Genomic DNA, 49,374 nt, shown 5'->3' on the forward strand with positions numbered 1-49,374 from the left:
AGGTGGCATGGGGCATGGCACAGGACCAGATAGGTTCGCGCGAGGCACCCCCCTCTGTCCTGCCGGACATCTCCCCCCTTGCGGGGGAGATGTCCGGCAGGACAGAGGGGGGTGTGAAGGATCGCGGCGCTGGCGTTATTCTCGCCCTAGCCGTCGCGCTTGCCTCGCTCCTCCCCACCCCAGCCTTCGCCCACGCCTCGGACCGTGGCCACGTCCTGCTGCTGCCCACCGGCTACTACATCGCCGGCGGCGCGCTTGCCGTGGCCATCAGCTTCCTCGTCCTGGCGCTGCTGCCGCCCGCCGCCCTCGACAATTTCTGGCGCAAGCGTCTGTCGCTCCTCACCTTCAGCCACCGCCCGCGCGCCATCGTCAGCCTGATTTCCTTTGCCGGCTTCGCACTTCTCATCGCCGCCGGCCTTTTCGGTAGCCGGGACCCGCTCTCAAACCCGCTGCCGCTGGTGGTCTGGACGCTGCTTTGGGCCGGTTTCACGCTGCTGCAGGGCGTGCTCGGCGACCTCTGGGTGTGGCTCAACCCGTGGTACGGGCCTTGGCGCGTCGCCTCTCGCGTCTTCGGCATTCATGCGGGCGACGCAAAGCGGTCACGCCTGCCGTCATGGCTCGGCTACTGGCCGGCCTTCGTGCTGTTCTTTGCCTTCGCTTGGTTCGAGCTGATCGATCCCGCGCCCGACGATCCCGCGCGGCTGGCATACGCCGCCGGCATTTATTGGCTGGTCAGCTTCGTCGCCATGCTCATCGTCGGCTACGACGGCTGGAGCAAACGGGGCGAATTCCTGACCGTCTTCTTCTCCATGGTCGCCCGCTTTGCACCTTTCGAGTATTACGAAGGCCGGCTGAGACTCTGCTGGCCCGGCGCCAAGCTGCTCGCCGCTGAGCCGCTGCCACTAAGCGGCACCGCCTTTCTCCTCCTGGCCCTGTCCTCGGTATCCTTTGACGGCCTGTCGAAAACCTTCTTCTGGCTCGCTCAGTTCGGCATCAACCCGCTGGAATTTCCCGGCCGCACCGCGTTGATCGGCGTCGGCAGCTTTGGCCTCGTCCTGACCTTCATCCTGCTTGCGGCGGCGTTCGCGCTGGCCGTCTTTCTCGGCCAACGCCTCGCCGCCGATGTGCAGTCGTTCGGAAAAGCCGCCGGCCTGCTGGTCTGGTCGATCGTGCCGATCGCGCTTGCCTACCACATCGCGCATTACCTCACCGTGCTGCTGGTTGACGGCCAGTACGCCCTGGTCGCTCTCTCCGATCCCTTCGCGCTCGGCTGGAACCTGTTCGGCACCGCCGACATGATGGTCGAGGCAGGCGTCGTCGCCGGCGCTCAGTCGGCCTGGTGGCTGTGGAATCTTCAGGCAGGCGTCATCATCGCCGGCCATGTGCTGGCCGTGCTCGTCGCGCATGGCCTTGTCTGGCGTCTCCACCCGCAGCCATCGCGAGCCGCGCTCAGCCAGCTCCCGCTCACACTGTTGATGATCGCCTACACGATCTTCGGCCTGTGGTTGCTTGCCACGCCGACCGCCGGATGACACAAGGGCGCGCTCCAATGCCGTTGGGTAAAGCTCGCTTGCCAGGTCAGGGCTTTGGTGATTTAGTTTGTACACATGCAATTTCCCATCCTTCGCAAGAGGATGGTCTAGCCGCCTTATCGCTGGTCAAAACTGAAAAAACAGGGGAACCGACATGGCCGACAAGAACGGATTTTTCGACCTCTCGAAAACCACTCTATCCCGCCGCACCGCGCTGAAGGGCATCGCCGCCGGCGCCGGCCTGGCGCTGGCGCCCGGCTTCGTCCGCTACAGCCAGGCGCAGAGCTCGGCACCGATCAGAATAGGCTTCCAGTCGCACCGCACCGGCATCGGCGCCGCCTATGGCCGCTGGTACGAGAAGACGAGTGCCGCCGCCGTCAAGGCGATCAACGATGCCGGCGGCATCGGCGGCCGCAAGGTCGAGCTGGTCATCGAGGACGACGGCACCGATCCGGCGCGCGGCGCAGAGGTGGTCAACAAGTTCGCCAAGCAGCACAAGACCGACATCGTCTTCGGCACTTTGTTCTCGCATGTCGTGATCGGCTCGGCGCCCGCCGCCGGGGAAAACAAGATCCCCTATTTCGTGGTCAGCGAAGGTCATCACGTCGCTTCCACCAAGCTCAACCGCTACGTCTTCCAGCCCGGCATCACCGACGTGAAAAGCCAGATCCAGTCGATGGCGCCGTGGATCGCCGCCAATGCCGGCAAGAAGGTGACGCAGATCTTCCCCGACTTCGCCTTCGGTTACGATCACCGGGACTATCTGCCGCCGGCGCTGAAGGCGCAGGGCGCCGACGTGATCGCGCAGATCGCCATCCCGCCGACGGAGAGCTCCTTCACGAAATACTTCCCGCAGATCCCGGCCGAGACCGAGGTGATCTATCATGTCATGGTCGGCCCGGCCGTGCTCACCTTCGTCAAGGAGCTTGGCGAGTTCTACGGCTCGCAGCGGCCGCAGCTCTTCGGCTTCATCGATTCGCTCGAGGCCGTCGACATCAACAGCCCTGGCCTCGAATTCCTCGACGGCAGCCATTTCTGGGAGGGCTCGCCGCGTTACGCGCAGGCCGATGACTCGGTCGCGCAGAAGGCCTATCGCGCCGCCGTCGGCATCGACGACAATGGCGCCGCCGTCGGCGACCCCAAGGACGTCTCCACCGCCGCCCACATGTTCGGCTGCTGGGAAACGCTCTATGTCGTCAAGAAGGCGATGGAAGATGCCGGCTACAAGGGACCGGAGGACCGCGCCAAGCTGGTCGAGGCGACCGAGGCGCTGAAGGAATTCGCCGAGGGGCCGGAGCATCCTCAAGGGGCAAAAACCTTCAACGGCAAGATCCACCAGTGCTTCGGCATCCAGAACATCTCCAAGGTCGAAGGCGGCAAGCTCAAGGTCGTGCACAAGACCAAGATCGAGGACGGCCTCTACGAGCCCGAAGGGGACTACACGACGCAGGCGCTTTGAGCTTAGCTGCTCCTGCACACGTGAGCGCCCAGCCCCCCCTCTCTGGCCTGCCGGCCATCTCCCCCTCAAGGGGGGAGATCGGACGTCGCCTTGGGTTTTGCCAATCGCCAAAGTCGTCGACAGGTGGGCGCCGCACGAACTGCCAATCTCCCCCCTTGAGGGGGAGATGCCCGGCAGGGCAGAGGGGGGTGCCTCGCGCATCCGTTGGTGCTTAGCATATGCACTTCGGACCCCATCTCCTCCTCGCCGCCCTCGAAGGCCTCGTCACCTCCGCCGTATTGGCGCTGACGGCGCTCGGCCTTTCGCTGGTGTTCGGCGTCATGCGCGTCGTCAACGTCGCCCATGGCGAGTTCTTCATGCTGGGCGCGGTGCTGGCGTGGGCGGTCTCGACGGCGATCTCGGGCCACCCGGCGATCGGTTTCGTGGCCGCGCTGGTGATCGCGCCCGTGCTGGTCGGGCTGGTTGCGCTCGTCGCCGAACGCCTGGTGCTGCGCCGGCTCAACTACAATCCCGAAGGCACCATCGTCGCCACCATCGGCATGCTCTACATCATCCAGCAACTGGCGTTGACCTTCTATGGCCCCGAGGCGCGACCGGTCGAGCCGCCCTTCAGCTACCGCATCCTTTTGCCGTGGTTCGGCTATTCCGGCTACAAGCTCTCCGTGGTTGCCGCTTCCGCTATCCTGCTGGTGATCACCTGGCTGGTGCTGACGCGAACGAAGATCGGCCTGATCATGCGCGCCACCCAATATGACCGCGAGACGGCGCAGGCCTTCGGCATCCCGGTCGAGCGCGTCTATGCCGGCGTCTTCGCCGTCGGCGCCATGCTGGCGGCGATCGCCGCGGTGCTGATCGTGCCGATCAGCCAGGCGCATTACCTGATGGGGCAGGATCCGCTGCTGCTTTCCTTCATCGTCGTCATCATCGGCGGACTCGGCTCGCTGCGCGGCACCGTGGTCGCCGCCGTCCTGATCGGCCTCTCCGACGGCATCATCTCGATGTTCTTCTCGCCGACGCTCGCCAAGATCATCGCCACGCTGGTGGTCGCCATGGTGCTGGTGTTCCGGCCGCAGGGCCTGTTCGGGACCACGCCGCGATGAGGGATGCTTCGCCGGCAAAGGCCTACGCCCTGCATATCGGCGTCATCGCGCTTCTCTTCGCGCTGAACTTCATCCTGCCGGACTATCACCAGGGCCTGTTCGCCCGCATCATGACGCTGGCCGTCTTCGCCATGGGCTACAATCTGCTCTTCGGCTATGTCGGCCTGCTCAGCCTCGGCCACGCCATGTTCTTCTCGGCCGGCCTCTACGGCGCGGGCTTGACCGTCTATCATCTCGGCTGGGGTGTACCCGAAGCCTTCGTTGCCGGAGTCGTCTGCGGCGCGCTGCTCGCCCTGGTCATCGGCCTGCTGGCGCTGCGCACCTCGGGTGTGGCGTTCATGATCGTCACCATGATGTTCGCCCAGGTCTTCTATCTGCTCATCCTCTATTTCGCCGCCTGGACCGGCGGCGACCAGGGCCTGGTCATCCAGCAGGCATCGCGGGTGTTTTCGATCGGCGGCGCATCCTTCGACCTGACCGATCCGACCATTCGTTACATGAGCGCGCTGGCGCTGTTCGCGGTCGTGCTGCTCATCACCCTTGCCGTCGTCCGCTCCCGCTTCGGCCGCGTGCTGGTCGCCATCCGCGAGAACGAGGAGCGGACAAAGATGCTCGGCTACGACACGGTCGCCAACAAGCTTGCGGTCGTCGTGGCCTCAGGCGCCATCTGCGCGGCGTCGGGCGCCGCCTATGCGCTGCTGTTCGGTTATGTCGGATCGAGCTTCGCCGGCGTCCAATATTCGATCCTGCCGCTGCTCTGGGTGCTGCTGGGGGGTGCCGCGACCACGCTCGGGCCGCTCATCGGCACGCTGTTCATGTATTACGTCACCGACATTACCAGCGGCTTCACCTCCGCCTATCTCCTGATCGTCGGCGTGGCGCTCATCCTGCTCGTCCTGTTTGCTCCGAAGGGCATTATGGGCAGCATCCGCCAGCGCTGGCTGGGGTGGCTGCCATGATGCCGCTGCTGACCACCAAGGGCCTGTCGCGCAATTTCGGCGGTCTTCGCGCCGTCGACGGCGTCGACTTCACGCTGATGCCGGGCGAGATCCGCGCCATCATCGGACCCAACGGCGCCGGCAAGACCACCTTCGTCAGCCTGCTCTCGGGCCGCATCCAGCCGTCGTCGGGCATGATCGTCTTCGACGGTAGCGACATCACCAGCCTGCCGGCCTATGCCAGGGTCCGCCTCGGCGTCGCCTACACCTTTCAGATCACCAGCGTCTTTGCCAACCTCACCGCCTTCGACAATGTCGCGTTGCCGGTGCAGCGCACATTGACGGATGGCCGCTCCAGAGGCGCGGTCAGGGCCGGCGTGATGTCGGCGCTGGAGCGCACCGGCCTGGCCGACCGCGCCGGCACGCTGGCGGGACAGCTCTCCTACGGCCACCAGCGCCTGCTCGAAGTGGCGATGGGACTGTCGCTGAAACCGCGCCTGCTGATCCTCGACGAGCCGACGCAAGGCCTGGCCGACGCCGAGATCGACAATTTCATCACGCTGGTGCGCGAGATCGCCAAGGACGCCACCGTGCTTCTGATCGAGCACAACATGCCGGTGGTCATGCAGCTTGCCGACCGCATCACCGTCTTCAATTCGGGAAAGATCCTCGCCGAAGGCACGCCGGAGCAGATCCGCGCCAACGCCGAGGTGCAGGATGCCTATCTCGGAGCGACCCATGGCTGACACGGGATTGCTCACCATTTCCGGTCTTGACTGCTTCTATGGCGAGGTGCAGGTGCTCTACGGCCTCGACCTCGTGCTCAACAAGGGCGAGGTGCTGTGCCTGTTCGGCCGCAACGGCGCCGGCAAGACGACGACGCTGAAGGCGATCATGGGCCTGGTCCCGGCGGCCGGCGGCTCGATCAAACTGGACGGCAAGGAATTGACCGGGCTCGCCGCGCATGACGTGCCGAAGGCCGGCGTCGCCTATGTGCCGCAGGGCAGGCGATTGTTCGCCGAGATGACGGTGGCGGAAAACATCGAGATCGGCCTGATGGCGCGCGGCAAGGGCAAGCAAACCCGCGAGAGCGTGCTCGATCTCTTCCCGTTGCTCAGGGAACGGCTGAGGCAACGCTCCGGCACGCTCTCCGGCGGCGAGCAGCAGATGCTGGCCATGGCCCGCGCGCTCTGCCTCGAGCCGCAGGTGCTGTTGCTCGACGAACCGACCGAAGGGCTGATGCCGTCCATGATCGCGAAAATTCGCGAGACGGTGGCGAAATTGCGACAGCTAGGCGTCTCCACCATCCTGGTCGAACAGCGGGTCGACGCCGTGCTCTCGGTCGCCGATCGCGTCTCGTTCATCGAGAACGGCCGCAATCGCGAGACGGTCGATGTCGAGGAATTGCGCGCCGATCCGTCGGCGGTGCGGCGGTATGTCGGTGTGGGATAAGCGCTGAATGCGCGTTCGTACCAAGACTATCGGCCGCTGCGCTGCCCCTCATAGCCCTGCCGTTCACGGGGAGAAGATGGCGGCAGCCAGATGAGGGGCAGCGCCGGCGGTGGAAATTGAGTAGCTCAGCTCATCGAAAAAACAAAAACCCGGCGATCAAGAACGTCGGGATCAGCACCGCACCCGACCACGCCATATAGCCGAAGAAGCCGGGCATCTTCACGCCGCGATGCCGGGCGATGGCATAGACCATGAAGTTCGGCGCGTTGCCGATATAGGTGTTGGCGCCCATGAACACCGCGCCGGCCGAGATCGCCGCAAGCGTCGAGGCAGCCTCCGTCATCAAATGCCGGGCGTCGCCGCCGGCGAGCTCGAAGAACACCAGATAGGTCGGCGCGTTGTCGAGGAAGGACGACAGCCCCCCGGTCAGCCAGAAATAGGCAAGGTTGTTAGGCTGGCCATCCGCCGACGTGACCAGCGCGACCAGCGGCGCCAGGGCACCGTCATGGCCGGCTCTCAGGATCGCGATGACCGGCACGATGCAGACGAAAATGCCGGCAAACAATTTCGCCACTTCGGCAATCGGCCCCCAGGTGAAGCCGTTGGCTTCCCTGTGGCTCTTGTACGAGACGCGAAGTGACAGCCACGCCAGCGCTAGGATGATGGCGTCGCGCGCGAGGTTCTGCAGTTCGAGGCTGATGCCCAGGACGGTAAAGCTGACGCCGGGCCTCCACGCGGCCGAAAGCAGGATGGCGCCGATGACGCCGGCCAGCAGCGGCAGGTTGGCCAGGCCGCGCAGACGCACCTTCGTGTCCGGAGTGGGATCCTTGATCTTCGGCATGCCGCCCTCGCGGCGATGCAGGATGATGTCGATCGCCAGGAACACGGCGAGCACGACACCGCCGACGAACAACGTCTCCCGCCACAGATTTGCGGTCGTCCAGAAGAAGTCGACGCCGCGCAGGAAGCCGACGAACAAAGGCGGATCGCCGAGCGGCGTCAGCGAGCCGCCGATGTTGGAAACCAGGAAGATGAAGAAGATCACCACATGGGCGTTGAACGGCCGGTTGTCATTGGCGCGCAGCATCGGCCGGATCAGGATCATCGAAGCGCCGGTCGTGCCGATGACCGAGGCGAGCATCGCGCCGATCAGCAGCAGCCCGGCGTTGACCAGCGGGGTGCCGTGGATGTTGCCGGCAAGCAGGATGCCGCCCGAAATCGTGTAGAGCGCGAACAACAGGATGATGAAGGACAGATATTCGGTAAGCAGCGTGTGCAGCACCGCGTCGCCTGCCGAAGCAAGGCCGAAGGCCACCGCCAGCGGCACGACCGCCAGCACGGCCCAGGCAGCGGCGATCTTGCCGTAGTGATGTTCCCACACATGCGGGAAGAGCAGCGGCCCGGTCGCGATCGACAAGAGCAGGCCGGCAAAGGGCAGGCCCCACCACAGCGACATCGCGGCGCCGGGCAGTTCGTGGATTTCGGCGGCCAGCGCCTGTGCTGGAAACAGCATCGCGATGGCGAGCGCGGTGAAATATGGAAAAAGCTCCCTCATCCGTCGCCGTCGGCGACACCCTCTCCCACAAGGGGAGAAGGGGGAACCCGCAATCCGGCGGCGCATACCGGCGACCTCCTCTCCCCTCGGGGAGAGGTCGGATTGCACCGAATTGCCCTTCGCAATTCGGCGGGCAATCCGGGTGAGGGGGGCCTTCCCCACAGTCCGGTCAGTCCGACAGATGATCGTCGAGCGTCACGCCGGCCTCGCGCATCCGCCCCAGCATCGCCTCGACGGAGCCGTTGAGATCGATGCCGCGGCAGGCGTCGAGCCGCACCGTCGTCTTGAATCCTTGCTTCACCGCGTCGAGGGCGGAGAAGGCGACGCAGAAATCCGTAGCAAGCCCGACAAGCGTGATCGTGTCGATGCTGCGCTCCTTCAGGTAGCCGGCAAGGCCGGTCGGCGTCGTATGGTCGTTCTCGAAGAAGGCCGAGTAGGAGTCGATCGCGGTGCGGAACCCCTTGCGGATCACCAGCTCGGCCTTGGTCCAGGCGAGCCCGGAATGGAAATCGGAACCGAGACTGCCCTGGATGCAATGGTCCGGCCAAAGCGTCTGCGGCCCATAGGGGATCTCCATGGTTTCGAAAGCCTGCTTGCCGGGATGGCTGGAGGCGAAGCTCGAATGGCCGGCGGGGTGCCAGTCCTGAGTCAGGATCACATGCTCGCTGCGCCGGATCAGGTCGTTGACCAAAGGCACGATCTCGTCGCCGCCGGCAACCGCCAGCGCGCCGCCGGGGCAAAAATCATTCTGCAGGTCGATGACGATGAGCGCTTCTTCGGCCATGCGGTTCCCTCTCGTTTCAGCTTGGGGGCTCCAGTCCAAAAGCCGCTGACGCGGCCGGACACGGAACCTTGACCAGATGGCCGGCGGCGTCAACCTCCGGCGCCATAACAATCGCGTTCAGGTGTTCGCGGCGCCAACTCTGGCTTTGACAATTGCCGCCGGCCTGATATCATTTGCATACGAATGAAATTTGACCGGTGCGCATGCCGGCGGGAAGACCCGAAGCAGGCACTTCGGAGGGCCAGGGGAAGGCCCCTTTTCGGGAAGGCCCAATTGTCTGGAAGGCAGAGCGTGATCCGTTACGCGAAACCCACCACGGTCGACGAGGCGCTGGCTTTGCTTGGCGAGGATCGCTGGCGCATTCTGGCCGGCGGCACCGATTTCTATCCGACGCAGGGCGCCAAACCCTTCCGCGACAACATCCTCGACATCAATGGTCTCGCCCAACTGCGCGGCATCGCCGAGGCCGACGATCATTGGCGCATCGGCGCTCGCACCACCTGGACGGACGTTGTCCGCCATCCGCTGCCGACGGCGTTCGACGCGCTGAAGGCCGCCGCGCGCGAGGTCGGCTCGGTCCAAATCCAGAATGTCGCCTCGGTAGCCGGCAATCTCTGCAATGCCTCGCCTGCGGCCGACGGCGTGCCGGCATTGCTGGCGCTCGAAGCCGACGTCGAACTGCGCTCGGCCACAGCCGTCCGCCATCTTCCGCTCGGTGACTTCATCCTCGGCAATCGCCGCACCGCCCTGCAGCCGGGCGAGATGGTCACCGCCATTCGTGTGCCGAAGCGCTCCGCCGTCGGCGCCTCGGCTTTCGTCAAGCTCGGCGCCCGGCGCTACCTCGTCATCTCGATCGCCATGGCGGCAGCCCGGCTCGTGGTCGAGAATGGCGTCGTCGCCGATGCGGCGATCGCCGTCGGCTCCTGCTCGGCCGTTGCCCGTCGTCTCGCCGGCGTCGAGGCGGCGTTGCGCGGGCAGCCTGTCACTTCTGCCCTTGCGGACACGGTGCTGTCCGCGCCGATCGATGAACTGTCGCCGATCGCCGATGTGCGCGGCAGCGCCGAGTATCGGCAGGACGCGGCGCGCGAGATCGTCGTCCGCGCGGTGCGCGCCGCGATCGGTTCCGGTGAAGGCAAGGTGGCCGCATGAGCATGACCCAGCCTGGCATGGCCCAGTCCGGCATGGAACGCGCCGAGATTGCCTTCGAGGTCAACGGCGCGGCTGTCAGCGTATCCGTGCCGCCGGTCAGGCGGCTGTCGCAGGTCTTGCGCGACGAGTTGCGGCTGACCGGCACCAAGGTCGGCTGCGATGCCGGCGATTGCGGCGCCTGCACCGTGCTGGTCGACGGCAATCCGGTTTGCGCCTGCCTGATGCCGGCGGCCTCCGTGGTCGGTGCTTCCGTCACCACCGTCGAAGGCCTTGCCAATGGCCGGCTGTCCGCCTTGCAGGCCTCGTTCCTCGAACACGGCGCCGCGCAATGCGGCATTTGCACGCCCGGCCTGATGGTCGCGGCCACCGCGCTTTTGGAACGCAACCCCACGCCAAGCGAGACCGAGACGCAGGATGCGCTGGGCGGCGTGCTCTGCCGCTGCACCGGCTACAGGAAGATCGTCGCGGCGGTGATGGGCGCCTCGCGGCATATGAACGGGATCGATCTTCGCCTCCCGGAAGTGGGCCACGCCGTCGGCGCCTCTCCCATCCGCCTCGACGGCGTGCCGAAAGTCACGGGCGACGAGATGTTCGGTGGAGACTCCTTTCCGGCCGACGCATTGTCGGTGCTTGTGGTGCGCTCGCCGCACTATCATGCCCGCTTCAGCTTCGGCGATCTCGATGCCTGGACGAAAGCGCATCCCGGCATTGCCGGCGTCTTCACGGCGGCCGACATCCCGGGCCACAACTGCTTCGGCGCCATCGGTCCCTTCGCCGACCAGCCCGCGTTGGCCGAGGGTTTTGTCCGTCTGCGCGGCGAGGCGGTGGCGCTGGTGGCGGGCGAGCGCGAGGCGATCCTCGATCTCGACCTGACGGATTTTCCGATCGGATGGACGGAACTGCCGCATATGCTGCAGCCCGCCGAGGCGAAGGCCGAGGGTGCCGCGCTGATCCACGGCCACCGGCCGGCGAACCTGCTCACCTCCGGCCTGGTCGAACGCGGCGATCCTGAGGGAGCGCTGGCAGCTTCCGCTGCCACCGTGTCGGGCGCCATCGAGACCTCTTTTGTCGAGCACGCCTATATCGAGCCGGAAGCCGGCTATGCTTATGTGGACGGCGACACGCTGGTCGTCGTTGCTTGTACCCAGGCGCCCTATATGGACCGCGACGAGACGGCCAAGGTGCTGGGCCTAGCCGTCGACAAGGTGCGCATCGTGCCGACCGCTACAGGCGGCGGCTTCGGCTCGAAACTCGATGTCTCGCTGCAGCCTCTCATCGGCCTTGTGGCGATGAAGACGGGACGGCCGGCCGCACTTGCCTACACGCGCAACGAATCGATGATGTCGACCACCAAGCGTCATCCGGCCGAGATGAAGGCGACCATCGGCGCCGATGCCGAAGGCCGCGTCACCGGCATGGTCTTCGAGGGCGATTTCAACACCGGCGCCTATGCCAGCTGGGGGCCGACGGTCGCCAACCGCGTGCCGGTGCATGCCTCCGGCCCCTATCTCACGCCGAACTACCGGGCGGCCGGCTATGCCATCCACACCAACGGCCCGATCGCGGGGGCCTTCCGCGGCTTTGGCGTTCCCCAGTCGACGATCATGCAGGAGACGCTCTATGACGAGCTTGCCGGCAAGCTGGGCATCGATCGGCTGGACTTCCGGCTAAGGAATTGCCTGCGTGACGGCTGCGAGACGGTCACCGGCCAGCGCCTCGAGTCGGGCGTCGGCATCGGCGAATGCCTGGAGCAGCTTCAGCCGCATTGGGCGCGCGCGCTGGCGGACGCGGAGGCGTTCAATGCGATCCATAGCGCAAGCAAGCGCGGCGTCGGCGTCGCCTCCTGCTGGTACGGCTGCGGCAACACTTCGCTGCCCAATCCCTCGACCATCAAGGTCGGCATCTCGGCCTCCGGCGACGTCGTCCTGCACCAAGGCGCGGTCGATATCGGCCAAGGCTCCAACACGGTCATCACGCAGATCTGCGCCGACGCGCTCGGCCTGCCGCTGGGCAGGTTCAAGCTGAAGAGCGCCGATACCGGGATCACGCCCGACGCCGGCAAGACATCGGCTTCGCGCCAGACTTTCGTGACCGGCAAGGCGGCGGAGAAGGCAGGCCGCGCATTGCGCGAGAAAATCCTGCGCTTCGCCAATGTCTCCGGCCAGGCGACGATCGCGCTCGACGATGCCAGCATCTCAATTCGCGAAGGCGATGCCGCGCGGCGCATCGACCTCGCAGCACTCAAGGCCGATGCCGACGGCCTGGTGTTCGTCGCCGAGGAAACCTACGACCCGCCGACGCTGCCGCTCGACGCCAAGGGCCAGGGCAAGCCCTACGCCGTCTATGGCTATGGCGCGCAGATCGCCGAGCTCGAGGTCGACCTCAAGCTCGGCACGGTGAAGCTGATCAGGATCACCGCCGCGCACGACGTCGGCAAGGCGATCAACCCGGTGCTGGTCGAAGGCCAGATCGAGGGCGGCATCGCGCAGGGCATCGGCATGGCGCTGATGGAGGAATACATCCCCGGACGCACCGAGAACCTGCACGACTACCTCATCCCTACCATCGGCGACGTGCCGCCGGTCGAGCACATATTGGTCGAGGTTCCGGATCCGGAGGGACCCTTCGGCGCCAAGGGCCTTGGCGAGCATGTGCTGATCCCGACCGCGCCGGCGATCCTCAACGCCATCCGCCATGCCACCGGCGTCCTGGTCACCAAGGTGCCGGCGACGCCGAGCCGCATCCTTGCGGCGATCCGCGAGAAGGAGGCGCGCCGATGAGCGAGCTTGCCGAACGTTTCGAAACCCACGATCCCGGCGAGAAACAGGTGGCGGAGAAGATTCGCTGCGATGCCTGTCCCGTCATGTGCTACATCGCCGATGGCCGCACCGGCGCCTGCGACCGCTACGGCAATGTCGGCGGCCGCATCGTGCGCATGGACCCGCTGACCATTCTCGACCACGCGGCCGAAACCGGCGGCGCGGTCGTGCCGTTCGTCGCCGAGGGCGATGCCTGGAACGGCGAGCTGGTCAACACCGGCCATCGCTTCGTCACCGCGATCGGCGCCGGCACCACCTATCCGGACTACAAGCCGGCGCCCTTCATCGTCAGCCAGGAGGTCGAGGGCGTCGATCTCGTCACCGTCGTCACCGAAGGCATCTTCTCCTATTGCGGCGTCAAGGTGAAGATCGACACCGACCGCCACATCGGCGACGAGGCGGCAACGGTGCGCTCGGAAGGCGAGGCGATCGGCCATGTCACCACCGGCGAATACGGCTCGCAGATGCTGTCGCTTGGCGGCGTGCATCACCTTACCGGCGGCTCCAAGGCTGAAGGGCGCGCTACTTGCGATGCGCTGCTCGACCTCTGCAACAGGAAACCGGTCGAGCTCAGCATTGACGGCGGCGCGACGGTGATCGTCGAAGCCGGCAAACCGCCGGTCATCGACGGCAAGGTCGAGCACCGCATGCGCGTCGGCTGCGGCTCGGCCACCATCGGCATGTTCGCCACGCAATGGCGCGGGTTGGTCGACGAAGTGGTGGTGGTCGACGACCACATCACCGGCGTCGTCTCCGAGCATCAGGCCGGCAAGGTGCTGGGCTGGGAGGACACCGGCATCAAGATCATCGGCCGCCGCTCGACGCCCGGCCGCTACTTCAAGGTGTCCGAGCCCGGGCTCGGCTGGGGCGGCACCACGATTTCAGACCCACTATCGATCCTCGGCGACTGGAATGCCAAGAAAGGCGCGCGTCCGGGCCTGTCGCTGCTGATGGTGTCGACCACCGGCGAGCAATTCGCCTATTACGAGCTCGACGACGAACTGAAGCCGGTCGAAAAGCCGTTCCCGGAACGGCTGCAAAAGTCCGTCGGCCTGATCGAGGACAATTGCGAACCGGCTTTGTGCACGGTTCTCTTCATCGGCGGCGCCGGCGGCTCGCTGCGCGCCGGCGTCACCGAGAACCCGGTCAACCTGACCCGCTCGGTGCAGGGCCTGAAGACCTATGTGACCGTCGGCGGCGCGCCCGTCTATGTCTGGCCGGGCGGCGGCATCACGCTGATGGTCGACGTCACCCGCGTGCCGGAAGGCGCCTTCGGCTATGTGCCGACGCCGGCGCTGGTGGCGCCGATCGAGTTCACCATGCGCCGCGACGACTATGTCAGGCTCGGCGGCTACGAAAACGAGATCCGCAGCGTCGAGGACATCCTCGCCAAGGGCGGCGAATACCTCAACCCGCGCAACAACACCGGCGCGCCGGCCGGCAATCCCTGGCCGCCGCTGGCGCAGCTGCGGCGTTCAGCGGCGAATGGTGCCGGCTGATGAACGGCCCGCAGGCGCATTGGCTTGCCGACGGCAGGCGGCTCCATCTCAACCATGGGCCGATCGACCTGGTCGTCGAGGCCTTTGGCGAAGCGGATGAACGCCGCGCCGCTTACGAACAGGCAGTCGCCCGCTTTCAGACGATCCTGATCGAGGTGGTCGAAGAGCTGCCCGAATTGCGGCTTCCTGCATTCTTCCTGGCGCCCCGCAGTTTTGCCGGCCCTACGGCGCGCCGCATGGAAGCAGCCGTCACGTCATTGGCGGAATGCTTCATCACCCCGATGGCCGCCGTTGCCGGTTCGGTAGCCGACGAAATTCTTGGCTCAATGCTCGCCGGCCGCCGGCTCGATCGCGCTTACGTCAACAATGGCGGCGATTGCGCCCTCCATCTCGGCAGAAGCCAGTCGATGACGGTGGCCATCGCCGGCACCGGGAGTGGCATGGCCGATCGCGTCACCATTCGCGCTCAGGACGGCGTGCGCGGCGTTGCCACCAGCGGCTGGCGCGGCCGCTCGTTTTCATTCGGGATCGCCGACGCCGTTACCGTTCTCGCCCCGACCGGCGCCGAGGCCGACGCGGCGGCGACGTTGATTGCCAACGCCGTCGATCTTCCCGGTCACCCTGCCATCGTCCGCGCCGCGGCGCGCGACCTGGCCCCGGACAGCGATCTCGGTGAGATGCTGGTGACACAAAGCGTCGGCGCGCTCGCGCCCGCCGAGGTTGCGCGCGCGCTGGACAACGGCCTTGCCGTCGCCGAAGATTTTCGCCGGCGCGGCCTGATCGCCGCATCGGCGCTGTTTTTGGCGGGCGAGGCCCGCATCAGTGGTTCGGTGGCGCTCGCCGCGCCCAACAAACATAAAGCGAAGGAAACTGCCCATGCCTGACTTTCCGATCCGCAAGGTCGCGGTTCTGACCGAGGAGATTTTTCACGATGGCGGCCCGGTGGCGAAAGAGCCCCGCCTTCGCGCGGCGGCTCTCGCCGTGGTCAAGAACCCCTTCGCCGGCCGCTATGTCGAGGACCTGCAAGGCGCGATGGAAGACCTGAAGCCGCTCGGGCTGCTGCTCTCCGACAGGCTGATCGCGGCGCTCGGCGGCGACGTGAAGAAGATCGACGGCTACGGAAAGGGCGCCATCGTCGGCGCGGCCGGCGAATTGGAGCACGGTGCGCTGTGGCACGTGCCCGGCGGCTACGCCATGCGCGAGCGATTGGGCGACGCCAAGGCCATCGTGCCGTCGGCCAAGAAGGTCGGCGCCTTCGGCTCGCGGCTCGACGTGCCGCTCGGCCATATCAACGCCGCCTATGTGCGCAGCCATTTCGATGCGATGGAAGTCGGCATCAGCGACGGCCCGCGTCCCGACGAGATCCTGTTTTGCCTCGCCATGACCTGCGGTCCGCGCGTCCACAACCGCATGGGTGGCCTGGCGGCGCAGGACATCAAGGCATGGGACGGTTTGAGATGAGCGGCGAGGACAATCTGCTGCGGCTGGTCGAGGCCGAAGACGGCGACGAGAACAACTACCATCTGCAGGATCAGGTCGGATTCATCCTGCGCAAGGCGCATCAGCGCCACGTCGCGCTCTTCGCCTCGCATATCGGCGACCTGACGCCGCCGCAGTTCGCGGCTCTCGCCAAGCTCTACGACATCGGCGAGACTTCGCAGAACCAGTTGGGAACGCTGATCGCCATGGACGCCGCCACCGTGAAAGGCGTCATCGATCGGCTGAAGGCGCGGGGACTGGTCGAGGTTTCCAAGCACGAGGTCGACAAAAGGCGGCTGCTGGTCAATTTGACGCCGCAAGGCCGCGAGGCGATCGAGCGGCTGATCCCGCTTGCCCGCACGATTACAGAGGAAACGCTGGCGCCGCTGACGGCCAAGGAGGCGGCGACCTTTTTGCGGCTGCTGGCGAAACTGGCGTGAAGGGTTGCTTTCGACGCTGGAGGGACAGCACCCCCCTCTGGCCTGCCGGCCATCTCCCCCGCAAGGGGGGAGATTAGCAGTTCGAACGCCGGCGCTCGTCCTGCAGCGTTGGCGATTGGCGAAAGCGAAGGTGACGGCCGATCTCCCCCCTTGCGGGGGAGATGCCCGGCAGGGCAGAGGGGGGGTTGGCGGGAACTCGACCCGGGCGTTTGGCCTAATGCCACGCCCGTCCCCCTACAAGTCCACCCCGAACATCTCCCTGGCCTGCTCGGCCGTATAGTAACCAAGCCTGACATCCTCGGCGATCTGCTTCGGGTCGCGCTCGCGCGGATCGCCATAGCCGCCGCCGCCTGGCGTGCCCACACGCACGCGGTCGCCGGCCTTGAGCGCGATGTCCTGCTCCTTGGAAAGATGCGGTGGCACATGCGCTTCGCCGTTCCGGAACACAGTCACGCTGTTCGGCTCGCCATCCCTGCCGCCGAGCGCGCCCTGTGGTCCGAAGCGGCCATGGTCCATGACGAAGGACGCACGCGCCTCGCCGCGCAATATCTCCACCTCATAGGCAAGCCCGAAGCCGCCGCGATGCTTGCCCGCGCCGCCGGAGCCTTCACGCAGCGCGTAGTGGCGGTAGAGCACCGGAAAGGCCTGCTCCATGATCTCGACCGGCGGCGACTTCGAGATGCCGATGGTCGAGCAGCCATTGCTCAGTCCGTCATGGCCCGCATTGCCGCCATAGCCGCCGCCGGAGATCTGGTACATGACATAGTCGCGGCCGCGCGCCGGATCGTTGCCGCCGAGCGCGAAATTGCCGCTGGAGCCGGCGGGCGCCGCCGTCACCTTTTCCGGCAGCGCCTGTACCATGGCCGCGAACACCGCTTCGGCGATGCGTTGCGACACTTCCGCCGCGCAGCCTGATACGGGCCGCGGATATTTTGCGTCGAGGAATGTGCCTTCCGGCCGCTTGACGATGAGCGGCTCGAAGGCGCCGGCGCTGATCGGCACTTCCGGGAAGATATGGCGCATGGCGAGGTAGACGGACGACAAGGTCGTCGCCAGCACGCTGTTCATCGGGCCGGCGCAAGGTTTCGATGAGCCGGCAAAGTCGAAGGTCAGCGTGTCGCCCTGCTTCTCGACGGCGAGATCGATGGTCAGCGGCTCGTTCACCACCCCGTCGGAATCGACGAAGGCCTGCGAGCGATAAACGCCGTCCGGTATGACGACGATCGAGGCGCGCATCTGCTCGGCGGCGCGGCGGCGCAGTTCCGCGATCGCCTCGACGACGGTTTCGTCACCGTAACGATCCAGGATTTCATTGAGCCTGTCCTGGCCGATCAGCAATGCGGCGGCCTGCGCGCGGATGTCGCCGATACGCTGGTCGGCGACCCGGATGTTCGAGCAGATGATGGCGTAGATCTCGGGATCGAGCGCGCCCTTCTTGAACAGTTTCACCGGCGGCAGCCGCAGCCCTTCCTGTTCGACCGCGGTGGCAGAGGCCGAAAAGCCGCCCGGCACCGAGCCGCCGATATCAGGCCAATGACCGGTGTTGGAAAGCCAGCAGAAGATCTTGCCGCCGCGATAGACCGGCATGACGAAGCGCACATCCATCAGATGCGTGCCGCCGAGATAGGGATCGTTGACGATGTAGATGTCGCCCGGATCCGGCGCCAGGCACCGCCCGTCGGCGATCATCTCGATCACGGTCTTGGTGGAATACTGCATGACGCCGACGAACACCGGCAGGCCCTGGCTGCCTTGCGCGATCAGCGAACCGTCGACCCCCGAATAAATGCCGTCCGAGCGGTCGTTGGCTTCCGCGATGACCGGCGAGAAGGCCGCGCGGGAAAAGGTCAGGTCCATCTCGTCGCAGACCTGCTGCAGTGCGGCCTGCAGCACCGAAAGCGTGATCGTGTCGAGTTTTGCCCCAAACGCTGGCATTGTCAGGCCTCGCCGATGTCGATGATGATGTTGCCGTCCGCATCCGAGCGCGCCCGGTCGCCGGGTTCGAGCACAGTCGTGGCGTCCATCTGTTCGAGAATCGCCGGTCCCTCGATCACGGCGTCGAGCGGCAGCTTTTCGCGCGCATAGACCGGCGTGTCGTACCAGCGACCGTCGTACCAGACCGGCCGGATCTCGCGCCGCGCTTCCTCAAGCGTTGCCCCGCGGCCTGCCGGGTCGATCAGCCGCGACAGGTCGATCTGCGGCCGCACGCCGGTGACCGAGGTGTTGAGGTTGACGAGGTTGGCGCGGATTTCGGGCAGCTCGACCTTGAAACGGGAGAAATAGGCCTTTTCGAACAGAAGCTGCAGCGTTTCTCGTGATACCGAGGACGAGGGCAGCGGCACGTTGATGATGTGCGTCTGGCCGACGAACTGCATGTCGGCGGAATGCGTGACGCGGATCGCGTCCGGCTTCACCGCTTCCTTGGCGATCAGCGCCTCGCCTTCGTTACGGTGCCGTTCCAATAACTCGCGAAGCGAAGCTTCATCGAGCCCACCGACCGGCTGGTTGATGGTGTTGACAAAGTCGTGGCGCAAATCCGCGACGACGCAGCCGAGCGCATTGGTGATGCCGGGGCGCGCCGGCACCAGCACCCTGGGCAGGCCGAGTTCGCGGGCGAGCGCCGTCGCATGCAGCGGTCCGGCGCCGCCGAAGGCGAACAGCGCGAAATCGCGCGGGTCGTGGCCGCGCGACACCGACACCATGCGGATGGCGCCCGCCATCTTCATGTTGCCGAGCCGCAGCACCGCGCCGGCGGCTTCGACGCCGGAAAGGCCGGTGCGCTTGCCAATCTTGTCCTCGAAGATCGAGGTCACGCGCTCGACGGTGACCGGATTGTCGACGGCGAGCAACTTCTTCGGCGCCAGGCGGCCGAGCACCAGATTGGCGTCGGTGATGGTCGGTTCCATACCGCCGCGCCCGTAGCAGATCGGGCCTGGATTGGCGCCGGCGCTTTCCGGGCCGATCTGGATCAGCCCGGCCGCGTCGACGCGCGCGATCGAGCCGCCGCCGGCGCCGACCGTGTGCACCGCCACCATCGGCACATGGATCGGCATCGCATATTCGATCTCGATCTCGTTCGACACGGCGGGTTCCGCGTTGCGGATCAGCGCCACGTCGGTCGATGTGCCGCCCATGTCGTAGGTGACGAGGTTGCCGAAGCCGGCGCGTTTTCCCGTATAGGCGGCGGCGATCACGCCGGAGGCCGGGCCGGACATCACGGTCTTGGCCGATTCCAGCGTGACGAAACGGGCCGAGATCATGCCGCCATTGCCGTTCATGATCAGGAAGTCGCGGGCGTAGCCTTTCGCGCCAAGCTCCTTGCGCAGCCGCTCGACATAGCGCTCCAGGATCGGCTGCACCGAGGCGTTGACGGCAGCCGTCACGCCGCGCTCGAACTCGCGCGCTTCCGAGAGCAGCGCATGTCCGGTGGTGATGTGGCCGTTCGGCCAGACCTCCGCCGCGATCTCGGCGGCCCGCCGCTCATGCGATGGGTTGGCGTAGGAGTGCAGGAAATGGATGACCAGCGACTCGCAGCCGGCGTCGAGCAGCTTTTTCACTGCGTCGCGCATCTCGGCTTCGTCGAGTTGAATGCGCACGGCGCCCGACGCCTCGACCCGCTCCGACACTTCGAGCCGAAGGTCGCGGGGAATGACCGGCACGAAAGTTCCCGTCATGCCATAAGCCTGCGGCCTTGTTCGGCGGCCAAGTTCGATCACGTCGCGAAAGCCGCGCGTGGTGATCATGCCGGTCCGCGCCAGCCGGCGCTCCAGCACGGCGTTGGTGGTGGTCGTCGTGCCATGCACGATGAGGTCGATGCCGTCGATCGGAAAACCGGTGGCGCCAAGTGCTGCGACCACGCCGAAGGCCTGGTTCTCCACCGTGGTCGGCGTCTTGGCGATATGGACCTTGCCGCCAGCCTTGCCGTCGATCAAGAGCAGATCGGTGAAGGTCCCGCCGACATCGATGCCGGCAACGACGCTTCCAGCCGGCGCCGAAAATTTCTCACTCATTGCCGAAACCCGAAATGCCAGAACTACGGATATGCCTTGGTTTGGAAAGGCGTTTTACGCTGCCATCTTGACCTGAAGATCATTTGTATACTAATAAATTCCCGACACAAGAGCTTACCGCTTGGCAGTGTGTGAGGAGCACGCCGGAACCTGACCGTTCGGGCGCGCAGGAAAAAGTTTGGCGCCCAGTGCGTTCCATCTGGGCCGGAAAGTTGGGTTGGAATGAACACGACATCCGCGTTGAACGTCGCAGGCTCGAAGCCGCTGCAGTTCCCGATCCCGGCCAATGTCTACGCCGAGACCGTGGTGTCGGTGAAGCATTACACCGACCGGCTGTTCTCCTTCCGCATCACCCGCCCGCAGTCGCTGCGCTTCCGCTCCGGCGAATTCGTCATGATCGGCCTGCCCAATGCCGACAAGCCGATCTTCCGCGCCTATTCGGTCGCCAGCCCCGCCTGGGACGACGAGCTCGAATTCTTCTCGATCAAGGTGCCGGACGGTCCGCTGACCTCCGAGCTGCAGAAGATCCAGGTCGGCGACACCGTCATCATGCGCCAGAAGTCGACCGGCACGCTGGTGCTCGACGCGCTGACGCCTGCCAAGCGCGTCGTCATGATCTCGACCGGCACCGGCATCGCGCCCTTTGCCAGCCTGCTGCGCGACCCCGATACCTATGAGAAGTTCGACGAGGTCATCCTCACCCATACCTGCCGCGACAATGCCGAGCTTACCTACGGCCAGGAACTGGTGGCCGGGCTCGAAAACGACCCGCTGATCGGCGAGCTGACCGGCGGCCACGTCACGCTCTACAATTCGACGACGCGGGAAGAGTCGGCGCGAATGGGCCGCATCACCGCGCTGATCGGCTCGGGCAAGTTCTATTCCGACCTCGGCATCGACAAGCTCAATCCCGAGACCGACCGCATCATGATCTGCGGCTCGATGCACATGCTGAAGGACGTCAAGGAACTCGCCGAGAGCCTCGGCTTCCAGGAAGGTTCCTTAAGCCATCCGGCAAGCTTCGTCGTCGAGCGCGCCTTCGTCGGCTGAGACATATCGCGGTCCGCCAGCTCTGTTGGAGGCGTCTGAGATTAGCGGCGACATTCGCGCTTCGTCATTCTAGGGCGGAGCAAGGAGCGGAGCGACGCGCGCAGACCTTAGAATCCATGCCGTTACGCCAAGGCGTTGCGGCGGTTACAGAATTCTGCACCGTTGCACTCTGCGGCAGAGGTCACGGCACGGATACTCGGGTCAAGCCCGAGTATGACGAAGGGATGGGCGTTGCGGCCAATCTCCAACGCCGGGAGCGCCTACCCAGCATGATGTTTTGACCATACGGTCAAAAATCAGCTGCTCTTGCCGCCTTTTTCCGCTATGACCCACTGAAGGACTCGTGAAGCATCGCTTCGCGGGTTATCTTCGGCTGAGGTCGCTGAGTGAAAGGGCAGGAGATGAGCACGATCCGCGAAGCAGGCGCTGGCGCTTCCAAGGTGATGCCGCTGCCGGCGCGCGCTGCCGCCAACACGCCGCTGCCGCTGGAGCACGGTATTGCCCGCAACCCCGGCATGAAGCTCGATCTCGGCTTCCTGGAATCGGTGCGCAGCGTCAACCGCTCGGCGCTAGAGCGCCGCGTCGCCACGCTGACCAAGCGGCGCTCGATCAAAGCCGACAACCAGGCGGCCTGGCTGCTGCGGGCCATCGCCTGCATGGATCTGACAACGCTGAACTCCAACGACACCGACGAGCGCGTGCGCCGGCTCTGCGCCAAGGCGATCAATCCGCTACGCAAGGATATCGTCGAGGGTCTGGGCATATCAGGCGAAACCATCCGCCCGGCGGCGGTCTGCGTCTACCATCCCTTCGTCGCCACCGCGGTCGACGCCGTGCGCGGCACCGGCGTCCATGTCGCCGCCGTCTCGACCGCTTTCCCGCACGGCCTTGCGCCGCTCTCGACCCGCCTGCAGGAGATCGAGGCCTCGGTGAAGGACGGCGCCGACGAGATCGACGTCGTCATCCCGCGCGGCCTGGTCTACGGCGCCAAATGGCGCGAGCTGTTCAACGAGATCGTCGCCATGCGCGCTACCTGCGGCGATGCGCATCTCAAGGTCATCCTTGGCACCGGCGACCTCGCCACGCTGCGCAACGTCATGCTTGCCTCCATGGTGGCGATGATGGCAGGGGCGGACTTCATCAAGACGTCGACCGGCAAGGAAAGCGTCAACGCCACGCTCCCCGTCGGCCTTGCCATGGTGCGCGCCATCCGCGCCTATTTCGAGGAGACCGGCTACCTGATCGGCTTCAAGCCGGCGGGCGGCATCTCCACCGCCAAGGTCTCGCTGGACTGGCTGGTGCTGATGAAGGAAGAGCTCGGCCGGCCGTGGCTCGAGCCGGACCTGTTCCGCTTCGGCGCGTCCAGCCTGCTCACCGACATCGAACGCCAGCTCGAGCATCATTTGACCGGGCATTACTCGGCCAACCATCGCCACGCGATGGCGTAGGGCGAAGGCCTTGAGCGCCGAGTTCCTTCGCGCCCCCCTCTGTCCTGCCGGACATCTCCCCCACTTGTGGGGAGATTGGCTGTCATCGATGATTTCGCCAATCACCGACGTTGCAGGACGGCAGCCGCCAGGCGTGAAGGCTGATCTCCCCCCTTGTGGGGGAGATGTCCCGCAGGACAGAGGGGGGCGCGAAGGATCGCCTGCCAAGACGATTACCAGGAGCATGTTATGAACATCCTCGAACGCTATCACGCCATGGAATACGGCCCGGCGCCGGAAGCCCGCAACGAGGCCGATGCCTGGCTTGCCGCGCGCGATTTCTCCAAGGCCCTGTTCATCGACGGCGCCTGGAAAGCGGCGGCCAGCGGCAAGACTTTTGAGACCAGCGAACCGTCCTCGGGCAAGCTGCTTGCCAAGATCTCGGATGCTGGCGCCGCCGACATCGATAGCGCGGTCGCTGCTGCGGCAAAAGCGCTGCCGAAATGGTCGGCATCCTCGGGCTATGCCCGCGCAAAAGTGCTCTATGCCATCGGCCGCGCCATGCAGCGCCACCAGCGCCTGTTCGCGGTGCTGGAATCGATCGACAATGGCAAGCCGATCCGCGAGAGCCGCGACATCGACGTGCCGCTGGCGATCCGCCATTTCATCCATCATGCCGGCTGGGCGCAGGCGCTCGAGAAGGATTTTCCCGACCACAAGCCGGTCGGCGTCGTCGGCCAGGTCATCCCGTGGAATTTTCCGCTGCTGATGCTGGCCTGGAAGATCGCGCCGGCTCTTGCCGCCGGCTGCACGGTGGTGCTGAAGCCGGCTGAATTCACGCCGCTCACCGCCATCCTGTTCGCCGAGATCTGCGAGCGGGCGGGCGTGCCGAAAGGCGTCGTCAACATCGTCCAGGGCGGGCCGGAAGCGGGTGCCGCCATCGTCAATCATCCCGGTGTCCAGAAGATCGCCTTCACCGGTTCATCCGAAGTCGGCAAGATCATCCGCAAGGCGACGGCCGGCTCAGGGAAAAAACTGTCGCTGGAGCTTGGCGGCAAGTCGGCCTTCATCGTCTTCGAGGATGCCGATCTCGACAGCGCCGTCGAAGGCCTGGTCGACGGCATCTGGTTCAACCAGGGCCAGGTCTGCTGCGCCGGCTCGCGCCTCCTGGTGCAGGAGGGCATTGCGGAAGCACTTATCGCCAAGATCAAGGTCAGGATGAGCCGGCTGCGGGTCGGCAGCCCGCTCGACAAGAACACCGACATCGGCCCGTTGGTCGACCGCAGCCAGCTCGACCGTGTCAAGGGCCTGATCGCCGAAGGCGCCAAGCAAGGCGCCGTCTGCTGGCAGCCGGACGCCGCGCTGCCGGCAACCGGCTATTATCATCTGCCGACGCTGGCGACGTCTGTTTCGCCGGCTAATATTCTGGCGCAGGAAGAGGTCTTCGGGCCGGTGCTGGCGACGATGAGCTTCCGCAACACCGAGGAAGCGATCGAGCTTGCCAATAACACGCGATACGGCCTCGCCGCTTCGGTGTGGAGCGAGAACGTCAACCTCGCGCTGCATGTCGCGCCGCAATTGAAGGCAGGCGTCGTCTGGGTCAACGGCACCAACATGTTCGACGCCGCCTGCGGCTTCGGCGGCTATCGCGAAAGCGGCTTCGGCCGCGAAGGCGGCCGCGAAGGCATGTTCGAATATCTCACCGCCAAGCTGCCGGTCGGCCCGGCCATCAAGCCGGCCGCGGCTGGCTCGGCCCAGCCGGTCGAGCAGGCCGACGGCTTGGCCATCGACCGCACGGCAAAGCTGTTCATCGGCGGCAAGCAGGTGCGGCCGGACGGCAATTACTCGCTTGCCGTCGCCAGTGCCAAGGGCAAGCTGGCCGGCGAAGTCGGTCTCGGCAACCGCAAGGATATCCGCGACGCCGTCGCCGCTGCCCGCGCCTGCAAGGCCTGGCCGGATGCGACGGCCTTCAACCGCAGCCAGGTGCTCTATTATCTTGCCGAAAATCTGTCCGGCCGCGCCGACGAGTTCGCCGCGCGTCTTGTCCAACTGACCGGCGTCGCCGCCAAGGCTGCGCGCGAAGAGGTCGAGCAGTCGATCGAGCGGTTGTTCCTCTATGCCGGCCTCACCGACAAGTTCGAGGGCCGCGTCCATCAGCCGCCGGCCCGTGTCGTGACGCTTGCTCTGCATGAGCCGGTGGGTGTCGTCGGCATCGTCGCGCCCGACAATCAGCCGTTGCTTAACTTCGTCTCGCTGGTCGCGCCGGTGCTCGCCATGGGCAACGCCGTGGTCGCCGTTCCGTCGGAGCGCCACCCGCTTTTGGCCACCGATCTCTACCAGGTGATCGAATATTCCGACATTCCGGCTGGCGCCATCAACATCGTCACCGGCCGCAGCGCCGAGCTGGCCGGCGTGCTGGCCAAGCATGACGATGTCGACGGGCTCTGGGTGTTCGCCGACGCCGAGACCTGCGCTAAAGCGGAGGCCGACTCCATCGGCAATTTGAAGCGCGTCTGGACCGGCAATGGCCGCTCGCTCGACTGGGCGTCGGACGAAGCTGCCGGCGAGGCTTTCCTGCGGCGCGCCATCGAGGTCAAGAACGTCTGGGTTCCCTATGGCGACTGAAGCCCTTCGCACGAGGCGCGTCCGCAACCTTGCGGCAATGATGTCGGCGCGCCGGAGCCCGTCTGGTCGCTGTCGCGAAGGTGATGGCGTTCGGGCTTGACGCTCGGGCGCGTGTTCTTTAACGAGAAAAAACATCTTTATCTGTGAAGCAGGGACTTAGGCCGCACGATGCTGGCGGTCTGGCACACGACGCCGGGGCTGGCCATCGATAGAGGCGGACGCACTAAAGCATTTCCAGGAAAGTGTGAGCGGTTTTCCGTCCGGAATTGCATCAAAACAAGGAGATAGAGCGGTTCGCCGTTTCCGTGAAACGGTCAGACGCTCCAGGCAGGCGAGGAGAAGAACATGGCGGATCTGGCGGGTAAGGTGGTTGTGGTCACCGCGGCGGCGCAAGGCATCGGCCGGGCGAGCGCGCTGGCTTTCGCCAAGACGGGCGCGACCGTTCACGCCACCGATATCAACGAGCCGCTGCTGGCCGAGCTGGGCAAGACGCCTGGCATCAAGATACGCAAGCTCGATGTGCTGAACGATGCGGCCGTCGCTACTGCCTTCGCCGAGATCGGCCAAATCGACGTGCTGTTCAACTGCGCCGGTTTCGTCCATGGCGGCTCCATCCTCGAGATGAAGGACGAGGACCTCGACTTCGCGCTCAACCTCAATGTCCGTTCGATGATCCGCACCATCCGTGCCGTGCTGCCCGGCATGCTGGAGCGTGGCGACGGCTCGATCATCAACATGGCGTCGCTTGCCAGCTCGCAAAAGGGTGTGCCGAACCGCTTCGCCTACGGCCTGACCAAGGCGGCCGTGGTCGGCCTGACCAAGGCGGTCGCCGCGGACTATGTCGCCAAGGGCATACGCTGCAACGCCATCTGCCCGGGCACCGTCGAAAGCCCGTCGCTACAGGACCGCATGCATGCCCAGGGCGACTATGAGGCGGCGCGCGCGGCTTTCATCGCCCGCCAGCCCATGGGCAGGCTTGGCACGCCGGAGGAAATCGCCGATCTCGCCGTCTACCTTGCCGGCGCCACCTACACCTCGGGGCAGGCCTACAACATCGACGGCGGCTGGTCGATCTGAGGGATCGGAACGGGCTTGGCAGGAGATCGGGGTTCTGCATCCATCAGTCTGAAAATCCCTTTCGCCAGATCGCCCGATGCGGCGTTCGCGCTTGCCGGAGATCAGATCGATGGCTACGGTCCGCCCGGCTTTCGCGACGTCACCCCAATCGAAACGAATTTTGCAAAATGGCTTCAGGCCGCACCTTAGGAGAAGAATGATGAAGTTGTTGCGCTATGGCGAAGTCGGCAGCGAAAAACCCGGCCTGCTCGATGCGGATGGGATGATCCGCGACCTTTCTGCTCATGTCGCCGATATCGCCGGCACGACTCTTCATCCGGCCTCGCTGGAGATGCTCTCGAAGCTCGATCCGAAGTCGCTGCCGGTGGTTTCCGGCAAGCCGCGCCTGGGCGCCTGTGTCGCCGGCACCGGAAAATTCATCTGCATCGGCCTCAACTATTCCGATCACGCCGCTGAGACCGGGGCTACCGTGCCGTCCGAGCCGATCATCTTCATGAAGGCAAGCTCGGCGATCGTCGGGCCGGATGACGACGTTTTGATCCCGCGCGGCTCGGCCAAGACCGACTGGGAGGTCGAGCTCGGCGTCGTCATCGGCAAGACGGCGAAGTATGTCTCGGAAGAGGACGCGCTGGATTATGTTGCCGGCTACTGCGTTGCTCACGACGTTTCCGAGCGCGCCTTCCAGGCCGAGCGTCAGGGCCAGTGGACCAAGGGCAAGTCCTGCGACACCTTCGGCCCGACCGGCCCGTGGCTGGTGACCAAGGACGAGGTCGCCGATCCGCAGAACCTCAAGATGTGGCTGACCGTCAACGGCAAGACGATGCAGAACGGCTCGACCAAGACCATGGTCTACGGCGTGAAGTATCTGGTGTCCTATCTCAGCCAGTTCATGTCGCTGCATCCCGGCGACATCATCTCCACCGGCACGCCGCCCGGCGTCGGCCTCGGCATGAAGCCGCCGGTGTTCCTGAAGGCCGGCGACGTCGTGGAACTCGGCATCGAAGGGCTCGGCCAGCAGAAGCAGACGTTCAAGGCGGACGAGTAACGCAGACTTTCCGTTCTCTCCTTTTGGTATTCCGGAAGTAAGAAGATGGTTTCGCGCCCTTCCTCTCCCCCCTCCGGAGGGAGAGGAAAGAAACTCCGCCTACTTCAACACCTTCCCATCCGCCCCAAACCTGTACGTCTTCGCCGCATCGGGCGTCGCATAGAGCGTCGCGCCCGGCTCGGCATTGTAGACGCCGAAGATGCGCACCGTGATCAGCCCGGCCTTCTCGCAGTCGAGATAGAGGTTGGTGTCGGCGCCGAGATGCTCGGCATGCACGACCGTGCCTTTCCAGGCGCCGGACTTCGTATCGACCGTCAGATGCTCCGGCCGCACGCCGATGGTCTTCGCCGTCTCGCCGAGCCTGGCGCCGTCGATAAAATTCATCTTCGGCGAGCCGATGAAGCCGGCGACGAATTCATTAGCCGGCGAATTGTAGAGCTCCATCGGGCTGCCGATCTGCTCGATGCGGCCGGCATTGAGCACGACGATCTTGTCGGCCAGCGTCATCGCCTCGACCTGGTCGTGGGTGACGTAGATCATCGTCGCCTTCAGCCGGCGGTGCAGCTGCGCGATCTCAAGCCTGGTGTTCACGCGCAAGGCGGCATCGAGGTTGGACAACGGTTCGTCGAACAGGAACAGCTTCGGCTCGCGCACCACGGCGCGGCCGATGGCGACGCGCTGGCGCTGGCCGCCAGACAGTTCCGCCGGCCGGCGCTCGAGATAGGGCTCGAGCGACAGCATCGCGGAAGCGATCTTGATGCGCCGCTCGATCTCGGCCGCCGGCGTGCCGGCCTGCTTCAGGCCCAGCGCCATGTTGTTCTTCACCGTCAGATGCGGATAGAGCGCGTAGGTCTGGAACACCATGGCGATGCCGCGCTTCGCCGGAGGCGTGATCGAGACATCGGCGCCGTCGATCAGCACGCGGCCGGAGGTCGAGTCCTCAAGCCCGGCGATGACGCGCAGCAGCGTCGATTTTCCGCAACCGGACGGGCCGACGAAGACGACGAACTCGCCGTCCGTCACCTCGAGGTCGATGCCCTTCAGAACCTCGACCGGCCCGAAAGCCTTCTTCACATTCTCGATCTTCAGCGAGCCCACGGCTTCGTTCCTGTTCTAGAGTTTGACGGCGTTGCCTGTGCGCACGCTCTCGTCGGCGGCGAGGCAGACGGCGAGCGATTTCACGGCATCATCCATGTGGCGGGTGAGGTCGATATTTTCGCGGATGGCCTTGAGCAGGAAGGCTTGCTCCAAATCGCAGAGCTCCTGATGCCCCGGCTCGCCTTCCATCGACAGCAACTGGTCTTCCCTGGCGAATTTACCGTCCGGTCCGGTCTCGGCGCTGTGCAGCCGGATCGTCGAGGTCTTGGTGTGGGTGTCGATGTCGTCGGACTTGACGCCCTCCTTCATCACGATCGACACACAGCCCTTGGGCGACATCACATCCTTCACGAAGAAGGCCGTCTCCGAGATCATCGGCCCCCAGCCGGCCTCGTACCAGCCGACCGAGCCGTCCTCGAACAGCACCTGCAGGTGCCCGTAATTGTACATCGACGGCGCCACCTCGTCGCTCAGCCGCACCCCCATGCCGCGCACTTCGACCGGCCTGGCGTCGGTGATCTGCAGCATGACGTCGAGATAGTGCACGCCGCAGTCGACGATCGGCGAGGTCGTCTGCATCAATTGCTTGTGCGTCCCCCAGGTATGGCCGGAGGATTGCTGGTTGAGGTTCATGCGGAAGACATATGGCCCGCCGAGCTTGCGCGCCTCGGCGATCAGCCGCACCCAGGACGGATGGTGGCGCAGGATATAGCCGATCACCAGTTTCCTGCCGTTGGCCTTGGCGGCGTCGACGACACGTTTCGCGTCGGCAACCGTCGTCGCCAGCGGCTTCTCGACGAAGACATGGCAGCCGGCCTCGAAGGCCCTGACCGCATAATCGGCATGGCTGTCGGAATAGGTGGCGATCGCCGCGACGTCGGGCTTCTCGTCGCGCAACGCGTCCTCGAAGGAGCGTCTGATGCCGTAGTTCCCGAGCCCGTCCGGCAGCGGCACGTCGGAACGGTTGACGAGTGCGGCGATCTCGAAGCCCGGATTGGTGTGGTAGGCGAGCGCATGGCTGCGGCCCATATTGCCGAGGCCGGCGACGACAACGCGAAGGGGTTTTTCCGAGCTCACTTGACCGCCCCCGACGTGATGCCGCGGATCAGCTGCCGCGAGAAGATGACATAGAGGATCAGCACCGGCAGGATCGCCAGCGACAGCGCCGCCAGGATCGCGTTCCAGTTGGTGACGAACTGGCCGAGAAAGAGCTGCGCGCCGAGCGTCACGGTCTTGGTCTCTTCCGAAGGCGCCAGGATCAGCGGGAACCACAGATCGTTCCAGATCGGGATCATTGTGAAGACGGCGACGGTCGCCATCGCCGGCCGCACCAGCGGCAGCACAAGGCGGAAGAAGATCGTATATTCCGAGAGCCCGTCTATGCGGCCTGCGTTCTTCAGGTCGCTGGACACCTGCTTCATGAATTCCGACAGGATGAAGATCGCCAGCGGCAGCCCCTGCGCTGTGTAGACCAGGATCAGCGCCGTCAGCGTGTTGACCAGCCCGCTCGCCACCATCAATTGCAGGATGGCGACGGTGCCGAGCCTGATCGGGATCATGATGCCGAGCGCCAGGTAAAGACCCATCAGCGTGTTGCCGCGGAAGCGGTATTCCGACAGCGCGAAGGCGGCCATCGCCCCGAACAGCAGCACGAAGAACAGCGAGGCGACGGTGACGACGAGGCTGTTCTGGAAATAGTGGAAGAAATCGCCCTGGCCGAACACCGTGGTGTAGCCGATCAGGTCGAAGGTCTTCGTCGTCGGCGGCGTCAGCGGCGCGCCGAAAATGCCCGCGCGAGACTTGAACGAATTCATCACCACCAGGATCACCGGAAACAGCGCGATCGCCGTGTAGGTCAGCAGGATCGCATGCGCGCCGATGGTGCGGGGAAGCGAACGGGTGGCTGTGCTCATGGCGCGCCTCAGAACTGGTAGCGACGCAGGCGCGTCTGCACGAGGAACAGGTAGACGCAGACGCCGGCCAGGATGATCAGGAACATGATCGTGGCGATCGCGGCTCCCATGTTGGGATCGCCGACCTGCAGCTGGAAGCCGAAGAAGGCGCGGTAGAGGAAGGTGCCGAGGATGTCGGTCGAATAATTCGGTCCGGCGAGCGCGCCTTGCGCGGTGTAGATCAGGTCGAAGGCGTTGAAATTGCCGACGAATGTCAGGATCGAGATGATGCCGATCGAGGGCAGGATCAGCGGCAGCTTGATCTTCCAGAACTGCGCCATGCCGGTGACGCCGTCGCATTCGGCCGCCTCGATTACCTCGTCGGGGATCGACAGAAGCGCCGCGTAGATCAGCATCATCGGGATGCCGACGAACTGCCAGACCGACACCAGGCTGAGCGCGGTGAGCGCATATTGCTCCTTGCCGAGCCATGGCGTGAACAGGCTCTTCAGGCCGACGAAATCGAGCAGATGCGGCGCCACGCCCCACAGCGGCGACAGAATCAGCTTCCAGGCGAAGCCGACGATGACGAAGGATAGGATCGTCGGCACGAAGATCGCCGTGCGGTAGAAGGCGGTGAAGCGCAGCGTGGGGCTGGAAAGCAGCGCCGCGAGCAGGATGCCGATCGGGTTCTGCACCAGCATGTGGATGATGAAGAACCAGACATTGTTCCGCAGCGCATTCCAGAAATTCACCGACCAGTTCGGATCGCCGAACAGCGTGCGGAAATTGCCCAGTCCGACAAAGACCTGGGACTGGTCTATGTTGCGGAACAGCGAGAGCTGCAGCGTGCCGAACAGCGGCAGGATCATGAATGCGGTGTAGACCAGCACCGCCGGCGCCAGGAAGACGCCGACATGCCAGCGTATCGGTCTTTTCGGTCGCGTTTCTGCAGCCATGAGTTCGGTAGCCATGAGTTCGGTTCCCCGCCGTCTCTGGGTTCCAGTTCGGTTGATGCTAGCTGATGCCTCGATGCACGGCCCCGCTTGTCCCCTTCGAGGAGAAAGACAAGGCCAGCGACAGATCGGCTCCGTCTTCCCCGCAAGGTGAGGGTAAGACCGGGAGGCTGCGCCGACAATCGCTATCTGGAGCTGTTTGAATGCCGGCCGGGCCCGCGCCCGGCCGGCATCGCAATCGATGCTCCTATTTCGCCGGCTTGTACCAGCTGTCGAGGCCGGCCTGCAGCTTCTTGGCCGCGGCTTCCGGGGTATCGGTGCCGTTGATCACATTGGCCGATTCGACCCAGGTCTCGTTCTCGAGGTTCGGCGTGCCGCGCGACAGGATCTGGTAGGTCGAGCGGATCGTCGACTTGCACTTGCCGCGCCAGGAAACGAACTCCTGCGCCAACGGGTCTTCCATCTTCACCGGCGAGGAGTTCAGGCTGAAGAAGCCCGGCAGCGCGTTGGCGTAGATGGTGGCGAAATCCGGCGAGGCCACCCAGGACAGGAAGGTCTTTGCCGCATCCGCGTGCTTGGAAGCAGCGTTCAGGCCCATGCCGATGTCGGTATGGTCGGAGATGTAGCAGGTGTCGCCGGCCTTCTCCACCGGCGGCGGGAAGGCGCCCATCTTGAACTGCGCCTGGGTGTTGAACAGGCCGATTTCCCACGAGCCGGCCGGGTAGATGGCGGCGCGGCCGAGCGTGAACAGGTTCTGGCTGTCCGGATAGGTCTGCGCCTCGAAGCCGTCGCCGAGATACGGCTTCCACTTGGCCAGTTCCTCATACGGCGCGACCCAGTCCTTGTCGGTCAGCTTCTGCTCGCCCTTGATCAGGGCCGCGCGGCCGTCCTCGCCCTTCCAGTAGTTCGGGCCGATGTTCTGGTAGCCCATGGTCGCGGCTTCCCAGAGGTCCTTGGTGCCCATCGCCATCGGGATGTAGGTGCCGTCGGCCTTGATCTTGTCGAGCACGGCGAAGAACTCGTCGCGGGTCGTCGGCACCTTGAGGCCGAGCTTGTCGAACGCGTCCTTGTTGTAGATGAAGCCGTGGATGACCGAGGCCATCGGCACGCAGAAGCTCGACTTGCCGTCGTCGGTCTGCCAGGCGGACTTGGCGACGGGCGAGAAGTTTTCCATGCCCGGCAGCGAGCTAAGGTCGGCGAGGTTGCCCTTCTTGAACAACTCGAGCGACTTGTCGAAGGGACGGCAGGTGATCAGGTCGCCCGCCGAGCCGGCGGCGAGCTTGGCGCCGAGGGCCGCGTCATACTCGGTCGGGGCCGAAGGCGCGAACACCACCTTGATGCCGGGGTTCTTGGCCTCGAAGGCCGGGATCAGCTTGTCCTTCCAGATGGTCAGGTCGTCGCCGCGCCAGCTTTCGATGTTGAGCGTTACGTCCTCGGCCAGCGCCATCCCGGTCGTGCCGAGGATGCTTGTGCCGAGCAGAAGGGCCGTCAGTAGTTTGGTCTTCATCTTCAGTCTCCCTGTTGACCTTTTTCAGGTTCCGTTTTGATGAGAACAGGGGCTCAGCGCCCCTTGCTCCCCTCGCAAGCCCGTTTCACCCCGATGGAAATCAGGATGAAACAGGCTCTACTTCTTTGTTAGGGCATGATCTTTTCCGAAAAGCGGGTTCCACTTTTCGGGATCATGCCCCAGCGCGGAAAGCGCCGGCCGAAGCTTCTGGCCGGTTCCTTCCAGTATCTTCTCGGCCGCGTCGGCGTTGGCGGCGCCGGCGGCGAGCAGAATGGCGGTCTTGACGACGCCACCGCTTTCCTCGAGCAGGCGGGCGGCGTCGTCGCGGCTCTTGCCGCTGATGGCGGCGACCATGCGTACGGCGCGGTCGCGCAGCTTGATGTTGTCGGCGGTGAGATTGATCATGTAGCCGTCATGGACATGGCCGAGATGGATGGCGGCGAGCGTCGACAGCATGTTGAGCGCGATCTTCTGCGCGGTGCCCGCGCCCATGCGCGTCGAGCCGGCGATCAGCTCCGGGGGCGTTTCGAGCAGGATGGCGACGTCGGCTTGCTTGAACAGCGCGGCGCCCCGGTTGTTGGCGATGGCGATGGTGGCGGCGCCCCGGCGCCGCGCGTCCTGCAGCGCCTGGACCGCATAAGGGGTCGAGCCGCTGGCGGAAATGGCGATCAGGCAGTCGCCCTTGCCGATATCGGCCGCGGCAACGGCCGCCGCCGCTTCCCCGGTGTCGTCCTCCGGTCCGCCGGCCAGTGTGCGGAAGGCCTCGTCGCCGCCGGCGATCAGGATGGCGATGCGGTCGCGCGCAATGCCGAACGTGCCGGGCAGTTCCAGCGCATCGGCCAGCGCCATAAGGCCGGAGCTGCCGGCCGCCGCATACGCGAGCTTGCCGCCGCTCTTCAACTGCGTCGCGATGAGTTCGGCGGCAACGGCGATTGCCGGAATGGCGCCGTGCACGGCCTTGCTGGCCTCGATCTGGGCGTTGGCCAGGAACGCCAGAATGGCTTCGGGGGCCTGGACATCCAGCCCTTCGGCATTCTGGTGGAGCGCTTCCGTGCGCGTCTCGGCCATCCGTTTTCCTCCAACTGAGCGAACAATACCAAAAAAATACCACTTGTCCACACGCATTAACGAATTTCAGGCAGGGGAACTTGCTTGCCGGCAAATTACCGTGGGTTTTCAATAAAATACACCTTAATCTTTTTTGAACCGAAATTAACTCTTGGCTATTGGTATTTTATTGGTATTATCCGGGCCGAGGAGAAAATCGCGTGAAATTCGTGCTCGGCATCGATGGCGGCGGCACCAGCTGCAGGGCGGCCCTTGCGACCGTCGACGGCGCTGTCGTCGGCCGCGCCAAAAGCGGCGCCGCCAACATCCGTACCGACCTCACCGGCGCCCGCGCCAACATCGTCGAGGCGGCCAGGCAGGCTTTCCTCGCCGCCGGCCACGATCCGGAGCTGATCCCGCGGACACCTGCCATCCTTGGCCTCGCCGGCGCCAATGTCGGCACCTATCGGCAGCAGCTCGAGGCAATCCTGCCTTTCAGCCAAAGCCGTGTCGAAACCGATGCCGAGATCGCGCTCGAAGGCGCGGTCGGTTCCGGCGACGGCGCCATGGCCATCTTGGGCACCGGCACCGCCTATATGGCGCGTAAGGACGGCAAGTCGCGCGCCATCGGCGGCTGGGGTTTCCAGGTCGGCGACCAGGGCAGCGGCGCCCGCATCGGCCGCGACCTGCTCGAGCAGACGCTGCTTGCCTATGACGGCATTCGTCCAGGCTCCCCCTTGACCGACGCCATGCTCGCCGTCTTCCGCAACAATCCGGAAGACGTGGTCGAATTCACCACCAACGCCAAGCCGGGCGATTTCGGCGGCTTCGCGCCAAAGGTCTTCGACCATGCCGAAAAGGGCGATCTCGTCGCCAATTGGATCCTCGGCAAGGCGGTGGCCGATGTCGAGGCTTCGCTCGGCGCGCTCGATCTCGCCGAAGATGCCCCGCTCTGCCTGCTCGGCGGCCTGGCGCCGCTTTACGCGCCGCGCCTGTCGGCGCGCTACCAGGCGCTGCTGAAAGCTCCGCTCGACGACGCGCTCGGCGGCGCCGTGCAGATGGCCTTGCGCATGTTCGCTTCTGGCGCGGAGGCGCCGCCATGAGCGCCGCCGACCAGATCTTCGCCATGCTGAAAGAGTCTTCGCAAAGCGGCGCGCCGCTCTATTTGCAGCTCAGGCGCAGCATCGAGGAAGCGGTCAATCGCGGCCTGATCGGTCCTGGCGATGCGCTGCCGTCCGAGCGTGACATCGCCAGCAAGGCCGATATCTCGCGCGTCACCGTGCGCAAGGCTGTGCAGGACCTGGTCAAGGGTGGCATCCTCGTGCAGCGTCATGGCTCGGGCACCTTCGTCGCTCCGCGCATGGAGCGCGTCGAGCAATCGCTGTCGCGGCTCACCTCCTTCACCGAGGACATGGCGCGCCGCGGCATGAACGTGCGCTCCGTCTGGCTGGACCGCGGCCTCTATGCGCCGTCGCCGGATGAGATGATGGTGCTGGGCCTGTCCTCGACCGAGCTGGTGGCGCGCGTCGCGCGCCTGCGCATCGCCAACGACACGCCGCTGGCGATCGAGCGCGCCGCGCTCTCGGCCAGCGTCCTGCCCGACCCCGAGGCGATCGGCTCCTCGCTCTATGCGGCGCTGGGCACGACCGGCAATCGCCCGGTACGCGCCGTGCAGCGCATCTCGGCCACCAATCTCGGCGACGCCGATGCGCGCCTGCTGGAAGTGCCGCCGGGGGTTGCCGGTCTGCAGATCGAGCGCATTTCCTATCTGGCGAGCGGCAAGGTGATCGAATTCACCCGCTCGGTCTACAGGGGCGACGCCTATGATTTCGTCGCGGAACTCCGGCTGACCGGGCCGGGAGAGGAGATCCGGCAATGATGGCAAACACCACCCATATGCGGCGCGAGATCGATGAGATCCCTGAAGCCGCCGCCCGCCTTCTCGACGGCTCGGCTTCGGCGCTGGCCGAGGCGGGCCGCGGCCTGCGCGAGCGCGATCCCCATTTCGTCGTCACCGTGGCGCGCGGCTCGTCCGACCACGCCGCGACCTTCATGAAATATGCCGTCGAATTGACGGCGGGTCTTGCGGTCGCCTCGGTCGGGCCGTCGATCGCGTCCATTTATGGCGCCAAGCTCAGGCTGCGCGGCTCCGCATGCCTGGCGGTCTCGCAGTCGGGCAAGAGCCCCGACATCGTCGCCATGGCAGAAACGGCAAGGGCCGGCGGCGCGCTCACCGTCGCCATCACCAACACGGCCGACTCGCCGCTGGCGCGCGCCTCGGATTATGCCATCGACATCCTGGCAGGGCCGGAACGCTCCGTCGCCGCCACCAAGACCTTCGTCAATTCGGCCGTCGCCGGCCTGGCGCTGATGGCGCACGCGACCGACGACCAGCCGTTGCTGAAGGCGCTCGCCGGCCTGCCTGGCCATTTCGAGAAGGCGATCGCCTGCGACTGGATGGCGCTTGCCGGCGCGCTGGAGAACCCGCAGTCGCTGTTCATCCTCGGCCGCGGCCCATCCTTCGCGATCGCCAGCGAGGCGGCGCTGAAGTTCAAGGAAACCTGCGCCATGCACGCCGAGGCCTACAGCGCCGCAGAGGTCATGCATGGGCCGCTGGCGCTGGTCGGACCGGGTTTCCCGGTTCTGGCGCTTGCCGCGCGCGATGCGTCCGAACCCTCGGTCGCCGAGGCGGCCGACGGGCTGACGGCCAAGGGCGCGGCCGCCTTCATCACCTCCGACAAGGCGAAGGCCGCGAAACTCCTGCCGCATGTCGCCACCGGCCACCCGCTGACCGATCCGCTGCCGCTGATCGTGTCCTTCTACGGCTTCGTCGAGGCCTTCGCGCGCCATCGCGGCCTCGACCCCGACACGCCGCGCAACCTGCGCAAAGTGACGGAAACCGTATGAGCGACCGTTTCGCACTCACCAGCGCCCGCATCTTCGACGGTGCCGACTGGCATGACAACGCCGCCCTTGTCGTCAAGGGCGACGCGGTCGAGGCCATCCTGCCCGCAGGCGCGATTCCGTCCGGCGTTCCGGCGGTCGAGACCGGTGGTGGCCTGCTGGTGCCTGGTTTCGTCGACATCCAGGTCAATGGCGGCGGCGGCGTGATGCTCAACGACCATCCCGACGTCGCCTCGATTGAGACCATCTGCCGGGCGCACGCGCCCTTCGGCACCACCGCGCTGCTGGTGACGCTGATCACCGACACGCCGGCCGTCACCGCCGCCGCCATCGCCGCCGGCGCCGAGGCGGCCCGGGAAAAGGCGCCGGGCTTCCTCGGCCTGCATCTGGAAGGGCCGCATCTCTCCGTAGCCCGCAAGGGCGCGCATGATCCGGCGCTGATCCGGCCGATGACCGATGCCGACCAGGCCGCGCTCATTGCGGCGCGCAAAGAGCTTCCGGTGCTGCTTACCACGATCGCCCCGGAATCGGTCGAACCGGCCCGTGTCACGGCGCTGGCCAAGGCCGGCGTCGTCGTCAGTCTCGGCCATAGCGATACCGACTATTCGACCGCCAGCGCCTTTGCCGGCGCCGGCGCCACGGTGGTGACGCATCTGTTCAACGCCATGAGCCAGATCGGCAACCGCGAGCCGGGTCTGGCCGGTGCTGCGATCGACACCGGCGGCTTGTACGCCGGCATTATCGCCGACGGCATCCATGTCCATCCCGCGACGATGATCCTGGCGCTGCGCGGCAAGCAGGGGCCGGGCAAGATCGTCCTGGTCACCGACGCCATGGCGACGATCGGCACCGATATGACGTCGTTCACGCTGAACGGCCGCACCATTTACCGCAAGGACGGCAGCCTCAGGCTTGCCGACGGAACGCTGGCCGGCGCCGACCTGGACATGATTTCCGCCGTCCGCTTCGTCCACCGCGTCGTCGGGCTGGAGCTCGACGAGGCCTTGCGCATGGCCTCGCTCTACCCGGCCGAGGCAATCGGCCAGGCGCACCGCCTCGGCCGTTTCGCCAACGGCACCGCCGCCGACATTGTCGGCCTGTCGGAAGGGCTGGATGTCAGGGACGTCTGGATCGGCGGCAAGAAGGCGTTTGGGGCGTAGGCCTCCGCGATTTTCGTCATCCTCGGGCTTGACCCGAGGATCCATTCCGCGACCACTCCGCAGAGCACAACGGTGCAGAATTCTGTAACCGTTGCAACACTTTAGCGTCACGGCATGGATTCTAGGGTCTGCGCGCGTCGCTTCGCTCCTTGTTCCGCCCTAGAATGACGAAGCGATGGGCGTTTCGGCTAACCTCGGAGGCCTGCGGCTCGATAATCGTTAGCCGGCTCCACGCACCGCATAGATATCCTTGTACGACTCGCGCAGCACGTTCTTCTGCACCTTGCCCATCGTGTTGCGCGGCAGTTCGTCGACGAAGATCACCTGCTTCGGATGCTTGTATTTCGCCAGTCGGCCGGCGATGGCGCCGGCAATGTCGGCGGCGCTGATCGCCGATCCCGGGTTGCGCACCACGACCGCGGTGACACCTTCGCCGAAATCCGGATGGGCGACGCCCACAACCGCGCTTTCGCTGACGCCGTCGAGCGCGTCGATTTCGCTCTCGATCTCCTTCGGATAGACATTGTAGCCGCCCGAGATGATCAGGTCCTTGCCGCGCCCGACGATGTGGACATAGCCGTCGGCATCGATCAGGCCGAGGTCGCCGGTGATGAAGAAGCCGTCGTCGCGGAACTCGGCCCTGGTCTTTTCGGGCATGCGCCAATAGCCGGCAAAGACGTTTGGACCCTTGACCTCGATCATGCCGATCTCGCCCTGGGCCAGCGGCTCGGCGGTCTCGGGGTTGGTGATGCGCAATGAGACGCCGGGCAAGGGGAACCCGACCGTGCCGGCGCGCCGTTCGCCGTCATAGGGATTGGACGTGTTCATATTGGTCTCGGTCATGCCGTAGCGCTCGAGGATGGCGTGGCCGGTGCGCTCGCGCCAGGCCTTGTGCGTCTCGGCGAGCAGCGGCGCCGAGCCGGAGATGAAGACCCGGATGGCGCTGGCCGCTTCGCGCGTCAGGCCGTGCTGCTGCAACAGCCGTACATAGAAGGTCGGCACGCCCATCAGCGCGGTCGCGCGCGGCATCAGCGACAGGATGCGCGCCGGATCGAATTTCTGCTCGAAGAACATTTTCGCCCCGGCCATCAGGATGACGTTGGTGGCCACGAACAGGCCGTGCGTGTGGAAGATCGGCAGCGCATGGATCAGCACGTCGTCGGCGCCGAAGCGCCACTGCTCGACCAGCACGCGGGCATTGGAAGCAAGGTTCTCGTGGCTGAGCATCGCGCCCTTGGAACGGCCGGTCGTGCCGGACGTGTAGAGGATAGCGGCAAGATCGTCCGGCCCGCGCGCGACATCGCTGAAATCCGCCGCCTGCCGCGAAGCCTGGCTGGCGAGCGTTCCCTGCCCGTCGCGGCTGAGCGTGAGCACCGTCGCGCCGATCGATGCGGCAAGCGGCTCGACGCCCGAAAGACGGTCCGGATCGCACACGATCAGCCTCGGCTCGGCGTCGCGGAAGAAATAGTCGAGCTCTGGCAGCGTGTAGGCGGTGTTGAGCGGCAGGAAGACCGCGCCGGCGCGTAACGTGGCGAGATAGAGCAGCGCCGCCTCCGGGCTCTTCTCGACCTGGACGGCGACGCGGTCGCCGGGCTCGACGCCGGCCTGCGCCAGCGCATGCGCCAGTTGCGCCGACTTCGCCAGCATGTCGCCATAGGTGATCGAACGGCCGTCATCCGTCTCCATCAGCAGCCGGTCTGGCGCCGGCATATGGGAACGGAAAGCGCCGAAGAGATGATTGGTCATGAAATGTCCTCTGGAGCAATTCGAGGAGAGGCGGTTTTCATTCCGAATTGCGTCAAAACAAGGAGTTAGAGCGGTTCTCCGTTTCCGTGAAACGGCGAACCGCTCTGGCGTACGCCGGATGGCTCATGCGTTGCGCTGCCCGAGCGAATATCAGATTTGGTGGCCGGAGAAAAACGGCGCGGCAGTTATCTGCGGCGCCCTTTGGCGACGCCGGCCTTCGGATCATAACCCTGCGCGAAGCGTTCCATGCACATCGCCGCGGTGAGGCGGTAATGATTGAGAAGCGCCTCGACCGCGCCGTCGGCGTCGCCATCCAGCGTGCGCTCGGCAATCATGCGGTGCTCGTCAAGATCGTCGCGTCCCATGCCCGGCGCGTTTTGCGAGATCAGGCGGTAGCGCGAAGCCTGATCGGAAAGCTGATCGCAAAAGCCGATCAACCAGTGCGACCGGCACGCCGCGATCAGCGCGCGATGGAAGGCGCGGTGCAGCTTCTCCCATTCCGGATTGTTGGTTGCCGGGTCTTCCGGCAGGCGGCGCTCGGCGCGCGCGAGGCGGTGCAGGGCCAGCACCAGCTGCTCTTCCCATTCGGCGGTGCGGTGCGCAATGGATTCGCGCAGCGCTCGCTCCTCCAGCCAGCAGCGCGTACGCGTCAACTCCTCCAACTCCGCGGCGCTGACCGGCATCAGGAAGAAGCCGCGTTGGTCGTGACGGCCGAGCAGGCCCTCGGCGGCCAGGCGGTTGAGCGCCTCGCGCACCGGGGAGGCGCCGGCGCCATAGCGGGAAACGACCCATTCGACACGCAGTTTCGTCTCGGACTCCAGAGCTCCGCGCAGCAAGTCGTCGCGGAGTTGCTGGTAGACCGAACTGGCAAGCGTGCTTTTTGCGCCCTTGCTCTCGCCCGGCTCGGTGTTTCCGTTTGTCAATCGAACTCCTGTTGCTTTGCCCCTGGTTTGCCAGGGCCCCGCGGCGAAGCAATTCCCGTACATATATCATACAGCCGGGCAACGGCGCCTCAAGCGGAAGATGACGATATTCGACTTTAAAACAGGGCGGGCCGTCTATTCATTGAATAAAGTAGAATCTCGGGGAAAAGCCGATAATCCTGCGTCGCTTCCTATATCGAACAGTCGTTCAATTGCCGCGAATAGACAACTCCCGGGAGAGATGGAGCAGTTATACGTTTAACCGACGGCTCTGTCGGCGGCCGTTCGAATTGCTTCGATATTTGCCCTGTACGCTTCGACGCCGTCCTTGAAGACGGCGGCGCCCGCCACCAGCACATTGGCCCCGGCCGCGGTCACCAGCGGCGCCGTTTCGGCCGAAACGCCGCCGTCGATCTCGATACGGATCGGTCGGCTGCCGATCAGCGCCTTGACCCGTTTCACCTTGTCGACGATCGCCGGGATGAAGGCCTGTCCGCCGAAGCCCGGATTGACGGTCATGATCAGGATGAGATCCAGCCGGTCGAGCACATATTCGATCGCCGTTTCCGGCGTCGCCGGGTTGAGCGAGACGCCGGCCTTCTTGCCAAGGCTCTTGATGGTCTGCAGCGAACGGTCGAGATGCGGCCCGGCCTCGGCGTGAACCGTCATGCCGTCGCAGCCGGCTTCGGCGAAGGCGGCCAGGTAAGGATCGGCCGGCGCAATCATCAGATGGCAGTCGAAGAAGGCCTTGGTGCGGCTGCGGATCGCCTTGATCACCGGCGGGCCGAAGGTGATGTTGGGCACGAAATGGCCGTCCATCACGTCGAGATGAATCCAGTCGGCGCCGGCCGCCGCGACGGCCTCGACCTCGTCGCCGAGCTTGGAGAAATCCGAAGCCAGCACCGATGGCGCGATCAGGGTCTTCTTGCTCATGGCGCAAATTCTCCCGGCAGTCCTGCGCGCGTGGCCGCGCCTGTCAGGGCGATTGCCTAGAGCAATTCCAGGAAAAGTGCGAGCGGTTTTCCGTCTGGAATTGCGTCAAAACAAGGAGATAGAGCGGTTCGCCGTTTCCGTGAAACGGTGAAATGCGCTAATGCATGTCGCGCAGAAGTGTGCAGCGGTTTTGCGATAACGACATGCATGAAGACAAAGGCTTAAAGCGCGTCGCCTGAATCCGCTTCAGCGCGACGCGCTAGACCATGATCCGGCCAAGGGGAAGCATGTTTTCGATGGGCGCACTGGCCCGCCTGCCACAGGGCAGTCTTCGATGTGGAAAAGAAAACCCGCCGGATCGCTCCGGCGGGTCTGGGTCTTCAGCCGCAAGATTACGGCTTGAAGTTCTGGATGTTGGCGCCCGCCGGATCCTGCAGCACGCGCCGCGGCTGGCGCTGCGGCACCAGTTGCTGCAGCACGTTCGGGTTGAGCAGGATGCCGGGGTTGATCTCAATGCCCGGCCGCCTGCGGATCGGCGTGCAGTCCGGGAACCGTCCGGCCGTGCCGACCGGGCAGCGCCGCTTGGTCAGCACCGGCTGGCACTGGCCGTCGATGTAGCGCGAGCCCGGCGCGCATTCCTGTTGCGGCTTGCGGCAGGCGCCGTCGCGGATTTCGGTCCCACGCGGGCAGACACAGTCGCCCCGCTTGTTGTGGACCTGACCGCGAATGGTGCACTGCTCCTGCTTCGGCTTTGGCGGCCTGCAGGCCTTGCCCCGCACCTCCAGGCCGTCCGGGCAGGCGCAGTTGCCGTTGGCGTCGCGCACCTGGCCGCGAATCGGGCATTGCCTCGACACGATCGGCCGGCAGGCGCCGTCACGGACTTCCGTGCGGCTCGGGCAGACGCAATCGCCATCGGCGTTGCGGGACTGGCCCCGGATGCGGCACTGGGCGGGCGGCTGCCTGTCGGGCACGCAGGCCTTGGCCACCCGGTCGAGATGCGTGCCGTCCGGGCAGGTGCAGCCATTGCCGTTCGAAGTCGGCACCGCGCCGCGCACCGTGCATTTCGGCGGGATGACCTGGCAGACGCCGTTGACCAGTTCGCCGCGGCGGCAGACGCAATTGCCGTCCTGGTCGCGATACTGGCCGGGACGCAGCGTGCACTGCCGCTCCTGCGGCTCTTCGCCCCGCACGCATTTGCCGTTCTCCAGCTCCGTGCCGCGCGGGCAGACGCAGCGTCCGTCCGCTGTCCGGATCTGGCCCTGCAGCAGGACGCAGCGCGGCGGCACGGGCAGCGGCAGGAGCTTGGTGCCTCCACCGCCTGAGCACTGGCCGTTGCGGAAGGTGGTGCCGTCCGGGCAGACGCAACGGCCGGCCGAGTTCAGCACCAACCCGTCCGAGCACTGGTTCTTCACCTCATGCCTGATGGTGAAGGGATGGCACGCATAGGCCTTGCCGCGATCGCCCTGGTTGGTGGTCAGGTCGCGCGACAGCACGTCGCCGCCGCCTTGCACCGGCGTGTTCGGAGGAAGCACGCCGACGCAGTTCTGTCCGTTGACCGTTCCCTGCAGATCGGCGAGGCGCCCGTCCTCGGGAAGGATCACGGTGACGTGGTGGGTGTGGCTTTCGCCTGCCCCCAGCGTCAGGTTGGCGATGCAGGATAGAGGCAGCGTCGTCGGCTCCGGCGAGCAGCCGAAAGGCGGATCGATCGAGGAGATCTGAACACCTTCCAACCTGCCGAGCCCTTCCACGCCGATCGCATCGCCGATGCGGACCGGACCGGAGAAGGGGTTCGGCCCACCATTCGTGATGGTGATCTCGAACGAGCAGGGTTCTCCCGGCTGGCACTCGGCATCGCCGGTCTTCTCGACGCGGATGGTCGAGGCGCCGCCGCCCTTCGCGCAAGCTTGGCCGATCGGGTAGACGATGTCGTCGCCCGGCGCCGGCCCGTAGGAGCCGCGCGCGCAGTTCTCGAACGCGCCATTGCCGCTCACCGTCACGTCGAAGTGCCTGGAGGTTCCGGGCGTCATCACGGCGCTGGGAATCTGGCACGACAGCGTGTTGGCAGGCACCGGTCCGCAGTTCCATTCCGGGCCGTCCGGGGCGACGGTCTGGATCTGCACCGGCGCACCGCCCGACACCAGGGCCGCGGCATCGTTAACCCGCACCGGTCCGGTGGGGGCCGCGGTGCCAGCATTGCTGATGGTGATGCGGCAAGCGACCATTCCGGCGCGCACGAGCTGATCGCCGCTGCAGGTCTTGGTGATGCGCAGGCCAGGCTGGCCGCCATTCGGATGGCGGATGCGTTCGGTGGCGCAGGCCTTGTTGTTGGCGAGGTCGACCTCGCCGGGAATGGCCTTCACCTCAGCGCAGTTCTCCACCGTGTCCGGCCGGTAGTTTGCCGGCATCACCGCCTTGACGACGATCGGCGTCGACGCGCCCGGAGGCAGCGAGATGCCGGCATTGTCGCAGCGGAACTGTCCGGGCCCGTTCGGGCCACAGGTCCAGGGCGGGCTCGGCCCGAAGGTCGACGAAGTCGGCGCGCCGCTGGGGTAGGTGTCGATCACCGTCAGCGGCCCGTTATAGGTGCTGGTGCCGTTGTTGATGATGTCGATCACGAAGGTGCACACGCCGTCCGGCGTGCAGACCGGTACGCGGGCGCGCTTCTTCAGGATCAGGTCGACCTTCTTTTCGACCGGCGGGTTGCACTGCGGATCGCGGTCGCCACGGCGGCAGATCGGGATCGAAGCGCAGCCGCGGTCGTTCTGCTGGCTGCCGAACAGCGGCTTGCCGCTGGCCTGGTAGTCATAGGCGGCGCAGTTGCGCAGCACGCTGCCCTGCCACCCGCCCGCCGGCTTGAAGCCGAGCTTGAGGTTGACGGAAGCGCCGGGGTTGAGCGTGGTCGGCGGATACGTGCAGGTCATCGGCGTCGTGCCGGGCACGCAGACCCAGGGCGCGTTCGGCCCGGAGGCCAGCACGGAGCCTGCCGGCAGCGTCACCTCGTCGAGCACGATCTTGCCGTTATAGGGCGCGTCGCCGACATTTGTGACGGTGATGGTGAAGTCGCAGCCGCCGGCCATCGTGCAACGCGGCACGTCGGCATGCTTCTCGACCTTGAGGTCCGGCTCCTTGTCTTTCGGCGGGCATCTGAGGTCGCGCGGGATAAGGATGTCGATGACCTGCGTGCAGCAGAGCCCCCAGCCTTCCTTCGGCCCGGCATACGTTTCGATGCCGGTGACGACGAGGTGGATGACCTCGCCGGGCGAAGCGCCGATGATCTTCCAGTTCAGCACGCCGCCGCCGACCGGTACCTTCTGCGTGTCGGGAACGATGGTGATGCCGGGCGTCGTCGTCGACACCTGCACCCACTTGCCGCCCATCTCCGGGCCGACCGGCATGTGGTAGATGAAGGCGCCGCCGCCGGGCACGCAGTCGACCGTGCCGTGCTCGACCTTGAAGCATTCCTCGCCGGGAGGTGGCGGCGGGTTGCACTTGGTGACGTCGATATGGATCGTCGTCTTGGCGCCGGTCAGGAAGTCGCCGTCGTCCGGCTTGCTCGGATCCTGCGACGGGATGACGGTCCCCGGGCCGCCTCCCATAGTCACCTTGATCTGGCCCTGGTTGTCGACATTGGCCGGCGCGGGAAACGCCGCCTGGTCGATCTTGGCCAGGATGCTGAAGGTGATGATGCGTTCGTTCGGCGCGCCCGAACCGTCGAGATCGTCGGTGGAAATCCGGAAATCGGACACCGTCGCCGTATCGTCGGGGTTGGCCGAGCTGCTGATCGTGGCCGCCGGCAGCGCTCCGCCGCCGGCATCCGTGCCGTCGCCGGCCACATTCACGTTGACGATCTTCAGGCCGTGCGCAAGCTGGTCCTTGAAGTCGATCCTGGCGTTCTTCAGTGCGTTGGCCAAAGCCGGATTGGCGAAGGCTTGCGCATTGCCGCGCAGGCCGAAGGTCAGCGTGTAGTAGACATAGTCGCAGCCGCGCTGGCCGCCCGTCTTGGTGAAGAAGGGCACGATGCGGCCGGGTTCGGGGTTGACGATGCGCGGATTGTCCAGGTCGAGCCTGGGCTCCGGTCCGGCGACTTCGGTGAGCTTGGCCGGAGCGGTGTCTTCCGCGAGCGCCGGCAGCGCCGGCATCATGGCGACCGCGATACCGGCCGCCATCAGCCAGCGCGCGCCGCGCCTGGCGTATGACAGGGGTTTCATGATCTTCTCCATGACTGTTTTCGTGTTGCGCGAGGCGAGGTGGGAAAGGGCGAGATTTGTCATCTGTCCCTCCCTCAACGTTCGCAGCTGACGGCTGGCGTTCTGAGCGGCAGCGTCACCTTGCAGCAAGGGTAGTAGCCACCCTTGTTCTGGTCGGACTTGCGATAGAAGCAGAACCCGACATTGACGGTGTCGCCAGGATCATGGCCGGTGATGTCGACCGTGTAGGGCTTGCCCGGGACATGCGACATGGGGGTTGTCACCCCGACGCCGCGCGTCCTGGACCGCGCCTTGATCGAATCGCCGCCGAAGCCGGCATGGTCATGGAGATAGAGTTCGGCCCGAAGTCCGCGCGGCGTGCAGTAGTAATGCACGTCCTCGACATCGACGCAGGGCGGCAGGTTGCCGGGCGGCGGGAAGTCGGGCGGATAGAACGGAGGCAGATAGCCGCCGGGGATTTCCTCGTAATAACCGGCGCGGCCCTCGCAGGGGCGCCAGACCCTGACGTCGCCGACATGGCCTTCGATCTCCGGGTCTTCGAAATAGCCGTCGAAGTCGACGAACCAGGAGCCGAAGGGCGGCACGTTCGCCGGCTTGACCAGCGCGCTCGGCGTCAGCTGCACGCCATGCACGGCGAGCGGCCCGCCGGCGGCGAGCCGCTCGGCAAGCTCGGGATTGTCGCGCAACTTGTCGCCGGTATTGACGACGGTGTCGGTGCAGACGCTGGTGTCGATATTGCCGTCGGCATCATAGCCATACTGCAGGTCGACGCCGCCGGCCGACTGTCGGTTGCCTTGCGGGAAGCCGACCGCGTATTCCTGCGGCACCTCGACCCAGGCCGATTCCGTCGCCGGATCGTCCGGGTCTTCCTGCCAGTAGCGGATCAGCTCGCCTTTGCCGGAATCGGCGAAACGGCTGTAATCGTAACGGTTTTCGACCGGGCCGCGCTGGGCGAGATACATGAAGCCGTTGTTGTCGAAGGCTATGTCGGTGACGGCGTAATCCTTCTCGGCCTTGACCGTCAGTTCCCAACGCGGATCGCCGGCGAACGTGCCGTCGCGCGCAATGCCGACCGACCAGATCTCGGATTTTTCGCCGACCGAATAATAGAGCCGGCCGCCGTGATAGGAGACCGCCCAGACACGGCGCTCGTCCTGCGTATAACCCCAGGTCTCGGGGTCTTCGGTACCGAAGGCCGCGCCCTGGATGTCCATAACCGCGCCATCGTCGGCGACGGGGCCAAGCCCATGCGCCGGGCGGCCGGCGACGCCATGGTCGAACGTGTCGATCAGATGGCCGTCGGCGTCGATGCGATGGATCAGGCCGGTGTCGATATCCGAGGCGAAGAACTGGCGGTGGATGGGATCGAAGGCGAGGTTGCCGATGCCCGGTCCGCTATTGGTGTCGATGTCGGCGAATTTCGAGACGGCGCCCGTGATGCCGTCGATCTTCCAGATCGTGCCTGGACCGCCGCCATTCTCGGTGCCGAACTGGCCGCCCATGAAGGTGGCGCCGGCGGCGCCGCGACGCTGCCGCTCCGGACGCCCGTCGTCGTCGGCGTCCGGCGTGACGATCTCGACGCCATGCAGCGAGGTCGCGGCGGCATAAAGATTGGGAATGCCCGACGGCACGCCATCGCGTACGCCGTCGTCATAGGTCAGTCCGAACACCTCGCCGATCTGCCCAGCCGTCACCTCGAAGGGCGGCGGCGTGAAGACGAGCTGGCCCGAGGCAGGCCCGCCGAGATGCGAGACGTCGAAAATGCGCAAGGATGCCCGCGAGGTGTCGATGAAGGTCTCGTCGACCGGGTCGGTGCCGGGCGGCAAGCCCTGGTCGAAACCGGGGATTATGGTGCCGGGGAAGCCGGTGACTGCCATCGATCCAGGATAGATGATCTGGGTTTCCTGCGCCTTCGCCACGCCGCCGAGCCAGAGGCTGGCGGACAGCGCCACGGCAAGAATTCCGCTGGTGGATGCTATTGCGCGGCGCAGACGGCCGCCACGAGAACGCAGAAACGAGCCGCGAGCGCCAGACATTGAACTCCCCCCGAAGCCGCAGGAAGGAACATCCGGTCTTGTCGCGCCAACCAGGGCAAGGCGCGGCGTTGCGGCACGTTCTTCCCCGATCGAATTGTCTGCTTTCCTCTTGGTGACGATACGCCTGCGCCTATGCAGGGTCAACGGAATCAGCCGAAAGCCCAGCGCGTCGACCCCTTCCCGAAGGCGGTGATCGCGCTGGACTCCCGTTGTTCCCGGAGACCGCGTAGTCTCTGGGTTTCTGGTCATGGGGCTTCCCTTTCCGGGCCGCATCATTGCGGCGCCTGGCCATCAGTCGCTGTCAGGCAGGGAAAGGTTCATTTGAGGATAGCGGGACGGAAGCGTTCCCCGGCCGCCGGGCGTCACCAGATCCAGTCGCCCCGGCCGAGCGCCGATACCGCCTCGACGATGTGGGTGAAGCTCGTTCGTGCCCGGCCGACCATATGCCGGGCCCTGAGATAGCCATGCACAAGGCCCGGCTCCTCGAACCAGGTGGCGTGTCCGCCGGCCGCGACGATGCGGTCGCGATAGGCCTCGCCGTCGGACGACAGCGGGTCGCACTGGGCGGTGATCAGCACCGTCGGCGGCAAATTGGCGAAATCGGCGTCGGCGAGCGGGTAGAGCGTGATATCGCCGGTCCGGTCCACGCCGCCGGTGCGGATATGCTTGTAGAAATCGAGGTCGCGCACCGTCAGCATCGGCGCCTCGGCATGGGTGACGTAGGAGCCGCGCGAATGGTCGCCGCCAAGGCCGGGATAGATCAGCATCTGGCCGGTCGGCTTCTTCGCATGGCCGCGCGTCGCATGCGCTGTCGCCGCGCAGAGATTGCCGCCGGCGCTGTCGCCGCAAAGCACGACAGGGCGGTCATAGGTCCTGGCGGCCCATTCGAAAGCGTCCATCGCGTCGTCGAAGGCGGCCGGATGCAGATTTTCCGGCGCCAGCCGGTAATCGACCGAGACCACCTCGAAGCCGGTGCGGGCGCAAAGCTCGGCGCAGACATCGTCATGGCTGTCCAGCCCGCCCAGGATGAAGCCGCCGCCATGGAGATAGAGCACCATGGCGGCATTGTTCGGCGTGGCGTTGCGGTAGATGCGGATCGGGATGCCGTTGGCGATGCTTGTCGTCTCGGCGGTCACGCCTTGCGGGTAGCCGGCAAAGAACTCCCGGCACATCCGGTCATAGATCGCGCGCTGCTCTTCGATCGTGTAGTCGATCGTATCAGGCGGGTAGTAGGAGTTGGTCTTCTCGATGAAGGCCCAGGTCTCGGCGTCGATGAGGGTTTTATAGTCGGTCATTGCGGTTGGACCGACTGGAGAGGTTCAGCCCGGTCACCCCCCTCTGGCCTGCCGGCCATCTCCCCCGCAAGGGGGGAGATCGGATGTCGCATTTGCCTTCGCCAATCTCCAGCGGGGAAAGGTGAGCGCCGGCGCCGACACTGCCAATCTCTCCCCTTGCGGGCAGGGGAATCGCATATGGCGTTTTTTGGGGTTGAGTTTAGGCTGAGAAAGGATTCTTTGGAGAGGC

Annotated in this window: 37 protein-coding genes; 21 read left to right on the forward strand and 16 right to left on the reverse strand. The window is 65.5% G+C overall.

Annotated features, from left to right (window positions below; translation table 11 throughout):
* Positions 1–2: 2 nt before the first annotated feature.
* The 6 genes from FJ418_RS29485 to FJ418_RS29515 all read left to right on the forward strand — a co-directional run bounded on the left by FJ418_RS29485 (position 3) and on the right by FJ418_RS29515 (position 6,481).
* On the forward strand, positions 3–1,532 hold the full coding sequence (locus tag FJ418_RS29485; RefSeq protein WP_348643135.1) for a hypothetical protein: 1,530 nt from the start codon (positions 3–5) through the stop codon (positions 1,530–1,532).
* A 154-nt stretch (positions 1,533–1,686) separates the two neighbouring features.
* Positions 1,687–2,991: an ABC transporter substrate-binding protein gene (locus tag FJ418_RS29490; RefSeq protein ID WP_140871701.1), complete on the forward strand. Its 1,305-nt coding sequence runs from the start codon at positions 1,687–1,689 to the stop codon at positions 2,989–2,991.
* 218 nt (positions 2,992–3,209) lie between these two features.
* Entirely contained in the window at positions 3,210–4,091 is an 882-nt protein-coding gene (locus tag FJ418_RS29500; RefSeq protein ID WP_140646780.1) for a branched-chain amino acid ABC transporter permease, read from the forward strand.
* A complete protein-coding gene (locus FJ418_RS29505) occupies positions 4,088–5,050 on the forward strand; it encodes a branched-chain amino acid ABC transporter permease (protein ID WP_140871703.1) in 963 nt (320 codons plus the stop codon). Before FJ418_RS29500 ends, FJ418_RS29505 begins: the two co-directional genes overlap by 4 nt.
* Positions 5,047–5,775, forward strand: coding sequence for an ABC transporter ATP-binding protein (locus FJ418_RS29510; protein ID WP_140871705.1), 729 nt, complete (start codon positions 5,047–5,049; stop codon positions 5,773–5,775). The genes FJ418_RS29505 and FJ418_RS29510 overlap by 4 nt, the downstream gene beginning before the upstream one ends.
* On the forward strand, positions 5,768–6,481 hold the full coding sequence (locus tag FJ418_RS29515) for an ABC transporter ATP-binding protein (protein WP_181167142.1): 714 nt from the start codon (positions 5,768–5,770) through the stop codon (positions 6,479–6,481). Before FJ418_RS29510 ends, FJ418_RS29515 begins: the two co-directional genes overlap by 8 nt.
* A gap of 130 nt (positions 6,482–6,611) precedes the next feature.
* On the opposite strand, the gene FJ418_RS29520 is transcribed toward FJ418_RS29515, so the two are convergent.
* Both FJ418_RS29520 and pncA read right to left on the reverse strand, forming a co-directional pair.
* A complete protein-coding gene (locus tag FJ418_RS29520; protein ID WP_140871709.1) occupies positions 6,612–8,036 on the reverse strand; it encodes a sodium:proton antiporter in 1,425 nt (474 codons plus the stop codon).
* Between the two features lie 169 nt (positions 8,037–8,205).
* Positions 8,206–8,820, reverse strand: coding sequence for a bifunctional nicotinamidase/pyrazinamidase (pncA, locus tag FJ418_RS29525; RefSeq protein WP_140871711.1), 615 nt, complete (start codon positions 8,818–8,820; stop codon positions 8,206–8,208).
* Positions 8,821–9,111: 291 nt separating this feature from the next.
* On the opposite strand from pncA, the gene FJ418_RS29530 reads away from it, so the two are divergent.
* The 6 genes from FJ418_RS29530 to FJ418_RS29555 are packed head-to-tail and all read left to right on the forward strand — an operon-like array spanning position 9,112 to position 16,206.
* On the forward strand, positions 9,112–9,969 hold the full coding sequence (locus FJ418_RS29530) for a xanthine dehydrogenase family protein subunit M (RefSeq protein WP_140871713.1): 858 nt from the start codon (positions 9,112–9,114) through the stop codon (positions 9,967–9,969).
* Positions 9,966–12,749 (forward strand): molybdopterin-dependent oxidoreductase, encoded by a 2,784-nt coding sequence (locus FJ418_RS29535; protein WP_140871715.1) that lies wholly within the window; start codon positions 9,966–9,968, stop codon positions 12,747–12,749. The genes FJ418_RS29530 and FJ418_RS29535 overlap by 4 nt, the downstream gene beginning before the upstream one ends.
* The gene (locus FJ418_RS29540) at positions 12,746–14,287 is read left to right on the forward strand and encodes a 6-hydroxynicotinate reductase (RefSeq protein WP_140871717.1); all 1,542 of its coding nucleotides are present in this window, start codon (positions 12,746–12,748) and stop codon (positions 14,285–14,287) included. Before FJ418_RS29535 ends, FJ418_RS29540 begins: the two co-directional genes overlap by 4 nt.
* Positions 14,287–15,171: a UPF0280 family protein gene (locus FJ418_RS29545; protein WP_140871719.1), complete on the forward strand. Its 885-nt coding sequence runs from the start codon at positions 14,287–14,289 to the stop codon at positions 15,169–15,171. Before FJ418_RS29540 ends, FJ418_RS29545 begins: the two co-directional genes overlap by 1 nt.
* Complete coding sequence (locus FJ418_RS29550; RefSeq protein ID WP_140785197.1) at positions 15,164–15,748, forward strand: amino acid synthesis family protein; 585 nt, start codon at positions 15,164–15,166, stop codon at positions 15,746–15,748. Before FJ418_RS29545 ends, FJ418_RS29550 begins: the two co-directional genes overlap by 8 nt.
* Complete coding sequence (locus tag FJ418_RS29555) at positions 15,745–16,206, forward strand: MarR family transcriptional regulator (protein ID WP_140871755.1); 462 nt, start codon at positions 15,745–15,747, stop codon at positions 16,204–16,206. The genes FJ418_RS29550 and FJ418_RS29555 overlap by 4 nt, the downstream gene beginning before the upstream one ends.
* Positions 16,207–16,440: 234 nt before the next feature.
* On the opposite strand, the gene FJ418_RS29565 is transcribed toward FJ418_RS29555, so the two are convergent.
* Both FJ418_RS29565 and FJ418_RS29570 read right to left on the reverse strand, forming a co-directional pair.
* Positions 16,441–18,141 (reverse strand): hydantoinase B/oxoprolinase family protein, encoded by a 1,701-nt coding sequence (locus FJ418_RS29565; RefSeq protein ID WP_140871721.1) that lies wholly within the window; start codon positions 18,139–18,141, stop codon positions 16,441–16,443.
* 2 nt (positions 18,142–18,143) lie between these two features.
* On the reverse strand, positions 18,144–20,216 hold the full coding sequence (locus FJ418_RS29570) for a hydantoinase/oxoprolinase family protein (RefSeq protein WP_140871723.1): 2,073 nt from the start codon (positions 20,214–20,216) through the stop codon (positions 18,144–18,146).
* Between the two features lie 222 nt (positions 20,217–20,438).
* Here FJ418_RS29570 and FJ418_RS29575 point away from each other — a divergent pair, with 222 nt between their 5' ends.
* From FJ418_RS29575 to FJ418_RS29595, 5 genes are all read left to right on the forward strand, one after another.
* The gene (locus FJ418_RS29575) at positions 20,439–21,266 is read left to right on the forward strand and encodes a ferredoxin--NADP reductase (RefSeq protein ID WP_140871725.1); all 828 of its coding nucleotides are present in this window, start codon (positions 20,439–20,441) and stop codon (positions 21,264–21,266) included.
* 401 nt (positions 21,267–21,667) lie between these two features.
* Positions 21,668–22,714, forward strand: coding sequence for a deoxyribose-phosphate aldolase (gene deoC, locus FJ418_RS29580; RefSeq protein WP_140871727.1), 1,047 nt, complete (start codon positions 21,668–21,670; stop codon positions 22,712–22,714).
* Between the two features lie 228 nt (positions 22,715–22,942).
* Positions 22,943–25,318, forward strand: coding sequence for an aldehyde dehydrogenase family protein (locus tag FJ418_RS29585; protein WP_140853617.1), 2,376 nt, complete (start codon positions 22,943–22,945; stop codon positions 25,316–25,318).
* Between the two features lie 345 nt (positions 25,319–25,663).
* Positions 25,664–26,395, forward strand: coding sequence for an SDR family oxidoreductase (locus tag FJ418_RS29590; RefSeq protein WP_140853619.1), 732 nt, complete (start codon positions 25,664–25,666; stop codon positions 26,393–26,395).
* Between the two features lie 199 nt (positions 26,396–26,594).
* Positions 26,595–27,440 (forward strand): fumarylacetoacetate hydrolase family protein, encoded by an 846-nt coding sequence (locus FJ418_RS29595; RefSeq protein ID WP_140871729.1) that lies wholly within the window; start codon positions 26,595–26,597, stop codon positions 27,438–27,440.
* A 99-nt stretch (positions 27,441–27,539) separates the two neighbouring features.
* Here the strand turns inward: FJ418_RS29595 and FJ418_RS29600 are convergent, their stop codons facing one another.
* The 6 genes from FJ418_RS29600 to FJ418_RS29625 form a co-directional block, all read right to left on the reverse strand.
* Positions 27,540–28,538, reverse strand: a complete 999-nt coding sequence (locus FJ418_RS29600; protein WP_140784980.1) for an ABC transporter ATP-binding protein — start codon at positions 28,536–28,538, stop codon at positions 27,540–27,542.
* A gap of 15 nt (positions 28,539–28,553) precedes the next feature.
* A complete protein-coding gene (locus FJ418_RS29605) occupies positions 28,554–29,615 on the reverse strand; it encodes a Gfo/Idh/MocA family oxidoreductase (RefSeq protein WP_140871731.1) in 1,062 nt (353 codons plus the stop codon).
* The gene (locus FJ418_RS29610; RefSeq protein ID WP_140648045.1) at positions 29,612–30,451 is read right to left on the reverse strand and encodes a carbohydrate ABC transporter permease; all 840 of its coding nucleotides are present in this window, start codon (positions 30,449–30,451) and stop codon (positions 29,612–29,614) included. The genes FJ418_RS29605 and FJ418_RS29610 overlap by 4 nt, the downstream gene beginning before the upstream one ends.
* A gap of 8 nt (positions 30,452–30,459) precedes the next feature.
* Positions 30,460–31,389 (reverse strand): sugar ABC transporter permease, encoded by a 930-nt coding sequence (locus tag FJ418_RS29615; RefSeq protein WP_140871757.1) that lies wholly within the window; start codon positions 31,387–31,389, stop codon positions 30,460–30,462.
* Between the two features lie 244 nt (positions 31,390–31,633).
* Positions 31,634–32,893, reverse strand: a complete 1,260-nt coding sequence (locus FJ418_RS29620) for an ABC transporter substrate-binding protein (protein WP_140871732.1) — start codon at positions 32,891–32,893, stop codon at positions 31,634–31,636.
* A 117-nt stretch (positions 32,894–33,010) separates the two neighbouring features.
* Positions 33,011–33,961, reverse strand: a complete 951-nt coding sequence (locus FJ418_RS29625; RefSeq protein WP_140871735.1) for an N-acetylmuramic acid 6-phosphate etherase — start codon at positions 33,959–33,961, stop codon at positions 33,011–33,013.
* A 200-nt stretch (positions 33,962–34,161) separates the two neighbouring features.
* On the opposite strand from FJ418_RS29625, the gene FJ418_RS29630 reads away from it, so the two are divergent.
* The 4 genes from FJ418_RS29630 to nagA are packed head-to-tail and all read left to right on the forward strand — an operon-like array spanning position 34,162 to position 38,004.
* Entirely contained in the window at positions 34,162–35,043 is an 882-nt protein-coding gene (locus FJ418_RS29630) for an N-acetylglucosamine kinase (RefSeq protein ID WP_140871737.1), read from the forward strand.
* Positions 35,040–35,819, forward strand: a complete 780-nt coding sequence (locus FJ418_RS29635) for a GntR family transcriptional regulator (protein ID WP_140659693.1) — start codon at positions 35,040–35,042, stop codon at positions 35,817–35,819. The genes FJ418_RS29630 and FJ418_RS29635 overlap by 4 nt, the downstream gene beginning before the upstream one ends.
* Positions 35,816–36,847, forward strand: a complete 1,032-nt coding sequence (locus tag FJ418_RS29640; RefSeq protein WP_140702151.1) for an SIS domain-containing protein — start codon at positions 35,816–35,818, stop codon at positions 36,845–36,847. The genes FJ418_RS29635 and FJ418_RS29640 overlap by 4 nt, the downstream gene beginning before the upstream one ends.
* Positions 36,844–38,004, forward strand: a complete 1,161-nt coding sequence (gene nagA, locus FJ418_RS29645) for an N-acetylglucosamine-6-phosphate deacetylase (protein ID WP_140871739.1) — start codon at positions 36,844–36,846, stop codon at positions 38,002–38,004. The genes FJ418_RS29640 and nagA overlap by 4 nt, the downstream gene beginning before the upstream one ends.
* 219 nt (positions 38,005–38,223) lie before the next feature.
* Here the strand turns inward: nagA and FJ418_RS29650 are convergent, their stop codons facing one another.
* From FJ418_RS29650 to FJ418_RS29675, 6 genes are all read right to left on the reverse strand, one after another.
* On the reverse strand, positions 38,224–39,750 hold the full coding sequence (locus FJ418_RS29650; RefSeq protein WP_140871741.1) for a malonyl-CoA synthase: 1,527 nt from the start codon (positions 39,748–39,750) through the stop codon (positions 38,224–38,226).
* Between the two features lie 185 nt (positions 39,751–39,935).
* Positions 39,936–40,673, reverse strand: a complete 738-nt coding sequence (locus FJ418_RS29655; protein ID WP_246683269.1) for a GntR family transcriptional regulator — start codon at positions 40,671–40,673, stop codon at positions 39,936–39,938.
* A gap of 258 nt (positions 40,674–40,931) precedes the next feature.
* Positions 40,932–41,606, reverse strand: a complete 675-nt coding sequence (rpe, locus tag FJ418_RS29660; RefSeq protein ID WP_140871745.1) for a ribulose-phosphate 3-epimerase — start codon at positions 41,604–41,606, stop codon at positions 40,932–40,934.
* Between the two features lie 392 nt (positions 41,607–41,998).
* The gene (locus FJ418_RS29665; protein WP_140871747.1) at positions 41,999–45,877 is read right to left on the reverse strand and encodes a DUF11 domain-containing protein; all 3,879 of its coding nucleotides are present in this window, start codon (positions 45,875–45,877) and stop codon (positions 41,999–42,001) included.
* An 11-nt stretch (positions 45,878–45,888) separates the two neighbouring features.
* Entirely contained in the window at positions 45,889–48,126 is a 2,238-nt protein-coding gene (locus FJ418_RS29670) for a hypothetical protein (protein ID WP_181167143.1), read from the reverse strand.
* A gap of 86 nt (positions 48,127–48,212) precedes the next feature.
* The gene (locus FJ418_RS29675) at positions 48,213–49,145 is read right to left on the reverse strand and encodes an alpha/beta hydrolase (RefSeq protein ID WP_140871751.1); all 933 of its coding nucleotides are present in this window, start codon (positions 49,143–49,145) and stop codon (positions 48,213–48,215) included.
* Between the last annotated feature and the right edge of the window lie 229 nt (positions 49,146–49,374).

It is taken from the genome of Mesorhizobium sp. B2-8-3, assembly GCF_006440815.1.
Classification (GTDB): Bacteria; Pseudomonadota; Alphaproteobacteria; order Rhizobiales; family Rhizobiaceae; genus Mesorhizobium.

What these genes read in the sequence shown, in the direction of transcription:
- FJ418_RS29490 (WP_140871701.1), top strand. Translation starts at nt 1,687, where the DNA reads ATGGCCGACAAGAACGGATTTTTCGACCTCTCGAAAACCACTCTATCC.
- FJ418_RS29500 (WP_140646780.1), top strand. Translation starts at nt 3,210, where the DNA reads ATGCACTTCGGACCCCATCTCCTCCTCGCCGCCCTCGAAGGCCTCGTC.
- FJ418_RS29505 (WP_140871703.1), top strand. Translation starts at nt 4,088, where the DNA reads ATGAGGGATGCTTCGCCGGCAAAGGCCTACGCCCTGCATATCGGCGTC.
- FJ418_RS29510 (WP_140871705.1), top strand. Translation starts at nt 5,047, where the DNA reads ATGATGCCGCTGCTGACCACCAAGGGCCTGTCGCGCAATTTCGGCGGT.
- FJ418_RS29515 (WP_181167142.1), top strand. Translation starts at nt 5,768, where the DNA reads ATGGCTGACACGGGATTGCTCACCATTTCCGGTCTTGACTGCTTCTAT.
- FJ418_RS29520 (WP_140871709.1), bottom strand. Translation starts at nt 8,036, where the DNA reads ATGAGGGAGCTTTTTCCATATTTCACCGCGCTCGCCATCGCGATGCTG.
- pncA (WP_140871711.1), bottom strand. Translation starts at nt 8,820, where the DNA reads ATGGCCGAAGAAGCGCTCATCGTCATCGACCTGCAGAATGATTTTTGC.
- FJ418_RS29535 (WP_140871715.1), top strand. Translation starts at nt 9,966, where the DNA reads ATGAGCATGACCCAGCCTGGCATGGCCCAGTCCGGCATGGAACGCGCC.
- FJ418_RS29540 (WP_140871717.1), top strand. Translation starts at nt 12,746, where the DNA reads ATGAGCGAGCTTGCCGAACGTTTCGAAACCCACGATCCCGGCGAGAAA.
- FJ418_RS29545 (WP_140871719.1), top strand. Translation starts at nt 14,287, where the DNA reads ATGAACGGCCCGCAGGCGCATTGGCTTGCCGACGGCAGGCGGCTCCAT.
- FJ418_RS29550 (WP_140785197.1), top strand. Translation starts at nt 15,164, where the DNA reads ATGCCTGACTTTCCGATCCGCAAGGTCGCGGTTCTGACCGAGGAGATT.
- FJ418_RS29555 (WP_140871755.1), top strand. Translation starts at nt 15,745, where the DNA reads ATGAGCGGCGAGGACAATCTGCTGCGGCTGGTCGAGGCCGAAGACGGC.
- FJ418_RS29565 (WP_140871721.1), bottom strand. Translation starts at nt 18,141, where the DNA reads ATGCCAGCGTTTGGGGCAAAACTCGACACGATCACGCTTTCGGTGCTG.
- FJ418_RS29570 (WP_140871723.1), bottom strand. Translation starts at nt 20,216, where the DNA reads ATGAGTGAGAAATTTTCGGCGCCGGCTGGAAGCGTCGTTGCCGGCATC.
- FJ418_RS29575 (WP_140871725.1), top strand. Translation starts at nt 20,439, where the DNA reads ATGAACACGACATCCGCGTTGAACGTCGCAGGCTCGAAGCCGCTGCAG.
- deoC (WP_140871727.1), top strand. Translation starts at nt 21,668, where the DNA reads ATGAGCACGATCCGCGAAGCAGGCGCTGGCGCTTCCAAGGTGATGCCG.
- FJ418_RS29585 (WP_140853617.1), top strand. Translation starts at nt 22,943, where the DNA reads ATGAACATCCTCGAACGCTATCACGCCATGGAATACGGCCCGGCGCCG.
- FJ418_RS29590 (WP_140853619.1), top strand. Translation starts at nt 25,664, where the DNA reads ATGGCGGATCTGGCGGGTAAGGTGGTTGTGGTCACCGCGGCGGCGCAA.
- FJ418_RS29595 (WP_140871729.1), top strand. Translation starts at nt 26,595, where the DNA reads ATGAAGTTGTTGCGCTATGGCGAAGTCGGCAGCGAAAAACCCGGCCTG.
- FJ418_RS29610 (WP_140648045.1), bottom strand. Translation starts at nt 30,451, where the DNA reads ATGAGCACAGCCACCCGTTCGCTTCCCCGCACCATCGGCGCGCATGCG.
- FJ418_RS29615 (WP_140871757.1), bottom strand. Translation starts at nt 31,389, where the DNA reads ATGGCTGCAGAAACGCGACCGAAAAGACCGATACGCTGGCATGTCGGC.
- FJ418_RS29620 (WP_140871732.1), bottom strand. Translation starts at nt 32,893, where the DNA reads ATGAAGACCAAACTACTGACGGCCCTTCTGCTCGGCACAAGCATCCTC.
- FJ418_RS29625 (WP_140871735.1), bottom strand. Translation starts at nt 33,961, where the DNA reads ATGGCCGAGACGCGCACGGAAGCGCTCCACCAGAATGCCGAAGGGCTG.
- FJ418_RS29635 (WP_140659693.1), top strand. Translation starts at nt 35,040, where the DNA reads ATGAGCGCCGCCGACCAGATCTTCGCCATGCTGAAAGAGTCTTCGCAA.
- FJ418_RS29640 (WP_140702151.1), top strand. Translation starts at nt 35,816, where the DNA reads ATGATGGCAAACACCACCCATATGCGGCGCGAGATCGATGAGATCCCT.
- nagA (WP_140871739.1), top strand. Translation starts at nt 36,844, where the DNA reads ATGAGCGACCGTTTCGCACTCACCAGCGCCCGCATCTTCGACGGTGCC.
- FJ418_RS29650 (WP_140871741.1), bottom strand. Translation starts at nt 39,750, where the DNA reads ATGACCAATCATCTCTTCGGCGCTTTCCGTTCCCATATGCCGGCGCCA.
- rpe (WP_140871745.1), bottom strand. Translation starts at nt 41,606, where the DNA reads ATGAGCAAGAAGACCCTGATCGCGCCATCGGTGCTGGCTTCGGATTTC.
- FJ418_RS29665 (WP_140871747.1), bottom strand. Translation starts at nt 45,877, where the DNA reads ATGACAAATCTCGCCCTTTCCCACCTCGCCTCGCGCAACACGAAAACA.
- FJ418_RS29670 (WP_181167143.1), bottom strand. Translation starts at nt 48,126, where the DNA reads ATGATGCGGCCCGGAAAGGGAAGCCCCATGACCAGAAACCCAGAGACT.
- FJ418_RS29675 (WP_140871751.1), bottom strand. Translation starts at nt 49,145, where the DNA reads ATGACCGACTATAAAACCCTCATCGACGCCGAGACCTGGGCCTTCATC.